Genomic DNA, 57,671 nt, shown 5'->3' with positions numbered 1-57,671 from the left:
GCCAACGCTGATTATATCTTCCTGCTAAATAATGACGCAACTGTTTATCCCCGCACCCTCTCCAGGCTGGTCGGAGAACAGCGGGAAACGGGGTATCACCTGATCGGACCGGTTAACGAAGGCGCACGCTCCCGCTCAACCCGTCGCTGGCCTTATTGGCTTTTTGGCATACGTATCCCCGGTCTGTACAAAGCAGAACAGAACGGATGGGAAACATGCAATATAGACGGAGCAGGAGTATTATTGACTCAACAGGTAGTCAAACGGATACTGGAAAAACGCGGCAAATTATTGGATGACCGCTATTACCTGTATACCGAGGATACTGAACTGGGCCTGTATGCCCGCAGTCTCGGATACCGGTCCTTTATTACAAACCTCGCTCACTATTTTCACACGCGTGGTCAATACGGCACGTTAGAAAGGCGCAGTTTAACCTATTATTATACGACGAGAAATCGGGTTTTTCTTGCGAAGGATTACCTGGACTCATCCGTGCAACTGCTGTTTCACCTGTATTACTTGTTGTCAAGGATGGTGATACTGGGCCGTGAGTTTCTGAAACGTAACACGGCAATAGCCACTGCTGTATGGGAGGGATTGAAAGATGGATACGCCGGCCGAGGGGGTAAATGGAGGCATCACGAGTGAGAGTGCTATCCCGGAGTTCACATCGATGTTGACAGGAAACTCGGGATGAATACTATTTTGTGAACCCCGGTTCAGAACCGCTCCTTTTTTTCTTTTAATTCCTTGTACAGCATCTCCCGGGCCCGGAAAATATGCGCTTTAATTGTACCGAGCGGCTTGTCCAGGATATCGGCGATCTCCTGGTAGCTCTTTTCCTCCATATGGCGCATTTGGATGACCTTGCGGTATTTTGGAGGCAGATTCTCTATCGCCTGCTGTACCATCTGCTGGCGCTGTTTGCGTATCAGGCTCCGGTCGGTGGCGGCATGCTCATCGGGCAGCTGCATGTTCATGTCGCCATCGCGCGTTTTTACCGGCTCGTCAATCGACAGGGTTTTCAGCTTCTTTTTTCGCAGGTAATCGATCGTGTGATTGGTGGCAATCCGGTACAGCCATGTGGAAAATGCGTAGTTCGTGCTGTAGCTGTTTAGGTTATCAAACGCCTTTACGAATGTCTCCTGTACCAAGTCCTCAACCTGCTTTTGATCCCGTACCATCTTCAGTATGTGAAAATAGATGGCTCGCTCATATTTGTCCACCAGCTTTTTATAGGCACTCTCATTCCCCCCGATAGCTCTTTTAACAAGCGTATCGTCCTCAAGGCTACTCTCCGAAGCGTTCTCGCGCGGCAGTTCCGACTCGTTTTGTTCAGCAGAATTGGACATAAAAAATGGCCCGTTGATTATTTCTCAAAATCGGTGTTTAACTTAGTGAAACTGAAACTATTTTCCCATTTTGAACTCACACATTTCCCGAACAGGCAACCAGCGGTATATGGATAACTTCGGCCAAGACTGTGGCCGGTGAATTCCAGGGTCCTGTTTGATGTTATTCGATAACAGCAAGCAATAAATTTACCTCAACCAAATACACGGGAGTCAAGTGATGAACAAGGGACATGTACATGCAGGTGAAGTCATTAATCTCAATACCCTCAAGGGAGATATGTCTCCGGATTCCACCTATGCCCTCGTCAAGACCTCAGACATGGAAGTGATACGCATGGTGATACCGGAAGGTCGAAATATCGATGAACACAGTGTTGACGGCCAGGTAACCATACAGTGCCTGAATGGAACGGTTCAATTCCGCCTCGGAAATGAGACCAGGGAGCTGTCCAGCGGCAGCTGGCTATTTTTGGATCGCAACCAGCCCCACTCCATATATGCGGAAACTGACGCTGTGCTTTTGGTTACTATTCTATTTACCTGATCTGGTCACTATCCTGTGAAGAAACATTACGGGTCCACTCCATGAAGATTTTTTAATGAGGAAGCAGGAACTAAACTGTCTACTTGCGAATTTACCGAACGTCCAGATAAACTAAATATCGGTGGTGCATGCTTCTGTATAAATTCTCGTCTGTAGAGGCGCAAATGCGGACAAAAGGGATCAATTTGATCCGCATAGTCTTTTCAATTCTGCTGTTGGCTGCCTTTGTTATTCCAGTAACTCTTCATGCGCAAAATTCGGGAGTGCTTTCCGGCTATGTCACCGATGCACAAACTGGTGATCCCCTTCCGGGCGCCACCGTGCGGCTTGAAGGAACTGAGCGGGGTGCCGCTACAGATACAAATGGCTATTTCACTATAGAGAACGTCGCTCCGCGATCGTATACCGTTACTGCCAGCTTCGTGGGGTACCAGTCAGTGACCAGATACAATGTGGTGGTCAACTCGGGGAACAACCCCGATATCAACTTTGCTCTTGAACCATCCGTAAATGAATTGGGAGAAATTTCGGTCGAGCCGGACCCCTACGATCAGCCACCGGAAAACCCGCTTTCCCGGCAGGAACTTTCACAGGTACAGATCGCTTCCTACCCCGGCGGCAACAACGATATCGCCAAAGTGGCACAGTCTCTGCCCGGTGTTTCGGGATCGGTGGGCGGCTTTCGCAATGATGTCATAATCAGGGGGGGAGCCCCCAGCGAAAACGTATACTACCTGGATGGCATCGAGATACCGGTCATCAACCACTTTGCCACGCAGGGCAGCGCCGGCGGACCCGTGGGACTGCTGAATGTCTCTTTTTTTGAAGGTGTCAGCCTCAGTACAAGTTCATTTCCCGCCCGCTATGATGATGTACTTTCAGGAGTTCTCCAATTCGACCAGCGCAATGGAAATGCCCGCCATTACGGGGCCAACATACGCGTTGGGGCCAGCGAAACCGCGTTTACGGTAGAAGGACCTCTTTTAAAGTCGGAAGAGGAGTCGTACGCCAACACCACTTTTATCGCCTCAGTGCGTCGCTCCTATCTACAACTACTGTTTCAACTTATTGACCTGCCGTTTCTGCCGGACTACTGGGACTACCAATACAAGCTGAATCACAAAATTGACAATTTTAACGAACTCACCATTACCGGTGTGGGAGCAATTGATGATTTTCGCATAAACAAGCCCGACAATATCACCGCAGAGCAGCAAGCCACGCTCGACCAGGTGCCCATCATCAAGCAGTGGAGCAGTACCGGCGGCATCAGCTGGAGACACCGTTTCAGGAATACGGACGGCTACCTGCGTACAACCCTGAGCTCCAGTGCCTTCGACAACAATTTCAGGCAATATCGTGATAATGAAAATAAAGACGGGCTGATCCAGAGCACCCAGAGCCGGGAGTGGAGCACCACCCTGAGGAGCGAGTACAACCGGTTTATCGAAAACTGGAGTATCTCTGCGGGCCTGATGCTGGAAAACAACCAGTATACCACCCAGAGTTTCCGATCATTTGACGATGTACGGTTCGATACGGACCTTGATTTTTTGAGATACGGCGCCTACGGGCAAGTCACCCGGGAGTGGAAAAATAACCGGTTCTCCACATCGCTGGGCATCCGGGCAGACGGCAACACCTTTACCGATGATGGCAACAAATTGTGGCGCACGCTCTCTCCCCGCCTTGCCGTCTCGTATGCCATTGACGCTCATAGCCGGTGGGAAATAAACGCTTCTGCCGGCCGCTATTTCAAAATTCCACCGACCAAGATCCTGGGATTTCAGCAGAACAACAGCTTTGTTAACCGCAATGCAGATTATATCCGAAGCGATCATCTTGTAGCGGGATTGTCGTTCACCCCGCGAAAATCAACGCAACTTTCGGTTGAGGGATTTTATAAACGCTACGAGGCCTATCCCGTCTCCCGAAGCGACAGCGTTTCGCTGGCCAACCTGGGGGCCGATTTCGATATCTTTGGGAACGAGGCGATACTGAGTACCGGCGCCGGACGGGCCTACGGAATTGAATTGACTTACCAGCAGAAGCTGATATCCAATTTTTACGGGTTGCTGGCCTATACATTATACTGGAGCGAATTTACAGGTTTCGAAAAGAATCGTTTTCTGCCCTCGCGCTGGGACAACCGGCACCTGCTCACTTTCACAGGGGGATACCAACTGCCGCGGAACTGGGAGATCGGCGGGCGCCTGCGAATCCTGGGAGGGGCGCCCTACCCTGTTCTCAAACGGGATGCGAGTGAAGAGACCTATCCCAATCTCGTTTTTGACTATTCAACCCTGGGTGAACAGCGGCTGGATCTCTTCAACGCTCTTGACCTGCGCATTGATAAAAAGTGGAATTTTAACCGATGGGCCCTGAATCTGTACCTGGAGATCTCCAACGTTCTGGCCAGTAACATTCCCAACCCGCCGGAATACGGTCTGGAAAGGAATGCCGATGGCACCCCTGTTCAGCCCCGTCAAATCATTGAGATAGAGGAGCTGGACAACAGCAGCAGGCGGCCCACCCTGGGAATAGTGATAGATATCTGAAAAACAGGAGGGGTATTCCAAATGAGTATTTATACTGCCTGAAGAAGGGGAAATCGAGAATTTTTTTCTATCATACGCAGCCTATTTACCCTACATTCCATATACTGTTAACCCAAATACAAAATGATATTCTGATGAGCGATATCCAACCGAGTGTCAGCTACAGCTTTACCATGCGACTGTATATCAAAAATAAGCCGGGTATGCTGGCAAAAGTGATGAACGTAATTGCCGAAAAAAAGGGGGATCCCGGGGCCGTTGATGTTGTCAAGGTAGAGGGAGATTACAAGGTGCGCGACCTTACGGTTAGCGCGAGAGATGAGGCACATTCGCGCGACATTGTCAAGGCGATCAAAAAAATAGACGGTATCAAAGTGCGCAACGTATCCGATCGGGTTTTCCTGCTTCACCTGGGAGGAAAAATACGGATTGAAAACAAAGTGCCGGTAGACACCCGTGATGCTCTTTCTATGGCGTATACCCCGGGCGTCGGCCGGGTGTGCCAGGCGATCGCCGAAGACCGGGAAAAGGCCCACACGCTCACTATAAAACAAAATTCGGTGGCCGTAGTAAGCGACGGCTCCGCTGTACTGGGACTTGGGAATATAGGTCCAGAGGCCGCGATGCCGGTAATGGAGGGTAAGGCGATGCTGTTTAAAGAGTTTGGAGATGTCGACGCCTACCCGATCTGCCTGGACAGCCAGGAAGTGGATGAAGTGGTTCGGGCGGTTGAGCTGATCGCCCCCGGCTTTGGCGGAATCAACCTGGAGGATATCAGTGCGCCCCGCTGTTTTGAGATTGAACAGCGGTTAAAAAAATCACTGGACATCCCGGTTTTCCATGACGATCAGCACGGAACTGCCATCGTAGCGATGGCGGCAACAATTAACGCGCTAAAAGTGGTTGGCAAAAAGCTGAGCGAGCTCCGGGTCGTTATTGTGGGAGCCGGGGCCGCGGGCGTCGCTATTGCCCGAATATTGCGTAATGCAGGTGCGGGAACCATTCTTTGCACCGACAGCAAGGGCATCATAAACCGAGATCGGCTGCCGGAGCTGAACGAAAGCAAACAATGGCTCGCTGAAAATACCAACCCGGATAACATCGGGGGGACCTTGCTGGATTCCACCAAGGGAGCCGACCTGCTGATCGGCGTAAGCGGACCCGATATCATTCCAGTGGAGGCGATCGAACATATGGCGGAAGATCCCATCGTTTTTGCCCTGGCCAATCCCGACCCGGAAATTCGTCCGGAAAAAATCTCCTCGGTTGCGCGGATCATTGCCACTGGCCGGAGCGACTATCCCAACCAGATCAACAACGTGCTCGCCTTCCCGGGAATCTTTCGCGGTGCTCTGGATGCGCGGGCTTCCGACATCAATGAACAGATGAAACTGGCCGCCGCCCACGCCATTGCAGAACAGATTGACGATATGGATCTGAGTGAGGAATATATTGTTCCCAGCGTGTTTAACAAGAAAGTGGTGCGCAGGGTATCGCAGGCGGTCAAAGAGGCGGCATTCGAGAGCGGCGTAGCGCGGCGGCCGCGACCGTAAATAACAGAGGATTACCTCCTAAAAAACTGGGGACACCTACAATTATGAACTCATGAGACTGTTTTCACCCTGCTCCATTGTAAAAAAAATTTGCTCTTGAATTAACGGTCTCATTAATTAGTTTATATGACCCAATTTTAATATCTCCTTCGCATATAAAATACAGAAGGAAAAGTTGGGATAATTCATCAAACCCATAAATTATTAAATAAACACAAATCAAATGAAATATCTATCAAAAACCATAATATTATCTACCCTGCTTGCTGTATTCACCGTTTCTACAGGCTATGCCCAAACGGGAGAGATCAAGATTGGCGGTGGATTAATTTTTGGATCAGGTGTGACGGGGATTGACCAGGTCGATAACGATCTCGGTATCAGAGTAGATGGCATCTACACCATCAATGAGGAGTTCAGGGCCGGTGCGGACCTTGGATTTTATTTCCCGCACGAAGAGAACGGGTTCAAACAGACAGTCTGGGAACTCAATTTTAATGGAAATTATATTTTCCATTCTGAAGAAGAACTGCTGTTGTACGGGCTCGGGGGCCTGAACATAACCAGTATTTCTTTTGATCAATCCAGTCAGGGATTTACCGCCTCGGGCAGTGATTCCGAAGTTGGCTTAAATCTCGGGGGTGGACTTGAATATGGATTGAACTTTGGCGACCTGTTTGCTGAACTCAAATATGTACTCAGTGATGCCGATCAGCTGGTGCTGGGAGCCGGCGTTCGATTTGGCATCTAGTCCAAATCTCAAGACAAGTATTCAAGGGTGCCTTTTTTTAAAGGCACCCTTTTTTATTAGTCTCAGTTCAGAGCAAAGGTTTCTCACATTCTTCGATTACGGTTAAAGCCACTCAAATAAGACTTCATCGACTTCCCTGTACATTTTTGAGTGATCAAAAAAACGAATATTTAAAAAAATGCCCAACGGAGATTGGTTATTGGTTCAAACAAAATAACAAATAAAAATAACCAGCCCGCAAATAACTAACCTTTTCCGCCGCTGCATTCACCACCTTGATTTTTGGGTTCCTTTGGGAGCAAGCCGAAAGGAACACTTTTTTATGAGGATTAGCTTCATTTTTTCAAATTCCTGCTGAGCTTTTGTATCAGCCTGCACATTCAGTTTTGTGCCTGGAAAAGTTTTATTATCGCCCCGTGCCGGATCCCTCCCGTTGACACTACGATCTCCTCAAAATCATATCGTTTCAGGAACTCATCAAGGATAAGAATGCCCGGGAGAAACACATCGGCCCGCCCCTCCATCACAACAGGGTATTCCTCCAGCAATTCGGCTGCCTTCATATGTGAAATTTTCTGAACCCATTGCTGTACCGTATTTCGAGTTAATCGCATGCCGGCCAGCTTTTCCGGTTTATACGCAGTGGCATTAATTTCCATAAACGCCAGGGAGGTTACCGTTCCGGCGACGCCGATCGCCTCTGTTTTGCCATTCCAGGAAAAAGGGCGATGCTCAAACGACTCAGCAATGGCCTTCCTGCAGCGGCTGACCTCGTCCTCTCCCGGGGGATCGGAGTGCAAAAACCGCTCGGTGAAGCGCACGGATCCAACATCAAAAGAATGGTAGTCCAACAGTTCATGGCCTTTCCCGAGCGTCACCTCTGAGCTTCCCCCTCCGATGTCGAGAGTCACCGCCTGTTGCGCTATGTTTGCGCTGAGCATGCTACGGGCGCCCAGGTACGTCCAGCGGGCTTCCTCTTTTCCACTCAGTATGCGCAGATCGAACCCCGTTTCCCGGGAGACGATCGATTTGAATTCCTTTCGGTTGGCGGAATCCCGTACGGCACTTGTAGCCATAACGACGGTATCAGCGACTTCCGGGTAGTAGTGATCAATGATACGGCGATACTCCTGCAAGGCGTTGACGACGCGATTTACGGAGGCCTCAGACAGGTTCCGCTGCTTGTCCACGCCTTGACCCAGCCGCGGAATACGCTGCTCCTCATGGATCACCTTGAGGCTATCTCCGTCATACTCGGCTATCAGCAGCAGCAGCGTATTGGTTCCGATATCTATAGCGGCATACACGATCAGGAGGTGGTTGGTTTGGATTTCAACTGAAGAGCGATCCAGTTATTTTCTCGCGAAGATGCCATGAGCTCAAAATCAGACAACATATCCTGTTCGAGGATGAGCTGCCTGTCGGAGATCAGCAAACCTGACAGGATCAACTGCCCCCCGGGTTTTACATGCTCCACTAGAGAAGGCAAAAGTTCAATAATGGTATTCCTGTTGATATTGGCCAGTACCGCGTCAAAGGATTGGCTCCCTTCAACAACTTCGATTGAGCCTTTTTTGATGGTTACCTGGTTTTCCACTTGGTTAATAAGCACATTTTCCCTGGCGTTCCGGATACTCCATTCGTCAATGTCGAACGCCATGACGTGTTCAGCCCCCAGTTTGACGGAGGCGATCGCCAGCACCCCGGTGCCTGTTCCGGCGTCCATGACACGGTAATTCGGCTTAATGACCTGCGGCAGCAGCTTCAGAATCAATCGTGTTGTCTCGTGGTATCCCGTTCCAAATGCCATCTTTGGATCTATTTCCAACAGGATGCTATCATCGGGTGCTGCTTCAGTCACCCAGGTGGGTTTAACATAAAAAGTGCCGATTTGCTGCGCCTTGATCGTCTGTTCCCACTCTTCATTCCAGTTCTGGTCTGCTACAACCTCCTCCGACTGGATATACCCGTTGCCAGGGTAAGCCGCCAGTAGATGCTCAATACGTTCCCGGCTGACATCACTGAATCGTTCCTTTGTGACATATGTTATCAGTCGTCCCTCCTGCTGTTCAAAAGCATCAAACTCCATCTCCAGCAGCTCTGCGATAATCGCCTCCTGGTAATCGTCGCTAATCGATAAAACAAGTTTAATATATTTCAACTTTCAGGTTCTGTTTATGACTGACGAGTTGGCAAATTCAGGTGATAAGAGGTCTTTCTGCTGATAAAGCAAGATACAGGAATTGCGATTAATATTTCTCAGCTTTACAAATGACGACGCACATTTCCGTACGCCAGTATCCAGTGATTCTGAGGTTACGAAATCAGACCCTGTTGTAGATGAGTTCTGTAAGTACCTCTCCCACCGCTTTCAGAGTCTCCCGGCTTATAATGTCCATATCATCATTGTGCGTATGCCAGTAGGGGGCGAATTGAACAGAGGAATCGGATCCCCGTTGATGCCTTATAATATCAATAGTCGGTATGCCCAGAATCCGGTTGATTACGACATGATCATCTGAAATGGCGGCCCCCTCCTGCTCCACGAACAGGTCGGAATAGCCCTTTTCTTCGGCAATTTGCCAAAGCTCGTTGACAAGTGCCGGGGCGAAATGCAGTGAGTTTTTTTCTTTGGGGAATTGGGCATTTTGGCCGCCGACCATATCCAGCAGTATGCCAAATCGCGGGCTATATCCTTTAACAGGCGGATTGTTCGCCCAGTACCGGGAACCGAGAAAATAGCGGTCCATCTCCCCTTCTTTGCCATAATCCTCCCCGTCAAACAAGACGAGATCCACCCCGATGGGAGGCGGAGTATCCTTAAACAGTCGAGCCAGTTCCAGCAGCACGGCAACGCCGCTCCCCCCGTCATCAGCACCCACAATCGGTTTGTCGGGGGCGTCGGGATCCTTTTCGGCCCGGGGTCGGGTATCCCAGTGAGCGCAAAGCATAATACGGTCGCTCGCCGATGGATTGAAGGCAGCAATGATGTTACTCATTCTCAAAGTATCGCCCTGGTACCCGACATGGGTGAAGTGCTGGGCAAAAACCCGCCGTTCCCCGGCTGCCTCTGCCAGTTTACCTATCAAATAGGCTTTTGTTAGGCGATGCCCCTCTGAACCCGGATTCCGAGGACCGAATTCAACCTGCTGCCGGATGTAGTGATAGGCACTGTCAGCATTAAAAACCGGTACATCCCTGCCCTGTCTTTCAAAATTAAGTCGTTCCTGGGGAACAGGCTCCCCGCCGCAACCGGCAAGGAAGGCGAGCAAACAACATATTAGCGGGATGGTCCATCTATCTTGTGGCGTGCTAGGAATCATCGCGATATATCATCGTGGCGGATGACTGGTTGATTGAATAGATGATGGTATCAATGATATTGACATGAGGAGGACGGTTGGCAACAAATACGATAATTTCAGCAATGTCCCGGGGTGTCAGTGGCTGCATACCTTCATACACTTCATCCGCCTGTTCTTCATCTCCCTTGAAACGAACCTTGCTGAATTCGGTTTCTACCGCTCCCGGGGAGATCATGCTGACCCGCACCGAGGTGCCGTGAAGATCCTTTTTTGCGGCTTCCGTAATCGCTTTCACGGCGTGTTTAGTGGCGCAGTAAACAGAACCGCCTGCATACCCGGTGTGGGAAGCGGTTGATCCGAGATTAATAATGTGCCCATGATCTCGCCGCTTCATCTGCTCTGAAACCAGCCGTATCATCGTCAACAGCCCCTTGACGTTTGTGTCAATCATGGTATCCCAGTCATCCAAATCAGCTTCGTAGACGGCATCCATGCCCAGCGCCAATCCCGCGTTGTTCACCAAAATATCGACCGGCTGTTCAAGTGAATCTAGAAAGTCGCGGCATGCCTGGCGGTCACGGATGTCGAAACTGCTGATATGAACCTGGATGGGATAGGCTTCTTCCAGCTCTTTTTTAAGCGTCTCCAGTCGTTCCCGGCGGCGCCCGGTCAGAGCGAGATTGCATTCATATTCTCCAAACTGCCAGGCGGCCGACCTGCCGATTCCGGCAGTAGCACCTGTTATGACTACCCAGTTGTCCTTGATCCGATTCTTCAAAACTTAAATAGTTTCAACTTCAGATTGTCGTTCAATTAGCCGGGCGGCATTTAATAATTTACCCTCCTCAAAGGTATCGGCCATAAACTGGAGGCCATATGGCAACCCGTTGGAATGGGTTCCGGCCGGCACATTTATGCCGCAGATCCCCGCCAGGTTGGCCGTAATGGTATAGACGTCATTCAGGTACATCTGGAGCGGGTCGTCGGTCTTTGAACCGATATCGAAGGCCGTGGTCGGAGCCGTCGGGGAGACAATCACATCCACATCCTGAAACGCCTGGGTAAAATCTTCCTTGATGAGGCGCCGGACCTTTTGCGCTTTCCCGTAATAGGCGTCGTAGTAGCCGGCACTGAGGACGTAGGTGCCAAGCATGATACGCCGTTTCACCTCGGTTCCGAACCCTTCGGTACGGCTTTTTTTGTAGAGCCGTATCAGGGCGGAATCCAGGTCTTCAAGCTCTTTTCCCAACCGTACCTTCTCCTCACCGCCGGCCAGCTCCATCTGCTCCTTGAGAGCCTCCTTCTCCTTGCGGAGTTCCTCTTTCACATCTTTAATATCGGCCCGGTGCCCGTAGCGGATGCCATCGTAGCGGGCCAGGTTGCTAGAGGCTTCGGCCGTGGCCAGGATATAATAGGTGGCGATACCATATTTCATGTGAGGCAGGTGGATCGGAACAAGCTCCACCCCCTCCTGTTCGAGATCCTTGAGCCGGCTTTTTATCCCGTCCCGGATCTCTGCATCCAGCCCGTCTCCGAAATACTCTTCCGGTACCCCGATCTTGATATTGGCCTGCGGTTCTTTCACAAATGATTGGTAATCCGGTACCGTTCGGCTGGAGGAGGTGTTGTCATTATCATCATAGCCGGAGATTACTTCTAGAACTCTTGCCGCATCTTCCACATTGTTGGCCAAGGGTCCGATGCAGTCAAATGATGAAGCGTATGCGACGAGCCCGTAGCGCGAGACGCGACCATATGTCGGTTTAACCCCCACCACGCCGCAGTAGGAGGCGGGCTGTCGAATAGATCCCCCGGTGTCGGACCCAAGCGTTGCCGTGCTGAATTCTGCCGCCACGGCGGCCGCGCTGCCTCCCGAAGAACCGCCCGGAACTTTGTCCGTGTCGTGCGGATTTCGGACGGGATCGTAAATGGTGTTCTCATTCGAAGAGCCCATTGCAAATTCATCCATATTCAGGCGGCCCAGCAAGATGGCATCTTCCTCTTTCAGGCGTTCCACCACTGTGGCGTCGTAGATGCTTTCAAAATTGGAAAGGATGTTGGAGGCGCAGGTAACCTGCTTGTCTTTCTCACAGATCAGATCCTTGATACCAATCACGGCACCGGCCAGCTTGCCGGCATCCCCGTTGTGTATTTTCTTATCGATGCGTTCTGCATCCGCAATAGCCTGCTCCGCATCAAGAGAAACCACCGCATTTATTTCGGGATTTCTTTGCTCAATATTGTCGGCATAATGGCGTACAATTTCCTGAAGTGAATACTCTCCGGTTTTGACAGCCTTTCGGTTGTCGGCAATACGTCTAAAATCCAATGGTTAAATCTTAATTTTCAGTTTGTTTCTGAGGTTGCTTCTTGGGTTCCGTTTGACTCTGCGTGTTGTTGTGGGAGCCAAATGATTCCTTCTCACCCTCTTCAATTTCCTTTTTGATCTGATCAGAAGCCTTTTTGAACTCATTTATTCCCTGTCCGATTCCGCGAGCAAGTTCGGGTATCTTTTTGGCACCGAAAAACAGCAGAATTACGAGTAAGATCACAAGGATTTCAGTTCCGCCTAATCCACCTAGCATAATATTCCTCTTTTAATTTGGTTTTAGTATGAGATGATTAAAGATAACAAAAGTTTTTTACACCTTTCAGTTGACTATTAAAAATATTTCGCTCTTTATTAAAGAAAAGACTTGAATTTTATTGCACAATCCTTTTTATAAGGTGCATTGGAAGTTAAAACACACTAAATAAATCAACAAGAAGTAAAAGAAACATGATTTGGACTGTAGAATTAGCGGCAGCTTTAGACGACGCTCCATTTCCTGCAACCCGTGAAGAACTCATTGAATGGGCCGAACGCAATGGCCTGCAACAACAGGTGATCGACAACCTGTACGAACTGGATGAAATAGAGGAAGGCGAAGATATGGTCTATGAAGGCATTGAGGATATCTGGCCGGACTATATTCGTAAGGAAGATTTCTTCCATAATGAAGAGGATGAAGGCTTCGACTACGATGATGTATAGATATTGATCGATAAACAATCGGTTTATTCCATATCTTTACGCGGTTGTTCCGTTAACGGGACAACCGTTTTTTGTAAATTAAAACCGAACTCTGATTTTCATTCTATCTTGTTTAGAAGTGTTGCGTGTACATTCTTTTTGGGAATGATGCTCTCCTTTTCGGTCTTACAGGCTGAATTATACGCACAAGATGCGCAAGTTCAACAGGCCGATACCACTCAAAATGTGGTGCGTGTCATCCGTTTTGTCGGCAATGACAATGTGAAAGACAACACGCTTGAGACCCTGATTCGCACCCATACCAACCGCGAGTTTCTCGGTATTCCCCGCTTCACGCCCTGGTATTTTATCTGGAAACTTACCAAACGATTTGGAGAGCCCCCGGCCTACCTGGTACCTGAAACCGTAGAAACCGACATGGAGCGTATCCGTCGCTATTATGAATCGATCGGCTACCTGGAGGCTTCGGTGGATACCAATATTGTGGAGTTCAGTCCCAACAAGGTAGAGGTCTCTTTCCTGATTAACGAGGGTCAGCAGTCGCGGGTACAAACCATCGCGTATTCGGGGATGCCGGAGTTTCCGGATCCGGAACTGATTTCTGATTTCTACCTGGACAGCGAAATGACCCGGGAGCCAATAAATGACACCACGTTTTCGGTAAACCGTGCGTATTCTGAAAACGCTCTTAACAACGAGCGAAACCGAATTATAAATTTTTTGAAGAACAACGGGTATGCCTCTGTACAGCGCGACTCGGTGCTGGCTCAGATCAAACGGGATCCCTCCGACAATCACCAGCTGGATGTACTGTTCTATATAAATCCCGGCAATTTGTACCATTTCGGTGACCTGTCGATCAACCTCCGGGGTCCGGATGCGCAAACAAGATATGAACATGCCGATACCCTGACAGGCGAACCGTACACCAGCGGGGGCAAAAAAATATTTCTACAAAAAGAGGCGGAGGCGCAAACCAAGTTTAGCCTGTTGACTGATCAGCTGTTGTTCAAACCGGGAGAAGTATTTGATAACAACCGGTATGTGCGTACGGTCAACGAGTTTCAAAACCTCGGGATGCTCAATATCCGCGAATTTGGACTGAGTGAGGATGGATCGCTGCCCGACTATTCCAAACCCGATATTCCCGTTCTCTTTTCCCTGCAAACCCTTCCCAAGCATTCTTTCAACTTCAACCTATTTGGCCTCCGGCGATACGGATTCGGTTCAGGAGCCGGCGTTACCTACACCAATAACAACCTTTTTGGAAAAGCGGAAAACCTGCAGGTTTCGCTGAACGGAAGTTTTGAATACGTGGGCTCAGAAACCCTGCAAAATCTGGATGAGACTTTTGGCGGGGGCGACCAGCTGTTCCGCAGCTTTGAAGTGCGCGGCGACTACTCCCTGCCCCGGCTGATATTCCCCTTTGCCGGTCTCGATGACAACCTGTTTTTTTCGAACTCCCGCACGCAGTATTCCCTTTCGCTGGCCCGTTCCAACCAGCTATTCTTCGATGTAAACTCGGATGTGCGTTTCAACCTCCGCTACGTAGTAAACCATAATGAGCGATTTACGAGCTTACTCGACCTGGTTGAACTGGATGTGCTCGACTCCGACCCGTCCGAACAGTTTCGCCAGTCTCTAATCCAGCAATTTGATACTACCTCGTTTGAATACCGGCGGCTGCTGGAAGACTTTCGCCCCCAGGTTTCCTCGATCCTGCGCTATACTTTCCGAAGCCAGAATACCGATCTGATCCAGCGGAACAGGGGCTATTACAGCGAATATTCCGTAGCGCTGGGCGGAAACATCCCCCACCTGATCGATCGTTATTTTGTCACCCCTGACACGCTGGAAGGCAACCTCCCCTCTCCCGCCCGTATCAGCAATAACAGTCTTTCGTACAGCCGATTTTTAAAACTTACCGCCGATTACAGGCGTTATGTTCCCCTGTCAAACGATGCAGTCTTCTCCTACCGGGGATTTGCAGGTTTTGCCCAGCCGTTTGGGGGCAGCAGCAGCATTCCGCTTAACCAGCGGTTCTTTGCCGGGGGGAGCAATGACATCCGGGGCTGGGATTTCAACAGTTTGGGGCCGGGAGGCATCGCCATTGAAGGAACTCCTCCCGTCGTCGGCGGAGAAATTAAGTTGGTTGGCCAGGCTGAGGTACGCCAAACCATGATCTCCAACTTCCTTTCGGCCGACTGGATCGGGGCCTGGTTCACTGACGCCGGAAACGTCTGGTATGGTCCCCGGAACTCGTTCAGGGGCGGCCAGTCCCAGGACCTGCTGAATGAAGGGAAATTTTATATTGATGAGTTCTACAAGCAGATTGCCGTCGGCTCCGGGGTGGGACTGCGGCTTGATTGGGAATATCTGGTCGTCCGTTTTGATTTTGCTTTTCGCATACATGACCTGGCTCCGACAGAAAGCTGGTTTACCAATAAAAAACTCTATTTTAGTTTTGGTATCGGGCATTCTTTCTAGACTCACGGCACCAGTGATTGCTGGAGAAACGATAAACGTTCTGTTGGCAAGTATCGTTGTCGACGCCTGCAATCAGTATTTTACCCGTACCATACGATCTTTAACAACAGTAGCAGACGGTATCGAAAATTGATTACATTACAGTTCTGTTGCAACGGTACTATAACTTAATTGAGTATTATGTTCGGATTTGATCGGTTCAAGACGATAAAGAAACAGGCACAAATTGTTTTTAAGTCTAGATTCCTGGACAATCTCACCCCCATGGAACGCTATGAATTTCTGCAGTTATGTCATCGCAGGAATTATAATGAGGGAGAATTTATCTACTACCAGGGGGATCCGGGCACCGGCATGTATTTCCTCGAGGAAGGAAAGGTGCAGCTTGTGGTAGAACCTGAACCGGGCTCTGATGAAGATACCAATACTTACCTTATTGAAGCCCCGGAAAGCTTTGGTGCCCTTTCCATAGGGTATGAACTTCGACGAATGTCCTCGGCCAAATGCCTTACGGACTCCGTGCTGCTCGGTTTTTTTAAACCCGACTTTGAGACGCTCCGGGACCGGCATCCCAAAATTGCCGTCAAATTCCTGGAGACACTCGCCATGATAGCGATGAAACAGCTTGAAAAAACGACCAAGGCGCTGGTAGAGGCAAAGGGTGTTGCCAAAGCTTTTTCTATTCAGTTCTCCACGTACTACGACGCCGAAAGGGAAAAGCAAATTTTATAATCTCCAGGATAACATTAATAACATTATATGAAACTGAAAAAAGGAGCTGATGTTGAGCTCGATATCGAATCTACGGCTTTCAAGGGCAAGGGAATAGCCAAGGTCGATGGCCTGGCCGTGTTTGTGCCCAATACCACTCCCGGCGACCGGGTTAGGGCCCGCATTATTAAACGTAAAAAAAATTACTGCGAGGCCAAGCTCCTGGAAGTGATTGAAGAGGGACCCAGGCGTATTGAACCGAGGTGCCGGCACGCCCGGATGTGCGGGGGATGCAGCTGGCAGCATGTTGACTACGCCTCTCAGCTCGAGTTCAAACAGGGCCAGGTACAAGATCACATGGAACGAATCGGCGGATTAAAAGAACTTGAGGTGAACCCGGTAATCGCTTGTGATAAAACATTTTATTATCGAAATAAGATGGAATATTCAATCGGGCACAAGCGGTGGTTAAGCAGAGAGGAAATAGAACGGGATGAGTATGTGAGCGACCGTTGTTTTGCGGCGGGACTGCATGCCCCGGGACGATACGACAAAATTCTGAACTTGCAGGAGTGTCACCTGCAGGAGCCAATCTCCTATGAAATACTGGATTTTGTGCGCAGCTACTGTACAGAGCACGATATTGCGCCATTTAATACGATTGACAATAAAGGCTTCATGCGAAATGTGGTTATCCGGAATGCCGCTCACACGGATGACCTGATGGTGAACCTGGTCACATTCAGAGATGACGAGGAGATAATGCAGGCGATGGCCGACGCGCTTTTAGAGCAGTTTCCCCGGATCACCACCATCATCAACAATATAAATGACACCAAGAGTCCAACGGCCGTGGGCCGCTATGAGAAAGTGTTGCATGGCCCCGGACATATCGTGGATTCGATCGGGGGTTATCGTTTTAGTATCGATGCCAACGCCTTTTTCCAGACCAACACGGAGCAGGCTGAACGCCTGTACGAAACAGCGCGCTCATTTGCCGATCTAAAATCTGGTGATCTGCTTTTTGATCTGTACTGCGGGGTGGGAACACTGAGCCTTTTTATGAGTGAAATGGCCGGCCACGTAGTGGGCATCGAAAATGTGGAGGTTGCCATTGAAAACGCCCGGACCAATGCCAAAAATAACGGCGTGGAAAACGTGGAATTTGTCAAAGGTGACATGCGTGATGTGTTCAACCAGTCGATCGTTGCCGAATTCGGATCGCCAGACTGTATCGTAACCGATCCTCCGCGCTCGGGGATGCATCCCGATGTCGTGGCATACCTGAACAAGCTTAAAGTCCCCAGGCTGGTGTATGTGAGCTGCAACAGCTCAACTATGGCACGCGATCTCAAGGAGCTCAATGAGGTGTACGATATCCTCGAGGTACAGCCTGTCGACATGTTTCCCCAGACCTACCATATCGAGACGGTTGCAAATCTGCGGTTGAGAGAGTAGAAAAGGAGCCTGTTAATGTCGATCTCCACCCTCCTCTTTTGACAGGCAGGGAATTTATTGAACAGGAATCATTTTCAGGCATACCGGTTGCGAAACTTCAAGTTCAGTTCCCGTGGGCGTGATCAGTCCGGTTTCCCGGTTGCGCCTGAAAACCACGATATTGTCGGTATGGCGGTTGGCTACAAGCAAAAATGCTCCCGTCGGATCGATCACAAAGTTGCGCGGGTGAACGCCACCGGAGGAATGGGAACCTGCCTTCCTCAGTGTGCCGTCGCCTTGATCGATAGCGTAAATAACGATGTTGTTGAGATCCTCTCTGTTTGATACGTACAGGTATTTACCGTCCGGTGACACATGGATGTCGGCTCCCGATATGGCGCCTTCATACTCCTCGGGCAGTGTTGAAAGGGTTTGCCTGGTTTCCAGGCGCCCATCATCCGTATATTCAAAAGCCACGACGGTGCCGTTTAGCTCATTCACCAGGTAGGCATACTCCCCGCTGGGATGGAAGGTCAGGTGACGTGGACCCGCACCGGGATCGGCCTCGTACACGGACGAAGGGGTCTCCTCAAGGACAACCTGCTCGTCATCAAACGCGTATCCAACTACTTGATCCGTACCGAGATCATTTACAAACAGGCGCCTGTTATCCGGGGAAATGTAGGTACAGTGCACATGGGGGCGCTGCTGCCTGGACTCATTCACACTGCTGCCTGTGTGTTGAATAGCTGCTTTCGCTTCCCGAAGTCCCCCGTCCTCTCGTACCGGCAGCATAGCCAGCGATCCCCCGGAATAATTCCCGGCAAATACCGCCTTCCCGGTGCGGTCAACCGAAACGTAGCAAGGTCCCCCGCCTTCACTTGACTGCTTGTTTATCAGCCTGAGGTCACCGGTCTCCTTGTCAAAGTAGAAGGAGCTGATGGAGTCGGGGGCAGCCCCGCCCATCTCATTTACGGCATACAGGTTAGTGTGATCGGGTGAGATAGCCAGGTATGACGGATTTTCAACTCGCGCGGTTTCAATCAACGGACTCACCGATCCTTCAGACGAGTTGAACCTGTACAGGTAAATCCCCTCACTTCCCTCTCCGGTATAGGTTCCGACGAACAGGTAAAATTCCTGGGCTTCGCTCGCTTCCTGTTGTTGCGAACAGTTTAATACAAAAAGAGAGGAAAATATTATTAAAAAGACGACTCGTGCTGCACGCATGTTTCGGATTCCTGAAATTGATCTTGTCATTCCCATTGAAAGTACTACTCATGCGCCTGGGAATCCAATGCAGATTATATTTTAGATCGAACGATTTTCGGATATTTTGGGATGAAGAAAGGAATCCAATACTTGCACAATTCACTATACCGAATTCAGATATGAACATTGCGGTCATTGGGGCGGGAATAGGCGGACTGGCCGCCGCTTCCCTGCTGGCGAAAGACAATCACAGCGTCACGGTCTACGAGAAAAATGAAACCGTGGGCGGCAAGATGAACGAAATTCGAGCCGGGGGTTTCCGTTTCGACACCGGCCCAAGCCTGCTGACGCTCCCCGAACTGCTGGAAAGACTGTTCAGCGACTGCGGAGAGCGGATGGAGGAGTATCTTCAGCTTGAACCGCTGAATCCCCTGTGCCGGTACTTCTTCCGGGATGGAACCACCTTCGACAATTTCGAAGACCAGAAGCGGTCTCTTGCAGAGATCGCCCGCATTGCACCCGAGGATAAGGAGGCCTACACCGAATTCCTGGGGTACGCCAAGCAGCTTTTCCAAAAGACCTCCTCTTCGTTTCTTTTCAATCCACTGTTTGATATATCGGACCTCAGCGAGGTCAATCTTGCCGACCTGGCCCGCATCGATGCCTTTAGCACCGTAAGTGCCCGCGTGGACAAGTATTTTCAGTCCGACTACCTGCGGTGCTTTTTTAAGCGTTTTGCCACCTACAACGGCTCTTCCCCGTTCCAGGCCCCCGCCACCCTGAATGTCATTCCTCACGTTGAGATCAATCGCGGCGGATACTATGTGAAGGATGGAATCTATAGAATTGCGGAAGCGCTGGCTGCGCTGGCTAAAAAAAATGGCGCCCGGTTCATCATGGATACTAAAGTCACGGCGATCAATACGGAACGGGGACGCGTACGGGGAATCGAGCTATACGACGGGACCAAAGAACAATTCGATATCGTACTATCGAATTCGGATGCCTCCGAAACCTACCTCCACCTGCTGCCTGACCGTTCGGGATCATCGCTCAAAAAAAAGATAATCGCCAACACCGAGCCCTCCTGCTCCGGTTTTGTGCTTTTGTTGGGACTGGATCGCTCGTACAACCAGCTCAGGCATCACAACGTCTTCTTTTCGGACAGTTATGAGAAGGAGTTCGAAGCTATTTTTAAAGATCGGGTTCCGGCAAAAGATCCCACAATTTACATCGCCAACACCTCCTATTCGGATCCGGGCCACGCGATTGCGGGTGGTTCCAACCTGTTTGTGCTGGTTAACGCTCCCTACCTGAGTGAACGATATGACTGGTCTTCAGGGCGTGCCGCCTATGCGCGCCACATCAAACAGGTGCTAGAAAGCCGGGGACTCACCGGCCTGAGGGCATCGATACGGTATGAAAAAATTATTACGCCACAGGATTTTTATCAAAAATACCGGTCCAACAAGGGAAGCATCTACGGGACCTCCTCCAACAGCCGGATGGCGGCATTTATGCGCCCGGCCAACAAGGCACGTAATGTGGAAGGGCTTTATCTTACCGGCGGGAGCACACATCCGGGTGGCGGCATTCCACTGGTAATTCTGTCGGCAATGCATGCCTGTGAACTTATTAACAGGTATGAGGTTTAGTAACAAGTGATGAGTAGATAGTAAGCAGTTTTAACGTAAAATTGCTTAATAGGAAAATGTATTGCGTACTGCGTATTCCTACTATTTTGTCAGTTTTGCGAGAAATTGGCTTATAGCAATACGGAATACGCAATATTTGATGCAATCCGAGCAATCAGCTTAAAATAAGCTTCTAATATTACCCATTACTCGTGACCCATTGCGCCTAATCCTCTCCCATCGTGCCAAGGTTGATGACCTCCATATTTTGAATCTTTCCGGCATCAATTTCAAAACGCACGCAGGTTCGGTACACCTGGAACCCGTGTCGGCCTGCGGCACCGGGATTTACAAACAGCATATTTCCCTTTTCCTCGTCGCGACCGATTTTCAGGATATGCGAATGGCCGCAAATAAACATGTCCGGGGGATCACTTTCCATCTCCTTGCGGATCGGTATGCAGTACCGCCCGAGTGTGCCCCCGATATGGGTCATCCAGACGTCGACGCCTTCAACCTCAAACCGTTGGTGTTGCGGGTACTCCCGCCGAATATCCTGTCCATCGATATTCCCATATACCCCGACAACTGGTGCAATTTTCTTTAGCTCACGGACAACGTTCATGTCGCCAAAATCCCCGGCGTGCCATATCTCGTCACAGTCTTTAAAATATTCGAATACCTGTGGATCCAGATAGTTGTGGGTATCGGATATTAAACCAACTTTTTTCATTATAAATTCTTTCCCATATTGCCCTTCATAATGGAACTTATAATAGGGATGTTTTGAGCAGTTGTAAATAACCTAAAGCAATTCAAATTTTTGTTTAATAAACAACCATATTTTCATACTTCAAAACGTGGTAGATGTACAGTTTTAGTATTATCATTGTATCGTGGAACGCCCTCAATCACCTGAAAACCTTTTTACCTTCTGTTGCTGAAACAAATTATCCCGACCTTGAAATCATTCTGGCAGATAATGCATCCACCGACGGTTCAAAAGAGTGGGTAAACGAAAATTTCCCGGAAATTTCCGTGGCAATATTTGATGAAAACTACGGCTATTGCGGGGGTAACAATCGCGGGGCTGCCCATGCCAGCGGGGATATTCTGGTGTTTTTGAATAATGATGTACGGGTCGAGCCCGACTGGATTTCCCATCTCAACGACTGCTTTGAGCAGCACCCGGAAGCGGCGGCGCTGCAACCCAAAATGCGCTCGTTCAGCAATCCCGGTGAGTTTGAGTATGCCGGGGCGGCCGGGGGATTCCTGGACCGGTATGGGTACCCGTTCTGCCGGGGACGTATTTTTGATACCGTGGAAAAGGATGACGGGCAGTACGACGTTTCCACAGAAATTTTCTGGGCCAGCGGTGCGGCACTGGCGATCCGCAAAAAACAGTTTGAAGAACTGGGAGGCTTTGACGAGGATTTTGAGTTTCACATGGAGGAGATTGATCTATGCTGGCAGCTCTGGAATCGAGGATACACAGTGCGATACTGCCCTGAAAGTACAGTATATCACCTGGGCGGCGGTTCCATGCCGATGGGATCTCCCCGCAAAATCTATTACAATTACCGAAACAACCTGACGATGCTCTGGAAAAACTGCAGCACCCGAACGCTGCCCTGGCGATTTTCCGTTCGCTACGCATTGGATATTCTTGCGGCGTTGCGATCACTACTAACGGGCGAATGGCGGGAGGTAATCGCCATTGTGCGGGCTCACCTGCATTTTTGGAAGCTGTTTCCCCAGGTCCTCCGGAAAAGAAAAAGACTGCAGGAAGCGAGGACAAACCATGAAGACCCGCCTCCCCTGCTGGAAGTGAACCTGGTATGGCAATATTTTCTCAAAAAAAAGCGCCGGTTTTTTGAGCTTTTGGGCGAATAATTTTCTACCTGTTAAACGGTAACGCCGCGATTCCGCCCACGCCCTGGCGTTGACCTTGAGCAGCGTCCAGACATTGTCAAAACAACACCACAAAACGTGGGGATTTCATAATATCTCGGAACGAATTTGAGTAAAAGCCGGCAGCATGGATCGTAAAGAACAAATCAAGCATTACCTGTTTCTGATAGTGCAAAAATGGTGGGGCTCACTGCTTCTTTTGCCCTTTATGTACGAAACTCTGCAGCAGGTATACCGGGCTCTCCGGTTTAATATTTTCTTTATGATCAGCCACGAGTTTCCTTTCCCGGTAAATTTTGTTCACTTTATGACCGATAATTTCCTGTTGATTGTCCATGAGGCGGGACATACTTTTTTTAGCATCGCGGGGAGCCGTTTTATAACGATACTGGGAGGATCGCTATTCCAAATACTGCTGCCACTCGGAATCGTTTTCTATACCTGGATAAACCGCCAAAAAATAGGGACACAGCTCTCGCTGGCACTTGTGGGCTTCAGCTGGCTCGATGTAGCAGGCTATGCCGCCGATGGCGGTCAGCAGCAACTGCCACTTATCGGGGGGCTCTCAAAAGAGTCTCACGACTGGCGAAACCTGCTAATGGAGATGAACATGCTGGACTACGATCTCCAGTTTGGTATCGCTTTCGCTGTTGTCGGCTTTCTGTTCTATGTAGCGGCTCTTACCGTACCGCTTTACATGAAAGAATACAAAACAGCTGATATAGCCATAGATCTTTAACAGAGAGACCCCTTCCTCGATCAGGATGGCTGACCGGTTTTGCAACGATATCTTCCCGATACCTTTTGAGAAGTTCTGAACAAAGAAAATACCCTATAGCTTTCAAAAGCGATAAAAATAGACCGAACTCCTTGTTGTGCAGTGGCTTATAGTGTTACAACATAAATATTTACGAGAAATACGGGCTACCTGTCGTCCTGGCCGGCAAAGTCGTACAGCATCTCTATCTCGCGAGGCCATCGCTCGGTATTCGGGGTTTCCAGAATAAGTGGAATCTCGTCAAAGCGTTCATCCTGCATGATTAATCGAAAGGCATCGACGCCAATTTCTCCGTCACCAAGACTTTCGTGGCGGTCGACACGGCTGCCCAACTCCTTCTTGGAATCATTCAAATGCATCGCCTTTAAGTATTGCAGCCCAACAGTTTCATCGAATTCATCAAAAGTTTTATTAAGTCCCTCCCGGGTCCTGATATCGTAACCGGCAGCAAACGCATGACAAGTGTCGATGCAGACCCCGACACGTTTTTTGTCTTCTACCTGGTCGATCATTTCGGCCAGCTGTTCAAATTTGAAGCCCATGTTGGTACCCTGCCCTGCCGTGTTTTCAAAGACTGCGGTTACGCCCTCGGTTTGATCAAGCGCCCAGTTGACTGATTCTGCATTTTTTTGCAGGCATTCAGCGGGCGTAATTTTGTCGAGGTGACTACCCGGGTGAAAGTTTAACAATTTGATGCCGAGTTGCTCACACCGTTTCATCTCATCTAAAAAGGCATTTCTTGATTTCTGCAGTTGATCCTGTTCAGGATGGCCCAGGTTAATAAGGTAACTATCGTGGGGAATGATGTAATCCATGGAAAAACCAAGCGCTGCAACCTGTTCCTTGAATCCGGCAATATTTTCATCCGAAAGTGGCTTTGACTTCCAGCGCCGCTGATTTTTTGTAAACAGGGCGAACGCCTTGGCCCCGATATCTTCTGCCCGGCCCGGCGCATTTTCCACTCCACCGGCTGCACTAACATGAGCTCCTACAAATTTCATAAACGAAATATCCTTAAAAATTAATATTGTGTTGATCGGGATGGAATAAATTGAATTCCTTTTTTAAAACCAAAGTTTAGATGGAATTGATCATTGTCGGATATGCCTTTGCGATTGCTCGTCACCCGAACAATTGGTAATATTTTTTTCTCCCCTGTTGTACTTCATCCCATTTCTTATAAATTACTGCCAATCAACGGGGTACCCAGCTTTTAAAAAATGGACACAAGTCGCTCGTGAGGTTTCTGTTTTTGTACACTTTTTTAACGTGACCTTAACCATAACGGGGTGAAAGATGATAAAAAAAGAATATGTTGCCTTTTTCAGCGAGCTCGAAAAAAACAACAACCGGGAATGGTTTCACCAGCACAAGCAGGAGTATGAACAGCATGTAAAAAAGCCATTTGCAGAGTTGGTTGAATGTCTGGTCCCCGAGGTCGAAAAATTTGAACCCGGCATCCCCACAGATCCGGCCAAGCTGATATTTCGAATAAACCGCGACCTGCGATTTACCAAAGACAAAACGCCCTACAATACACTGATGAAAGCGGGGTTTGCACTCGGTGGGAAGAAATCCATACTCCCGGGATATTATTTAGGTATTGATAAAGCGATGATTCACGTCGGCGGCGGGTTGTTCAACCTGGATCGTCCCACCATAGCGCGGGTGCGAAGGCTCATTGCCAACGAAAGCGAAAAATTTGCCGACATTGTTACCGGTGCGTCGTTCCTGGAGACCTATAAGGAACTGAAAGGCGAGCAGGCCCAGCGGGTGAACGGCTCCCTGAAAGAAGCGCTGCAAAAAACTCCATATGTTGCCAACAAGCAGTTCTACGGGATGACTGATATCCCGCTTGAGGATTACCTGGATTCTGAAGAGCTGCCCGCAACCATCTTGTCATATTTCACAAAAATTCGACCCCTGAATGAATTCCTGAAAAAAGCATTTGTAGGAAATGGATTTTAATTTGGTAGGTGCTACACCCATATCAGATGCACCCTGTTTGAAAGACATAGCTGAAAACCATGCTGGTAAAACGGCCCTTTTAGCCTTGCAGGCTATGGTACACCGTGACTTGGCATCTGTCTGAGCACCCCCTATTTACAGCACATTGCCCATCTCGTCATACTCCATAAAGGGATTATGGGCGATTTCCCAGAGATTACCCTCGGGGTCAGCGATATAGCCACTGTACCCGCCCCAGTCAGTTTTTTCGGGCGCTTTCACAATATTGACACCCTGTTCGCTGAATTGTTGAAAAAGCAAGTCCACTTCCTGTTCTGATCGCAGGTTGTGGGCAAGTGCAAAGCTTCTGAACCCCTTTCCTTTTGGATCAACAGTAGCGTCCCTGGCCAGATCTTCACGTCCAAAGAGTCCCAGCAGCACCCCGTTCAGGTGAAAGAACGTTATGTTATCTGTGCTCTGCTTCGTGGGAGACCATCCGAATATACCCTCATAAAAAGAACGCATTTCATCCATATTTTCAACCCCAATAGTAATTAATGTAAGTCGCTGTTCCATAGTATTTTATGTTATTTATTTAAATCATCATTTACCTTGTTTTACCCGCTTGCTTCACTCTAAATATTTGAAACCCATTTCTACTCTGATCGATCAAAAAGAACATATTCACCCGGATAGTTGATTGTAAACCGAAAGTATTTCAGCAGTGACCCGCCCAGCGCCCCGGCCACTTTTTTATCTGTATACTTTGAAAGCTTTTCAAGCAAAATGTTATCCGGACGTGTTGTAAACCATACCGGTCCGACCGTATGATCCGCAATGGTAACTTCGGGAACCCTGATCATGTTTGAGGAACGGTCTTCCTCAATATCTTCATAAATTATCCATTCCGGGTGAGAAAAGTGCCACTCTTCAAACTGGGATCTCGTGATATAACTTGTTCCCCTCACCCGGGGCATCCCGTCATCGAGCGCCTCGTGCACCGTCTCCTTGAGTGCCAGCGCTGCCCCGGTACTTAGCAGCATGTCAAACGTTTCACCCACAATTTCTACCTGAATTCGCGGAAAATGCATCTTGTGGCGTCCCTCGGAATCATGTTTAAAATATACCGGTGTTTTGGGTCCCGTACTACGGTTGGAATCCTGAAAAACCACCTTTTGATTCTGGTAGTCGAACGTCCATATACGAGTTGCAAGCCAATCTTGTCCCAGGATTCCCTCCCCTGTATAATTCTTTGGCATGTCGGAGGAAGCCACGGGCAGGCGCCCGTTCAACCGGCTATACCTTTCTTGTAGCAAACGGGCCTCTGAGGATGAAACATGTGCGGGCAGAGAAGGAATCCATGACCCTTTTTTAAATTCCGGTAGTGAACTTACTCTCGTTTTACTGTTGGATATATTGATTTTTTCGTTGGGAAGTTCCAGCCTGTTGACTGTCGCCGGAGACAGCATGGATAATCCACCGCTAGCCATATAGAATTTCAACGTATCCCCGCCTTTGGTCACAGGCTGAAGAACGATGCGGTCTCCGACAAACCGGGAAGGAAGCTCCCCGCCTGCTTCCTGAGCATATAATGTGGAAAGCGCACCACAACAGAGCAGGATTATAGACAAAATATACAGGTTGATCTTTGTTGTTAATAACCCCATTGTATATATAATTTAATTAAATTGGTTTTTAAAAACCTTTGCTGCTTAAGGGTTTAATATGTACTGAACCAGTCGATGGGCGATAACAGATACCATCCGACGAGCAAGTTAAAGCCCTCTTGAAAAAGATCCTCTGCATTCATCCGGCAAAGATATGCCGGGGATACCTGATAAAGACAGCCGTCTGTAACTACCCTGAAAAGGTGAAAAGAGGGCTTTGAAGAACCTGGCGTTTTGACCATGATCAATCCCTGAGCGGATTCGAATCCCCGAAAATGACGATTTTGGCCAAAACAGCGGTTTTGCAAAGACCTCGAAAAAAGGAGTGGGCAACTTCAGGGTTGCAGCGGCCGAACCTGAATATCCGGGTAGTGAAAGTTTTTGCGGCACTGAAGAATATGAACTACCGATTGTGCCAGATCTTCCGGCAGCAGCTTGTTTTTCTCGGAAGTGGAAAATCCGGTCTCCACCGAGCCGGGCGACAGGCAGGTCACCTTGATCCCAAAATCGCGTAACTCCTGGTGTAATGAGCGGGAAATACCCACCACGGCGTGCTTGGTCGCTGAATAGCAGGTCATTCCGGCAATTCCGTTGGTACCGGCCCCGGACGAGATATTGATGACATGACCCTCTTGCCTCTTCTTCATTTCAGGAATCAACAAGCGGGTTGTATAAAAGATACCGTGGACATTCAGATCAAAAAGATATTTCCAGCGTTCTACCGGCATCTCCTCTACCTTGCCCTTGTAGCCCACTCCCGCATTGTTGATGAGAATTGGTATATGCTCTCCCATCGATTCTGCTGTTTTGCCATACGCCTGCTGAACTTCTTCCTGCCGGGTGAGATCCACCTTTACATGCGTGAAGCGCTCATGAGAAAGCTCTTCTGGCGCCGTCCGGCTCCACCCCGCCACGGAAGCGCCCCCCGCCAGCAGCGCTTCTGTTATTGAACGTCCGATTCCCCTGCTGGCTCCGGTTACGATGGCGTTCTTGCCGTCAATGTTCATGATAGTCAAATCCCCGTTTATATTAATCATTTGTTCGGATCCCGTAATATGCCAAAACTTTCATCGCCAGCCAAGAGATCCCGGGAACGCTTGCCCGACACTTCTCATTTGGATGATCAAACAAGGAAAACAGTTCATCCCGAAACCATCTTTTGTCATGAATATTGAAATCTGGAGCGACATTTGCTGTCCATTTTGTTATATCGGCAAGCGGCACCTGGAACAAGCACTGGAGGAGTTTGAGCACGCCGACGAATTTGAAGTAAACTGGCACAGTTTTGAGCTGGATCCCGCAGCCGACATTGATCCCGACCAGGATATATACGAACGGCTGGCCCGTAAATACGGGCAGTCCGTGGAATGGGCTAAAAAAGCGAACAGGGATCTTAAGCAGAAAGCCTCTGAGGCCGGTATCGACTTTAACCCTGACCGCATCATTCCCACCAACTCCTTTGATGCGCATCGACTGATCAAGCTGGCAGCCACAAGCGGGCGGGCCGATGAAGCCAAGGAAAACTTGTTTTCCGCCTATTTCAGTGAAGGGCGTCATATCGGCCGGCACGATACGCTCATCCGGATAGGCACCGAAATCGGGCTCGACCGATCGATAGTTAAAGAGATGCTTGAGGGCGATGATTTTTCAGATGAAGTGCGGGCGGATGAACAGGAGGCCCGGGAATTAGGTATCCAGGGCGTGCCTTTCTTTGTTTTTAACAGGAAATACGCGGTTTCAGGGGCTCAGCCGGTCCACACGTTCACTGAAGCTCTTGAAAAGTGTTATGAGGATCAGCAGTCGGAAACCGTCAATAAGTAGTAATATACCGCGCTGGGTGGAGACCCGTCTTTCAAAAAAGGGTGCTCTTTCCTGAAAAACGCCAGAAATAAGTTGCTGGTTATTGGGAATTGGTGAATTGTTTTACTGGAGGTGGCTGCACCGCCGACCTTCTTGGGGCTGAAAACCGTATTACTTCCACGCACCCAGGATCAATCCCATGATGGTAAAAGCCACTGTCCAATACCCTCCGTTAACAAGGATGTACTTCCAAGATTTTTGCTCATATAGGCTGTTAACAGCCAGTGCAAAAAAGACCCACCCAAAGCCGGTTAAAAAACCATAGAATGCTCCTGAACCCGCGTTGATCATTTCTGCACCTTCCGGCGATCCGTAGAAAAACATCGCCAGGTTCAACGCCATGATGAGTTCAAAAACAAAGGCAAAGCCAAATATTTTGCCCATGTTACCCTGCTCTATCTTCTCTTCGGTGAGTCCAGTTGCCTCCATCCACGTCCTGCCAAACAGCGGACCGTACCAAAGCCAACCCACCAAAAAGGTCGATAGTGTGGCTGCCAATACCGCCCAGAAGTTTATATTTGAGAAATCCATTGCCCAATCCCGGTTTGTTAGCGTTTTCCTGTTTTACCCTGCATTTTTCACAGCTGATAATAGTAATACTATCAACTTTCGGGAATAAAGCAAGTGAAAGAGTGGGAGCTGCGACCTTCTTGTTACTGACTTGATACGGCCGATCCGCAAGGAGACCGCCTATTCAGAGTTTTTTTGTGACGCCGAAACACGCGCATAAAAAAGGCCTCCTGGATGGAGGCCCGAATGTGACAGATATTCAGCAGGTACGGTTATTTGGTTCGCTCTCCATTTTCCAGGCGCCAGATATCCAGCGGGTTGTCATCCTTGAGTTCATCCGGCAGCTGACTGTCGGGGAAATTTTGGAAGCAGACCGGTCGTGCGAATCGTTCAATGGCCGTAGTTCCAACGGAGGTGCTGCGGCTGTCCGTGGTAGCGGGAAAGGGTCCGCCGTGAATCATCGCGTGATTGACTTCTACACCAGTGGGGAACCCGTTGAAGATCAGGCGTCCCACTTTGCGTTGCAGCACGTCTACGAGGTCGGAATACTGCTCCAGGTCTTCTTCCGTACCGTAGAGCGTAGCGGTCAGGTGTCCCTGCAGGTTTTGTGCGATTTCCACCAGGTCCTCCGGACCATCGGCCGTAATCGTCAGTGTGGAGGGACCAAAAACTTCTTCTTCAAGCGCCCGGTTGGCCAGAAAATGTTTTGAATTCACATTGAGCAGGTGGGGAACTCCCGTCGTGGTTGAGGTTCCATTTTCCTCCCCGTTGGCTACCAGCTGAACTCCCTCTTGTTGCAGCAGTTTTTCAAGGCCTTTTTTGTAAGCCGACTGGATGCCCGCTGTAAGCATGGTGCCGCCCCCCGCCTTTTTGAAATGGTCCGTAACCGTCTGTTGGAACTGCTGTGCCTCCTCAGAGTTTTCATAGGCTACTAGACCGGGATTTGTGCAAAACTGCCCGACTCCCAGGTTCACGGAGTTGACCAGTCCCTCGGCTATCTCACTTCCTTTTTCCTTGAGTGCTCCCCGTAACAAGAACATGGGATTGGTGCTGCCCATCTCGGCATATACAGGAATTGGTTCAGGCCGGCTGGTTGCGGCATCATATAACGCCTTTCCACCTTTGAACGAGCCGGTAAAGCCGATCGCCTTGATCAGCGGATGTTCTACGAGCGCTGTTCCAACATCGTACGAAATGCCCTGCACCATCGAAAATGTTCCGTCCGGCATCCCTGTTTTCTCGACTGCCCGCAGGATCGCCGTCGCAACCAGCTCGCAGGTTCCAGGGTGAGCCGGATGCGCCTTGACCACAATTGAGCAGCCCGCAGCCAGGGCCGAGGCGGTATCTCCGCCGGCTACCGAAAAAGCCAGGGGAAAATTACTGGCACCAAAAATACCAACGGGTCCCAGCGCCATCTTCATACTTTTGATATCGGGAGCGTCCTCCGATCTGTCAATACGGGCATCCACCCATGAGCCTTCGCGGACCACCTCTGCAAAAAGTCGCAGCTGATTCACCGTTCGGCTGCGTTCGCCCGTAAGTCGTCCTTCGCCGAGGCCGGTTTCTTTGCTGCAGCGGTCGATCAGTTCATCGCCAAGGGCCATGATCTCATCGGCGATAGCCTCGAGAAACTTCGCGCGTTCGGCTCCACTTTTTCGGCGGTAAACCCGGAACGCTTCTTCGGCCTTTTCTACCGCCCGATCCACTTCATCGGCAGTAGCCTCGACATACTGGGGAGCAATATCTTCACCATTTGCCGGGTTAACCCCCTGAAATGTGTTGCTTCCGTTTGCTGATCGCGTGTTTCCAATAAAATTTTGTCCTGTTAAGTCCATCGTTTATTTAACTTTGTTAATTAACGTCCCAATTTGTGCTATTGAAATTCTGATTTCGTCACCATGGTGCAATGTAAAGTCGTTGGAGGGAACAATGCCGGTTCCGGTCATCAAAAGACTTCCGTTCGGAAACGAACATTCCCTGTACAAGTATGAAACAAGTTCTGTAAACTTTCGTTTGATCTGGTTGATTTTGATATCATCCTGAAAGACGATACGGCCCTCACGTTCTATCTCCAGCTCAATTTTGGTCTCCGGCGGAAGCGGCTTGTCGGTCACATAAATACACGGACCCACCGCCGCCGACCCGTCATAGCACTTGGCCTGCGGCAGGTACAGCGGATTTTCGCCTTCAATACTGCGTGAACTCATGTCGTTGCCGATGGTATATCCGACAATGTTCCCCCCGGATGTGATCACAAGCGTGAGTTCAGGCTCCGGCACATCCCACGTGGAATCTTCGCGGATGCGTACGAACTCCCCCGATCCCACGGTTCGGTTTTTCGTTGCCTTAAAAAAGAGCTCCGGGCGATCGGCGTCATATACGCGGGCATAGAAGTCACTGCCTCCCGTCTCTTTAGACTCCTCTTCCCGGCCCAGCTTGCTGTTGTAGTAGGTCACCCCGCTCGCCCATATCTCCTGCCCCTGAACCGGAGCTTCAAGCTGCTCGGAAATAAGCTGCGGCCCGTTATTAATAGGTTCACCGGATGTGGTAACCGCATCCACTTTTTCATAGAGGTCATCATCATTGATAAATGAATCCCACCCTTCATCGCGCAACAGGTAAAAGGATTCACGGCGCTCAATTACAATACCTTGTTTCGTCTTATATACTTTCATAATATCTATTCCTTAGGCCGGTCAATTGGTGAACAATACCGCAAATGCCAGCGTAGATTTTCTGTACATGGGATGATTCAACCTGTAGACCGATTCCCATGTAAAAATACAGAAGATCCCACTCCTATCGCAACGTATTACACTACTAAATGACCGGTCATTAGTGCCGGTTTTTCCTGGGAAACATTAATTAGACCATTTCAAATTTAAATGCAAGGCGTTTTTTCAGATGAGGATAATGATGCCAGGTAGACAACCCGTAAGAGATTACAGTTATTCCCATATTTGCTCACTACGATTTTCTGAAAGAAATTGCTGCATATCGGATTTAGTTAACGTACTGTATTCATAATGGTGAATAGTCCGGGTATTTAAATTGTAATGAATATTTACGAATGCTTACCTTTCCTCATGATTAACTAAAAACCAACAGTGCCGAATTTTGCCAGGCGAATATCCCGATTTTTATACGACCAAACCGATTGATGCCACAGGAGTAGCAGAGCGTGTTTCGCGATTAAATAAACGCAGTATCAAACAAGACGCGAAGAGGTATGCGTTGAAGCTGGCCCTTAGCATGATCGACCTGACCACGCTGGAAGGTCGCGACACGCCGGGCAAAGTGAAGCAGCTCTGCAAAAAGGCGAAAATGCCCCATGCCGACCGACCTGACCTGCCCACCGTTGCGGCCATTTGCGTCTACCCAAACATGGTATCGGCCGCAAAAGCGGAACTGCGTGACACCAACATCAAGGTGGCCAGCGTAGCAACCGCTTTTCCCAGTGGAATGACAACCCGTAATGCCAAAATTCAGGAAGCGGAATTTGCCGTAGCCCAGGGGGCGGATGAGATTGACATGGTGATCTCCCGGGGAAAATTCCTGGAAGGTGAATATGCGTATGTTTTTGATGAAATTGCCGCCGTTAAACAGGCTTGCGGTGATGCCCATTTAAAAGTCATCCTGGAGACCGGGGAGCTGCAGACACTTGAAAATGTACGCAAGGCAAGTGACCTGGCCATGCACGCGGGAGCTGACTTCATAAAAACATCAACCGGAAAAATAAAACCCGCTGCAACACAAGAGGTTACCCTGGTGATGACCGAAGCCATAAGGGACTACTTTTATGAAGCCGATCGTATGGTGGGAATGAAGCCGGCCGGGGGTATCCGGAAAGCCAAACAGGCCCTGCAATACCTGGTTCTGGTCAAGGAAACACTCGGAGATGCCTGGCTCACGCCGGAATATTTCCGATTTGGGGCCAGCTCATTAACAAATGATCTGCTCATGCAGATTGAGAAATATGAGTCCGGTGTCTACCAAAGCAGTGATTATTTTTCCAATGACTGATCCGTTTGAACGTTCCCTAAACTGATCCTCTTTGAGAAAAGAGTTGTGAGTTCGGGCCAGATAAATAATAACAGGGGCCTTTGCAGAACCTGCTATTTTGTTGGGAGGTAGTTGTACTACCGACCTCGGCGACCTTTAAACGGGAGTACAACTGTACAACTCCCTTAAAACGAGGAATTGAGGGTTTTGCAAAGCTCTCTAACAGGCACTGCGGTTTGTCCGGGAGAAAAATTGAACAAGCTTGGAACGTTAAAATATTATAGATAAGAACCATGAATTGGGAAAAGTCCGGAAACCGGGCTAGTCAAGCGTCTTGAGAATCTTTTTTAATCATTGATATTTTATGACTGAAGAAAAAAAATCCACTGAATCGCAGGACCCGAACGAGCAGCCGTTCAAACCCAGTTCTCCGAGTTCAAAACTTCACTTTGGTTCGCAGTGGGCTTATGCGGATGCTCCGGAAAGTACCAGCCATGTGGAAATTAACGACCAGTATGACCTGTTTATCGGCGGACGATTTATTGAACCTGAAAAAGGGCGATATTTTAACACGATCAATCCGGCTACCGAAAAGCCGCTTGCAGAGATAGCCGAGGCCACCCAACAGGATGTCGACAAAGCGGTAAAGAGCGCCCGAAAAGCCTTCAAAAAAAGCTGGTCTACGCTCCCCGGGAAAGAACGGGGCAAATATGTTTTTCGGCTGGCGCGGTTGATTCAGGAACGGGCCAAAGAGTTTGCCGTCATTGAATCGATGGATGGAGGCAAGCCGATTCGGGAATCGCGGGACGTAGATATCCCGCTGGCTGCCGCCCATTTTTTCTATTATGCCGGCTGGGCCGACAAGCTGGAGTACGCTTTCCCTGCCAAACAACCCCGACCACTGGGCGTGGCCGGTCAGATCATCCCGTGGAATTTTCCGCTGCTGATGCTGGCCTGGAAAGTAGCTCCCGCCCTTGCCACCGGCAATACGGTGGTCTTAAAACCTGCTGAAACGACTCCGCTGACGGCTCTCAAGTTTGCCGAACTGTGCCAGGAAGCCAATATTCCGGAAGGTGTTGTCAACATTGTAACGGGGGCCGGTACCACCGGTGCTGAAATAGTTGATCATTCCGATGTAGACAAAATCGCCTTTACCGGCTCAACGGAGGTCGGTAAAATTATCATGAAATCGCTGGCCGGAACCGAAAAGAAATATACGCTTGAGCTGGGCGGCAAGGGACCAAACATCATTTTTGAGGATGCGGCCGTTGACCAGGCTGTTGAGGGGATTATTAACGCGATCTTCTTTAACCAGGGACATGTTTGCTGTGCCGGCTCCCGGTTGCTGGTGCAAGAGAGTATTGCCGACACTATTTACCGGAAATTGCGCGATCGTATTGAAACGCTTATCGTGGGCGACCCCCTGGACAAAAACACCGACATCGGTGCGATAAACTCGAAACAGCAATACGATAAAATCAGGGAATATATTGAGATCGGCATTGAGGAAGGGGCAGAAATATACCAGGGCTCCAGTCCACTTCCGGATGCAGGCTATTTCTGCAAACCGACCCTGATTACCAACGTCGGGCAGTCGAACCGCGTGGTAAAAGAAGAAATTTTTGGTCCGGTGCTGACAATCCAGACATTTCGAACTCCCGACGAAGCAATTGAGAAGGCCAATAACACTCCCTACGGTTTGGCCGGGGGCGTCTGGACGGACAAGGGATCAAAAATATTCGAAACCGGAAAGAAGCTCAGAAATGGCGTGGTTTGGTCCAACACCTACAACCAGTTTGACCCGACCGCTCCATTTGGCGGATACAAGGAAAGCGGAGTCGGGCGCGAAGGCGGGCTCCACGGGTTGTATCCCTACGTTCAGCTAACATAATGGCTATATCCATTACCGTTGCTTTAGAATAGCATATTATAGGGTTCTAACCAATAATTGTTGATATGTCAGAAAGAATTGAAGTAAACAAAACATATAAAACCTACGTGGGTGGCAGCTTTCGCCGGACCGAATCAGGGCGGGTTTACAAGGTGTATGACAAGGATCGCAACTTCCTTGCCAACGCCTGCCGGTGCTCTCGCAAAGATGTGCGCGATGCTGTAGTTGCCGCCCGCAGTGCTTTCGACGTGTGGCAAAATCGCCCGGCCTACAACCGGGGACAGATTCTCTACCGCATTGCGGAGATGCTGGAAGGACGTAAAGCCCAGTTTGTTAAAGAGCTGAAACGCCTCGGTTCGTCCGAAAAGGAAGCCCGGCGTGAAGTCCATGGCACCATCGATCGCCTGATATACTATGCCGGCTGGACAGATAAATACCAGCAGGTATACAGCACGGTGAATCCCGTTGCCGGCAATCATTTTAATTTCAGCGTGCCCGAACCGGTGGGTATCGTTTCGGTTCTGCCCCCCGAAACCCCTGCCCTGCTGGGATTGATTTCCGTTATAGCTCCCGTCATGGCAGGCGGCAATACCTGCGTTGTCCTGGCTGGGGAGACGGCCCCGAACGTGACGATCAGTTTTGCTGAAGTGCTGCATTCCTCCGATGTTCCCGGGGGAGTTGTCAATATTTTGACCGGTTACCGGGATGAACTTCTATCACCGCTCTCCTCTCACATGGATGTGAATGCCCTTGTAAATGCCGATCGCGATATGGACCAGGAAATGCGGAAACAATTAGAAGAAAATGCCGCTTTAAACGTTAAACGAGTAACGCGGGAATATTACGAAAACTGGGACCATTCAGAGGTGGAAAGTCCCGACTTAATTATGAAATTACAGGAAATTAAAACGACCTGGCATCCAACAGGAAATTAATTTATGCAAACTGTCATTCCGAACTCATATCGATATCGATCTTTTGTCCTTGTCCTGGCCCTGCTGGCCGGACTCTCGGCCTGTAAAACCACACAAACCACCCGGGAGGGAGCGCTCGGTGAAACGGCGGAGGACTCTGCCTACGCTGCAGCAACCGAAAGCGACTTTGATTTTGCGGCTTATCGCAACAGTTTGAGCGATCTCTATGCGACCCAAAATCATGAGATGCCCGACTTTTTTATGGAGTCTTCTCCGGACGCCGAATCTGGGAATCGTGATCCTTTTGACGGATTCCGCATCCAGGTTGTTACAACCCGGAATGTATCACTTGCCGACTCGGTAGCCCGGTCGTTTCGCATGTGGTCCGATACCACAATCGTCGGCTTTCAACCTGAAACATACGTCTTTTTCAAGCAGCCCTATTACAAGGTTCACGTCGGTGATTTTAATGAGCGCCACCGTGCGATTGAGTTCTCACGCCTGGTAAAGCGAAAGTACTCGGATGCGTGGGTGGTGCACGATCGCATCAATCCCTATATGGTCCCTGCCGATACCACGGAAATCCGTTTTAAACCTGCCTCCGATTCCAGTAAAGAGCCAAATCAATAATTTCGAATCTGCCTTAAAGCCCGGGTGCCCCGATGGGGACTGAACCTATGGACTCTTTTTATTCGGACCTGCCACTGCTGGACTCCTTTTTCCAGCTCTCCGATCCGGCCCGTTTTCATCCCCTTCCGGGCAACTGGTATGTTGCCGTTACGGATATTGTGAATTCCACGGGGGCTGTTGAAAAGGGTCGCTACAAGAGGGTCAATATTCTGGGAGCCTCTCCTATCGTGGGTATGCTCAACCTGGAGAACAAGGATGACATTCCCTATACCTTTGCCGGAGACGGATGCTCATTCTGTATCCCGCCCTCGTTGTTGAATAAAGCGCGGGAGGTCCTGGCCGCCAGCAAGGCAATTGGCGAGCATCAATACGGTCTTGACCTGAGGGCTGCTGTCATCCCGATTCGGCGGATCCGTAAAGCCGGGTTTGATGTACAAATTGCCCGTTACCGGGTTTCGAAAGCCTACAGCCAGGCCATCTTCTCGGGTGGTGGATTAACGTATGCAGAGAACCTGTTAAAAAATGCGGGAAAGGATGAATACATAATCGCTTCTGCGGGCAGCCGGATTGAGGCCGATTTTACCGGGCTGGAGTGTCGCTGGCAGGAGGTGGGACAACAGGGGAAAAAAGTGATCACCATGCTGGTAAAAGCTAACCCTTCTGCAGGTAATAAGGGTGTAATTTACGAGCAGGTACTGCGCAAAATGCGTGAGATCTTCGGTTTTGACGACAACACGAATCCGATCGATCCCGCACGGCTGAACATGAATATGTCACTACAATCGCTGATGGGAGAGATAAAATTCCGTACGTTTGGAATGAGCCGGATGCAGCGTATCATGTACATGCTGAAAGTTAAAGTCCAGGTCATGCTTGGAAAGTTGTTCATGACCCTGGGATATGAATCTGCTGATACAAACTGGTCGCTCTATAAACCGGACCTTGCCCTCAATTCCGACCACCGGAAGTTTGACGATATGCTGCGGGTAGTGATCAGTGGCACAGAAGAGCAGTTTCAACAGTTGCAGCAGTTCCTGGAGCAAAAGTTTGAAGCCGGTCGACTGGCGTACGGGTTTCATCTCTCAGAAACGGCTATGATTACCTGCATGGTGTTTAAATACCACCGGCAACATATCCATTTTGTAGATGGAAGCGGGGGTGGCTATGCCACTGCGGCCGGGCAGCTCAAAAAGCGGATGGAACGGCTGCTAACCGGAGCTTAGTGAGAAAAGGTTGAAAGTTGAATGTTGAATGTTAGACGTTGAACCTGAAGAGCATTACATCGCCATCCTGTACCACATAGTCTTTCCCCTCCTGGCGCATTTTGCCTGCATCTTTGATCGCTTTTTCTGAGCCCAGCTCGGCGTAGATTTCATAGCTGACCGTCTCGGCCCGGATGAAACCGTGTTCGAAATCGGAATGAATAACGCCGGCGGCCTCCGGGGCTTTGGCGCCCTTGCGCACCGTCCACGCCCGTACTTCTTTTGGACCCGCCGTAAAAAAGGTGATGAGTCCCAGCTCTTTGTACGCGGCCTGTATCAGTCGATCAAGTCCTGCACTTTCAACTCCCAGTTCCTCGAGAAACATTGCACGCTCCTCCTCGTCCAGCTCGGCGATCTCCTCCTCTATCTTGGCGCAAAAGGTAACCACTTCATCATCATTTTCAGCGGCAATTTCACGTACCTGTTCGACCAGCTTGTTACCGCCATCGAGGTCCTCTTCACTGACATTACAAGCGTACAGCACCGGTTTGTCTGAGAGCAGGAACAGTTCCCGGTAGGCTTTTTTTTCCTCCGGGTCATCAGTGAACGTGCGGGCGGAATTCCCCTGTTCCAGGTGCTCGCGAAGGCGTTTAACGGTTTCGTATTGTGAAATAATCTTTTTGTCCCCGCTTTTGGCTTCCTTCTTCAGGTTTTCCTCCCGCTTTTCTACGGAGACCAGGTCCTTGAATACAAGCTCATCCTCAATAATCCGGATATCGCGGGCGGGATTGATGCTCCCCTCCACATGAATGACATTGGGATCGTCAAAGCAGCGTACTACATGCACAATCAGGTCCACCTCCCGGATGTGCGACAAAAAAGCGTTGCCTTTTCCTTTTCCCTCTGAAGCTCCTTTTACGAGACCGGCGATATCCACAAACTCCACGCTGGTGGGGACTTTGGATTTCGGCTGAACAATCTCGGCCAGGTTATCCAGGCGCTTGTCGGGTACCGGCACGACCCCGACATTGGGATCAATGGTGCAAAACGGAAAATTTTCTGATTCAGCCCCTGCATCGCTTAGGGCGTTAAACAAACTGGACTTTCCTACATTGGGAAGTCCTACTATTCCACATCTGAGGCTCATTATTCGATATTTTACCTTGGTTCACTATCACGGAGTTGAAGGTGACAGCCTGATTTTGAATTACTTATTTGTCTAGACAAACCTGCTGGATAAACTCCTCTTCCGGCAGCAGGGCGGCCGTAAGCTTGCCGTAGCCCAGGGATTCATACACACATCCGGTATCGATACCCAGCATCTTTTCTTTTTGAAAGGGATGAGGTCGCGGCGTATGGCCAAACACCACTTTCTTTTCCCACACCGTCTCAAAAGCGTTCAAGTGCGAGCGTTCCCACAAAAATTCTACATGTTCCTGCTCGTTTCGAACTGATTCTTCAATTTTTTTATGGGGAGCAAGCCCCGCATGTACGAAAAAATAATCGGGAGTGTCGTAGAATATCCGCGTGTTCCGGTAGAATTCCAGATGACTCTCCGGCAAATCAAGGTGTCGGGAATTGGTTCCGTAGGAATTCAGGGTGGTTCGCCCCCCGTTGTTGATCCACATGTTGAGCCCGTCCCGCCAGAGCGTGTCGAGCAGCATCTGTTCGTGATTGCCACGCAGAAAAATGCAATCGTGATGGTTGCGAAACTCCAGCAGCAGATCCACGACCCCTTTGGAGTCTGGTCCCCGGTCTATGTAATCCCCGATAAAAACGATTTGGCGATCGGCATACGGCTCCAGCTTTTTCAGGAGCGACTGTAAGGATTGCAGGCATCCATGGATATCGCCAATTGCGATAAATTTCTTTTTGGCCACTGTGCAGGATCTCTAATTAAATGATGATTCGATGAGTCCACGCCCTTTTTTCTGTATTCGATCCTCATTCCGGAGCCGCTCCAACGCCGCATCCAGAATGCCATTAACGAAATTTCCTGACTTTTTAGTCGAAAAGCGCTTGGCGATCTCTATCGCCTCATTAATAGTTACCTTGGTGGGAATCTCTTCAAAAAACAAAAACTCGCATAAAGCCAGTCGCAGAATCAACTTGTCTACTGTTGCCAGGCGGTGGATATTCCAGTTTTTGATATGATCTTGAATAATGCTGTCTAGTTCTTCTTTATTTTTTGCGGTCTTCAGGAACAGTTGTTCGGCGAACTTCAGGCCGGACTTGTCTTTGGTCAATTTGGGTTTTATGAGGGAAGACAAGACCTGTTCCCACCTGTTGCCGCTTACTTCTTCGGCAAACAGGGCCTGTAATACTACTTCTCTGATTTCTCTGCGCTGTACCATGCTGATATTTTAATAACGAATGTGACTTGCAATGGAGCGCAAAAAGATACAAAACCTCCTTATCAGCCGAAAGCACAACTCGATCTTAAATTCGTGATGAATATTTGTATTCTCAAAAGTGGCCTTTCTCCTGCCAACCAGCATTACTAAATATTTACTTCAGGGAAAACACCTGATACAACAGTCCATAAAAATTTTCGTTGATAAGGATGCCGTGATTTTCCTATATTAAGCTCGCCTTGGGTGATTAGCTCAGTTGGTTTAGAGCACTAGCTCGACAAGCTAGGGGTCGTAGGTTCGAATCCTACATCACCCACCATTTCCACCTCCTAAACTACCACATCACAATTTAGTGATTTTATCAAATCCCAGGACATGCTCAATGGTCTGTGGAGATCTATCCGTACAGTACTTAAAAAACGCTGTCACTACATGGATAGCATTGTGAAAATTTTGCAGTCACTCCCCTGTACAGGAATGTTCTTTTTTGTGTAAACAAAACCGAATCCCAAAAAATCACCACCTGGATATTTTCCTATTGGTTATCAGGGATTAGCTGATTGTTGCTAACCACTTGACAACTGATAGCCGATACTGACATATAGAGGGATTTTTAAAGCCAGACATTTTTATATAAGACCAACACCCGAGTGCATTCAAAACAGCAGTTTACGCCTTCTAAATTAAGATTTTAACCACAAAAACCCGGGCGAAGTCGGGTTTTGCCAATCTGTTACATTAGATTTATCTAATAATATATAACAGTTTGAAATAGTGAAACACCCTTTATAAAGGCCATAAACGGCTATTTTCTAATTTAATTTATAGGTAAAGCTTTTAAATACAGGTAATTATAGAGAAATTTAACTTGTAATGAAGTTTTTTATTACAAAAATTACGAATGAATTAAAAATGGATGGTTTGAAACAAGATTGCGGCATTAACTTGAAGTCTCAGAGGGACCCATGACACTTACTGAAAAATTTTTGGTAAATACGGATAACTTGGAAGCGATTCTTGACAGTATCAGGACGGAACAAGAACTGCCTGATCGAATTGAGAACAGTTTTCTTGAAGGACTTGGATACGAAAATCCTCCCGATTTTTTGATCCTGACGCTCTTAAAAGAATTGCGAATGTTGAGGAGCGACAACACCCCCACTCCCCTGCTTGAACAGTTCAGGGACCCCGAAACATCTGCGGAGGCGCTGGCTATCGGGCTACTTCAGGCATATGGAGAGCTTTTCAAAAAAGATACCGCAATCCACCGTTTATCGATCGAGGAGATTACGGATCAACTCAGGGATTGTTTTGAGTCACCAAAGTCCGAGATTATTCTGAAATATATGGCGCGGACGTTTACTTCCCTGGTCAATTACATCGGGTCCGACAAGCTTGAAGCACTTCTGGAACAGAGGGAGAATGAGGAATCGAATGTGGAAAATGTGATCAAGGAGATCGCCCAGAAACACCAGGGTAGCGGACTCAACATTGTCACAACCAATGTGATTTCAGCCCTGGGTACTGAAACGTCCCTCGAAAATATGCCACCGGAAACGTCCGCAGATCCTGAAATTGATAATTCATCAGTTTCCGTTGTTTCGAACACCTCAACCGAAAATAGTCAAAAACCCAGTGAAGAGTCAGAAAGGAATAATATGCAATCAGATGAGCACCACAATAACGGACAAGTAGTTGAACAGGAAATAGACACGGGCCTTCAACCAGAAGCAACCGAAGGCGCTGGCAGCGATGCCACAGATGCTCCAGAAGCCCCCTCAACCCCGCAGGCGCCAAGCACAACCAATGCCCAGAGCAGGTATGTTGATAAAGCATTAATTAAAAAGGCGGCTCTGCTCCATAAAGTAGGTCGACTAAATGAAGCGATACCGGCGCTGGACAAAGTATTTGATCGTTTTGCCCGTTCAGAGAAACCCGAACTCTATAACCAGGCGTCCATCGCTCTCATCAATAAAATGAAGATCGTGGAGAAGCTGGAACTCCGTGATCAGCTGTTGCCGGTATACGAGCAGTTGATCAATCGGCTCGATGATTCAAAAAACAGCGAGTTCAGCAAATATGTGGATCACGCATACGCAAAACGAGTCGACACCCTGCTGGAGGCTGACAAGCTGGAGCAGGGGCTTGAAGCGATCGGCAAGGCAATTCAGCGGTTCAAGGCCTCTTCGGGAAAAGGAGGATTGCTGGAACAGGCAATGTACAAAAAAGCGGAAGTGCTCGAATCACTCGGCCGCGATGAGGACGCAATCGAAGCCTATGACGAGCTTTTGGGTACCTTCGACAAGTAAACAGCGTCTAAAAGTCCATGATAATCATCAAGAGGTTACATTATGGAACGTTTATTTCAATCCCTGAGACAACAACTGGCATTTGAGATAATGTTTGTTGAGAACGTGAGCAGACCGTACCACGACTACCAGGAAAAGCTGGAGGTGGTGGATTTCGAGTACCGGGGCATGAGCTGCCAGCTTGTACTTAACGGAAAAATCATGTTGAAAAGCCAGGACCTGGAAACATCCGTTGAATCGTACCAGGATCTGGTCAGCGCATTGCGGAACGCCGGCACTACCAAAAAGGCAGCTGGGTAGTTTTTATTTAACCGACTTAATTTACAAGAGTTGTAAATATCATCTATAGGCGGCTATACTCTTGCATACGCCATTATACCGCGCTAAAAGCGGATCAAACTCTGTCTTCGGTAAAGGAGACAGAGTTTTTTATTTGAGGCATTCCCAGGCAGATGCGGAGTATCGATCCTCGGAATCCACAATCCATAATCCATCATTCATAAATTTCCCCAACAAGGATAATGGGAGATCGCTCTCCTGCCTAAGGTGTATAAGCGGAAACAACTTACCCAACGTCAATGAAAGAACGCCTGTGCGGTTATTTCCGCTTTGCCTTCCATACAAAGCAAATATCCTGGAGAAATGAAGGCTAATATTCCTTGTTGATTCGTTTTATCAGCTCAATTTCGGAGGTATCAAAGGCAGAACCGTCACGGCGAAAGATATCGTGAAACCAAACTTCGGGCTCAGAAGCCTGGAGATGATCTTCCCAGCGATATACTTCGCGAACTTCACCTCTCCAGCGCTCATAGAACTCATCTCCATATCCTCGTGGTGATTGCCAGGAATAGATTGTTTGCGTTTTACCGCTGACAAGTCCCCAGTTTATGGCCCCGATATTCTGCTCGGCAAAAAACGGGAAATGAGTCTGAAACTTACTGCCGTTGGTTCGTGCCATATACTCCGTACATATCATCGGCCGGTCGTACATCTCCTGCAGGCGTCCTACAACTTCGCGGGTTCGATCGATGGAGTTGTAGTCGTGAAACGTGATAATATCAGAATTGGCAGCTGAAAACCTGTTCAGCTCTTCAAAATCATCGTTCCAGATCCACATCCCGATGGTGATAGGTTGGGAGGGATTCACATCACGCGCCCACGCTGTCACGTTTTTAAGCAACGGTAGTGAGCTGGACGGCGGGTTTTTACCGTTTCCGGGTTCATTGTAGAGATCCCACATCAGCACGCGGTCATCCCCATCAAAGTGGCTGATCAAATCCTGTGTATAGGCCTTGAGGACCGGATATAGCGCCTCATCCAGCCGCTGATCGTGCCCGGGGCTTTCCACCCAGGCGCTGTTGTGGACACCGGGAACAGGGTCCGGCTGCTCCCCCAAATTCGGATCGTCTCCCCACACATCGTCAAACAGCACAAACATTATTTTGATGCCATGACTGTCGGCGATCTCCAAAAACTGCTCCATCCGGTTTTTCAGTCCCTCCGGACTGCGGGCCCATACGAGATAATGCAAGTATACGCGCATGGTATTAAAACCGATATCTTCAGCCCATCCCAGTTCGCGATCGATCGTTTCCGGGTCAAAACTAAACTCCTGCCACATCTCAATCTGGTTGATGGAGGTGCTGGGGTTAAAGTTGGCTCCGGAGATCCAGTCGTGCTGGTCATACCACTGCTGTGCTTTTTCTTCCGACCATACCTCTCCCATCACTTCCTGGGCAGTTGTCACGTCCGGCGATAGCAAAAACGGAATCAATACAACGCCGAATACAAACAATATTACATTGTGCTTTATCATAATGGTTGGTTTATCTGTGATTATTAGTTGTTACAGGGAAGACAAATTACTGTCCGGATGGAACAGATCTCAATTTTCCGCTATTTCGGGAGGATAAAATTCGGAACTCCATCCTCATTCCACGTAAATGTGAGCGCTACGCACTGGAAGGGGACTTTTTACTTCCCTTTTTTGTAATGAATTTCCGGGAGATCCTGCAACAACCGGGCTGCGGCCTCCGGGGTGATATCCCGCTGCGAGCTACCAAGCATCTCATACCCTACCCGAAATTTTTTAACCGTGGCCGAACGCAGCAGAGGTGGATAAAAATGCATGTGAAAATGCCACTCAGGATAGGCATTCCCATCGGTTGGAGCGGGATGAAAGCCGGCGGAATACGGGAACGAGATATTAAATACGTTGTCATATTTTATCGTGATCCTGCTGATTACAGAAGCCAGCGCCTCCTTTTCCTCCTCCGTCATATCAGTGAAGCGGCTGAACGGTCGTTTGCTCACCAGCAGGGTCTCAAACGGCCAGAAGGCCCAGAAAGGCACCAAGACCGCAAAGTGTTCGTTTTGGACGACAATACGCTCGTTCTCCTGCTGCTCAATCTCCAGGTAATCCTGCAGAAGCGTGTTACCGTGCTTCTCATAATACTTTTTAAACTGCTTCAGCTCTTTTGCCGGTTCGTCGGGAATGGTTTCCTGCGCCCAGATCTGCCCGTGGGGATGTGGATTGCTGCATCCCATAATCTCCCCTTTGTTTTCAAAGATCTGCACATAATTTATATACTCCCGGTTGCCGAGCTGCCGGTACTCTCTGACCCAGAGATCCACCACTTCGCGAACCTGTGACAGTTCCATCTCCGGCAGGGTCAGGTCGTGACGGGGGGAAAAGCAGATCACACGGCAGAGCCCTTTTTCCCCTTTGGCCACCAGCAGGTCGTTGGTATTGAAGGATTCTGAAGGCGTATCCGGCTTCAGCGCACTGAAATCGTTGGTAAAGACAAACGTACTGGTGTATTCAGGGTTTTTAGCATCGCCGGCCCGTTCGTTGCCCGGACATAAATAACATCCGGGATCGTACCGGGATTTCTGATCGGCGGACTTCTCCTCCTCCTTGCCCTGCCAGGGGCGTTTGGCCCGGTGGGGACTTACCTGGATCCATTCCCCCGTCAGTGGATTCAGTCGCCTGTGCGGGTGCTCCGAAAAATCTAGCTTCATAATCTTACCGATTTTTACTTTCCAGGGAGAGGACTTCAGCTCCTCCTCCGATTTTTGTTCTGTAGATATTTACGGCCCGGGTCGTTTTTTCGAGATAGATATCAGATATACGACCTGCGAACTCTTCAACTGCCTCCTCCTTCACCAGATTGATTGTACAGCCGCCAAAACCGCCGCCCATCATGCGCGATCCAAGGACACCGTCAATCTTGCGAGATTCCTCCACCAAAATGTCAAGTTCGGAACAGCTGACCTCGTACATATCCCGCAGTCCCGCATGAGAAGCGAACATTCGATCCCCAAAAGCATCGATATTCCTGTTTTCAAGATCATCACAGCCCTTCAATACCCGCTCGTTTTCCTCGATCACGAACCTGCAACGTTTGTAGATAATGGGATTCATTTCGTCGCGATGCTTCTCGAGCAGATCATGATCTACATCTCTCAGGCTTTGGATGGCGGGATCATGTTGTGCAAAAAACTCCACGCCCTGCTCGCACTGCCGCCGCCGAACATTATATTCCGAGGAAGCCAGCTCCCGGCGAATCTGGGTATCGCATAATACAATCTGGATATCATCCTGCTTAAAGGGATACAATTCATATTCCAGGGAGCGACAGTCAAGCTTCAGGGCGTGACCGCTTTCCCCGTGAATATTTACAAATTGATCCATAATACCACACTGTACGCCCACAAACTCATTTTCCGCCTGCTGGGCCAGCAGGGCACGCTCGCGTTTGGGAATATCAAGATCAAATATTTCTGACAGTCCCGTGATAACGCCGCCCTCAAGAGCCGCCGAGGAAGACAGTCCCGCCCCGATCGGGATATTTCCCCCAAAAACGCAATCAAAACCGCCTATTTCATAGTCTGCCATCTGTAGCTCCACAATCACTCCCAGCAGATAGTCGGGCCATCCCATCCCGGTTTTTGAAAACTTATCTTCATCCAGGTCGTGGGTATGGGCTTCCTTTTTATCAACGGCGACCATATTTATTTCGGACCCCCCGTTCGGGGCCAGGGCAAGCACAATCACCTTGTCGATGGCCGCCGGCAGTACAAACCCGTCGTTGTAATCGGTATGCTCTCCAATCAGGTTCACTCGTCCCGGCGATTTTACCACTATATAATCACTCTGGAAACGATTGTTGAACTCGGTTTCTATTTTCTTGATCAGCTGCTTCATCATGCAGTATTAGAAATTAATATTCATTTTTTTACCAGAATACGGCGTAAAGTACAGCTACCAGTACCAGGATAACGTAAGCACCGATGTTAAACGCCGGGCTGGTTTTAAACATCTCAGCGGTGGTATGGATCGCTTTCGGATCCTCGTCACGGGGATTGGTAGACAAGCTGACCCCTGCAATAATTGCGATGGTGGCAATAAGCGTGTAGAACATCTGGTCCAGAAAAGGAAGTTGAACAGCAGGGGTTTTCAGAAACACCGCAATTACAATGGAGGCCAACACCCCATATATAGCCCCTTTTGACGTCGTTTTTTTCCAGAATAGTCCCATAAGGAAGACCGCCAGTATGCCCGGACTGACCATACCGGTGTATTCCTGGATATACTGGAACACCTGGGGCACGGTCTGCAGTTGAGGTGCCATCAGCATAGCCACCACCAGTGCAACTCCGGCGGTAATTCGCCCCATGTTGACCGTTTGCTTATCCGTCGCCTCACGATTTATATACGGGATATAGATATCCATTGTAAATATGGTAGCCACGGAATTGAGCATGGAAGCCATTGACGAGACAATGGCCGCCGCAAGTGCTGCCACCACCAGGCCCAAAAAGCCGGGAGAGAGAAATACCCTCATAAGCCACGGGTACGCATTGTCGTATTTGATGCTTCCATCCTCCCTGGCAAAAGCATCAACAACCCCCGCAATTTGCGTAGTCCCTTCGGGCTGATTATAGAGCACATAAACGATAATACCCGGAATGACAACAATCAACGGGATGATCAATTTTAAAAAACCGGCGAAAATAATCCCTTTTTGTGACTCCTTGAGTGATTTTGCAGCCAGCGTCCGCTGTATAATATACTGGTTGAAGCCCCAGTAATAGAGATTGGCCACCCACAGTCCGCCAATCAGAACGGCAATACCCGGTAGATTGCTAAATTCAGGGTTCGACCGATCCAGGATCATGGTAAACTTTTCTCCGGCTACATCATAAATGTGAGCCAGGCCGTTTAGTATGCCCCCTTCGGGAGTAACATTGTAGAGACCGGCGATAGTGACGACAAAACCACCCAGGACCAGCAGACCAACCTGCAGTACATCGGTCCAGGCAACAGCGGCCAGTCCCCCATACAGGGAGTAAGCTGCAGCAATCGCAGACAGGCCCAGGAGCGCATAGATCATGAGACTGCCATCCCCCGTTCCCATGATGGTGTCGAGAGCCAGTGCTCCAAGATAGAGTACCGTCGTAAGGTTCACGAATACGAACAGTGCAATCCAGAAAACGGCTAAAATCGTTTTAAGCGTAGTATTAAACCGCTGCTCAACAAATTCCGGGATCGTAAAGATTTTCTTTTCGATAAAGATCGGCAGAAAGTATTTGCCGACAACAATCAGCGTGACAGCCGCCATCCATTCGTAGGAGGCGATAGCGAGTCCGACCGCAAAGCCGGAGCCTGACATCCCGATAATCTGCTCAGCCGAAATATTGGCGGCTATAAGGGAAGCACCTATTGCCCACCATGGCAGAGACTTCCCGGCCAGAAAATAATCCTCGGCATTTTTTTGGTGCCCCTCCTTGTCACGGGAAACCCAGAGTCCAATTGCCACAATAACCACGGCATAGGAGATAAATACAATGTAGTCGAGTGTAGTAAATCCCATAAATGATGTCGTTTAGTTTCGACCGGCACGCCCGGCTGATGTTTCAGTTGTAATCTAGTTAATCCTGTCTCACATAGGAAACAGTGGAATAGCCGGTTCACTGGTTAATGAGCGTTATATGTAATACGGTAAAAACATCCCGTTAAGTACATGTTAAATAGAATATACTATTGTGTTACAACTGGTTACCGTAACCACATACATTAATTTTAGGCCTGATTCGCCTTCAACAAAAGCTATTTCGGCATCAATTAATATGCAGAACTTGTAACAAGGTATTGCATCCTGTGTGACTGCCAGTTGTCAGTTATGCCTTATAAGTGCTGGTCAGAAGGCTTTGCAAAACCCATATCACTCATCCGGCGCCCTGCTTCTTTAAAATCACGAGTATGTCTTGATCCCAATCGTTTAAATTCGACTACCCAAACTGGACAGCCGGCAACCAGAACGCCCTTATGTTAGCGATAACATTTAACTTATTCAATATGCTTCTGACCATATATTATTTGATGGGAATTCACCCTTAATTTATATCGCCCAGGCATTTAAAAGTATGACCTCGCATCTATTTTAGTATCAAAACAAAGCGATGACCTGCCCGTATTCTGCAAAGTTAAAAGCACGGTTCATATATTCGGGCATCCACACGATTTTCTGATCACCATTTCGGTGGCGATCTCGATATTCTCAATTAAGGGTTCATCCTCCTCGATTGTGGATATCAATTTTTCCGCTCCCCTTTTCCCGACGTTATAGGCCGGCTGGTGGATGGTCGTCAGCGGGCAGTCGACCAGCTCGGACCGCACTTCATCCGTAAAACCGACAATGGCGATATCTTCCGGGATTGAGAGCCCTTCTTCCCGGATGGCATCCATCGCCCCAAAGGCAGCGGGATCATTGACCGCAACAACGGCCCGGGGGCGATCCTCATCAGGCAACTGCAATAGCTTCTGCATGGCGCGATATCCTCCTTCCTCCTGGTATCCACTTTGTACCACCCACTGTTCTTTTACCGAAAGTCCAGCTTCCCGCAATGCGGAAACATATCCTTCAAACCGTTCTTTGCCGATGGAAACTTCACGAGGTCCGCTGAGATGCGCAATTTCCCGGTACCCGTGGGCAATCAGGTGCGCGGTAATTTTTCGGGAGCTCACCTTGTCGTTCACACTCACGCAGCTGGCCCCGATATTTTCAATGCAGCGATCAAAAAAGACGACCGGAATCCCTGAATTTATAACTTCTTTGTAAAAACTGTAATCATCTTCTGTCTGTGAAGATGAGACCAACATGCCATCAACCCGCTGCGCCCGCAACGTGTTGATGGCGTCTTTTTCGCGCTCAAACTGTTCTGCTGAGTGGGTCAGTATCAGGTGGTAACCGGAGCTGTAGGTCACCTCCTCAATACCGCGGACAACCTCCGGGAAAAAGGCGTGTGAAATTTCCGGGATGACGACCCCGATGGTATGGGTTTTCCTTGAAACCAGGCTTTTGGCCACGTAATTCGGTGTATATCCCATACTTCGAGCCTTCTCCAGGACCCGTTCACGCGTTTTCTCATCAACATTTTTTTTGTTGTTAATCGCCCGCGAGACAGTCATGGCGGATAGCCCGAGTTCTTCTGCAATCTGTTTTAGTGTTACTTGCGAACTCACACCTTATTTTAATTAGAGGCTTTTGGAAACTATTTCAAACATTCTATTCATCCCGGTTTACAAAGTATACCTGAACAGAACCGTCATTATTTGCAATAACCACGGCCTGGGTTCCTCCGATATTGATCATTTTCATCTTCTTGGCATCATGGGGAGCCAGGAAGCCGCTTTTGAATGGAGAAACCGGTGCAAATGATCCGGTCCCCGATCCCTGCAAAAATAAACCGTTGCCGGCGTCATTACGGGGAGTCTGGGGTTCTGCATTATACAAATTTCCAGCCAACAAAAGATCATCTGTTCCATCCTGGTCAAAATCGTGAACAAGGATGTCCTGAACGGAGGAAACCTGCGCTTCATTCGGCAGTGGATGAGACTTAAAGCCCTGTTCTGAACGATTTTCCAGGTACATGCTTTCAAAGGTGGTGGCCTGCAGGTGCAATGCCTCTTCCATCGCCTTCGTCCCCACCACCTGTTCAACCGAGGCTTCGGCGTACTCCTCATAGCTCTGGAATTTTTTGTTGATGGCCGGGATTTTCATCCCCATCTTCGCTTTACCATACCAGGGAATATGCTCCCCATTTCGCTGAACCGCAAACAGCAGGTCCATACTTTGGTTGCTGTCAAAATCATCCGCGTAGACTTCAAACGGCTCATCGGGAGAGGCGCGGTAGGTGTAGTTTTCTCCCAAATTTCCAGCTAACAGGTCGGGGTCTCCGTCCTCATCCAGATCCGCGGCGGCCAGGCTGTGCCACCACCCGCGCTGCGACTCGTTGCCTGTTTCAGCTGTTACATCTTCAAACGAATCCCCGTTATTGCGATAAAACTGAATCGGCAGCCATTCGCCTGCAGTGACAAGATCAATATTTCCATCCCCGTTAAAATCGATCCATTCGGCATCCGTGATCATCCCGGCCTGGGATACTTCAGGTATAACGTGGTCCGTAACATCACTAAAATTGCCCCCGTCGTTGCGCAATAGATAGCTTTGGGGTGCATAGGGATACCGGCCCGGAACCTGGCGACCGCCGACAAACAGGTCGGGATCTCCATCTTGATCATAGTCAGCTGCTTTTACCACGCCACTGCTGGTCAACATTTGGGGCAGTGCAGCCCGATCTTTTATAAACCGACCTGTTCCGTCATTCAGGTAGAGGCGATCCTGCAACATGTCTGATGCCGGGGAAAATTCATATCCCCCACTTGCCACATACAGATCTGGATTCCCGTCCCCGTTTGCATCCAGGAATGCAGCTCCCACATCTTCCCGGGCGCGGTCATCGATCCAGGGCTGAGATTCCGCTGACCGCTCAAACCGACCGTCTGTCGTTTGCAAATACAGTTTACCGGCCTGCTCCGCCGCGCCTCCGACATACAGGTCCTCGCGTCCATCTCCGTTAACATCCGCGACTGCCAGTGGAGGTCCCAGCCTGGAAAGCTGATACGGAAGCAATCCCTGAACCTGGTAATCAGAATAGCGATTTTCCGAATGCTCGAAATCAATCCCTGTCTTTTCCGTTCTTTCCGTAAACAGGGACTTCCCGGCGCCCCGTGATGGCGGATTCCAGCGTCCGTCGGCCTCCTCATACCTGAGTACAACCTGGGTATCGGCGTTGATATCGGTCAGCAGCTGGTACTGATGATCGGGCCAGATAATCTCAAGGGAGTCAACGTTTGTGTCGCCGCCCAGGCCAAAAAACTGGCGGGGATCGACCGACGACTGGTATCCCCGGTAGGGAGAAACCCAGGCGTGCTGCTTTTGAGATCGGCTGGTAACAATCAACCGTGCCCCGATGCCCTGGCGGTTTTGAGGAGCACCTTCCAGCTGGACGGTCAGAGTATGATTGCTGGTCAGCGTATCCGCCCGGTTTCGAAATATCGAGGCCGGGGCGTTAATATTGTTAATCACCACGTCCAGGTCCCCGTCGTTATCCAGGTCGGATTGGGCGGCACCATAGGAATACCCAGGAGTATCAAAGCCCCACTCCTGCGATCGGTCGTCAAATGTCAAATCGCCATTATTTCTGAAAAAATAGTTGGGGACTTTGTAACCGTGAAGCTCTTCCAGGAGCCGGCGTCTTTTCTGCTTGTTGACCTCTTCCGTACCAAAACGGCCCAGGCTGTTGGCCTCTTCCAGGAAGTCATAATTGTTGATCGCCTTCGGGAATCCGTTGGTCACCATCAGGTCTTTGTGCCCATCGTTGTCGTAGTCCCCGAACAGTGCACTCCAGCTCCAATCGGTATAGGCCACTCCCGCAAGGCGACTGATTTCGCTAAATACAAGATCTCCCTCCGGAGTCATCCCGTTGCTGAGCTGCAGGGTGTTCTGGGCATACTGGTGATAGTACCCCTTGGCCCGCATCTCCTGGTAGTGGCTGTAGGTGATCCCGCCACTCATCTTCTTGCGCTTGATGTAGTCGTCCGGCATCATCTCTGTCTGGTATATATCCGGCCATCCGTCGTTGTTGAAATCGGCAATATCAACGCCCATGCCGGCAAAACTGCTGTGTTTCAGGAATTCCCGGGTTTTGTCTGAAAATGTGCCGTCGCGGTTATTGATATAAAGCACATCATTCGTAATCACATCATTTGAAACATAAATATCCGGCCATCCATCCCGGTTTATATCAGAGACCGCCACTCCCAGCCCAAATCCCTGTTTCCTGACAATTCCGGCCTCCGGACTCACGCGGGTAAACGTTCCGTTGTCATTCCGGTATAGCTCATCGTAGCTATACCTTGTTTCATCGGCAGGCAGCCCCGCCGGCCGGACCGCATTATTCCGTGCAAAAGCTCCCGGTGAATGATTTAGCAAAAAAAGATCAAGATCCCCATCACGATCGTAATCCAGGAACGCTGCATGCGTGGTAAAGGCCGTACTGTCGAGGTTGTACTCTGCCGCCGATTCAGTAAAGGTGAGATCCCCGTTGTTGATAAACAACAGGTTTTTACGGGACTCTTTCGGTGCCCTTTCTGACGAAACAGCAGATACGTAGATATCCAGATGGCCATCCCCGTTGATATCCACCATGGAGACGCCGGATACCCACCGATCGGTCTGGACACCGGCCGTATCGGTAATATCTTCAAACTGCATATTCCCCTTGTTCAGGTATAACCGGCTACTTTTCATATTCCCGGTCAGGTAAATATCCGGCAAGCCGTCGTTGTTTATATCTCCGATCCCGACCCCTCCCCCGTGGTAGGTAAAAGGATAGTTATAGTTATTCAGTGAGTCGGAAGGGATGATTTCATTGTTAAAGGTGACGCCGGTCTGTTCAGGAGACAGCTTTTGAAACAAGGTGGCTCCCTGCTCTCCGGAAAAAGAACAGGCAGATATCGAAAAAAAGATCAAGTAGACAAATATTTGCAGGTATGAATGTTTCAAAACGTAAATAACGGGGTGTGAATTGATTTATATTCCGGTAATGTGCTTAAAAATATCGATTTGGAAGGCTTCCTCTCAATATGTTACGGTAATCTCTGGTTCTCCTTTCAGATCCACTGTTTGAGAAGAACCGTCATGCCAGAAAACCTCCAGGCTCGCCGGTTCGCTTGAGGCGCCCAAAACCTGGGTGTAACTGCGCTGCGACCGGTACCCAGAACCTGCCTGCCATTCTCTCAGGGGCCCTTTACTGCCATCCTTGTACACCAGTCGCACAGCAGCACCGACCGCATCGGCATTTGAGGGCGGCCCCTTGAGCCTGACGCGTATGCCCTTCCGCTCCGTCTGATTAAAGAACAACCTGGTGGCTCCTTCATTCTGGGTAACCGCCAGATCTACCCTGCCATCCCGGTTGACGTCACTGACGGAGGCCGAACGTTGCTCACCGTAAACCATTATTCCGCTGTCATGACCTTTTACGATCTCAAAATCCCCGGCACCATTGCCAAGCAGAAGCAGTCCGCGTCCGGCGTCCTGGCGCGGGATATACGAGGGAAACGGGAACAGGTTTTGGCTGAGGAAAAGATCCTCATTTCCGTCGTTGTTGAAATCGGCCACCGCGGGATGGAAAGCCGTTGAAAACTGGGCATATTCGGGCAATGGCACGGGCCTAAACCCCGAACCCGTGTTAATGAATAACATGTTTCGCAGCGTATTGATCTGTTTAGACGGTATCTTGCTGAAATCCTGACCGAATATTTCGTCTACCGAGGAATGTGCATATTGTTCATGCGAGGCAACATTTCGTAGTACAACAGGAAGAGAATCGAAGGAATAGAGTTTTCGCCGGGGCACATAGGCATCTAAAGCCGGACTGTAGTAACTGTCTACGATATCGACGCGGTTATCCATATTGAAGTCGCTGTAAAACAGTTTTAGGGGCTTCGGCTCGTTCGCCTGATCGTTAAGCTGGTAAACGCTATTGGCCCCGATGTTGGTTGCCACGATATCGGGCAGGCCGTCATTGTTAAAATCACCGGTCGATACCCCGTTCCACCAGCCTTTGTGAGCTTCAAGTCCCATGGCACTGCTGACATTGCGGAACGTTCCCCCCTCATTTTCAAACAACACCAGCGAATCCCACTGCCGGCTTACCAGCAGGTCCGGGTCTCCGTCCCGGTCAAAATCGGTGAACACGGCCCCGGTAACCAGGCCCAGCTCATTCATAATGTCGGCATTTGCCCGATCCAGTTGAAATTTCCCCCTATCGTTTCGGAATATTCTTGAACGCGCATCACGTGGGTAGTTGGCCGGTTTGAAGCTGCCTCCCACAAAAAGATCAATATCTCCGTCAGCATCGACATCTGCCGCGGTGAGGGGGCCCGTAGTTGATAGAATGCCCGGCAGCTCTGCGTCTTTTTCAATCTCTTCCCGCCCCGATCTGACCAAAAATTGATACGCGGAAGGTGCGCGGGGATCCCCCTGTTCAAAATTGGCGCTGCCCATGATCAGCCGTGTCCCCTCCGCAGTTCCCCAGCCCAGGAGTGCGGTTTGGTCGCCTGGAGCTGCGCTGCCAAGTGCCCCCGGTTCAATTGCAGTAAGATTTCCTTCTCCATCATTTTCAAACACCGCTGCAGCCTCTCCCTTTCCCGAAGTGATAAACAGGTCATCATCGCCATCCCGGTCAAAATCGATCCAAGAGATGCCCGGTCCCTGTTCACTCAGCTTTAGCGGTAGCATCGGCTGGATATTGGTGTCGGTGTACTGGTCTTCGTGATGCGTATGAGAAAGACGGTCGGATTCGTCCGCAAAAAATGTCGATGCTGACGCCGATTTTATTGATCTCTTATCCCCGCTTTGCCGCGGTTCTTCCGCGGAGGCGGACTCCACCACGTAAATCCTGTTCGCCTTAACGCTGTCAATTTGACTTTCGGTGCCGTCCGGCCAGGTTACTACAATCCGGTGAACAGAAGGTTGCTCATCAGCTGCAAAAAAAACCGCCGGCTGTAAACCTGAAACGTAATTTCCGCCGGCTACGATCTCCTTTTGTTGGACCGGTCCCGCTCCATGAAGCTCCACCCTGGCACCGATACCCATTGTGTTGGGGGCTTCCCCCTCCAGCCGAACGGCGATCCGGGGGGCATCACTCGTATTTTCATAGACGGCAGCCTGTTGACGCAACCGGTTCATCGCCAAATCCGGGTCCCCGTCATTGTCAAGGTCGGCAATTGTCATGCCGTTTGTCACGTCAGCCTCCCCGAATCCCCACTTCGAACTTTGGTCGGTAAACGTGAGATCGCCATTATTCCGAATAATCTTGTTCGGTATATCAAGAGGCGGATACTTCAGGATATTTCCTGCTCCTCCCATCGACTGCCCGGACTGTGAACCGGCCTTCAGCTGACTGTCGATATCCTGGTAATCGTAGGCATGTCCCGTGGCAATTACCAGATCCTCATACCCATCCAGGTCAACATCCAGGAAGCTGGTAGCCCACGACCATTCGGTAGCCTGCACGTTGGCATAATAGGAGATCTCGGCAAACGTATGATCCCCCCTGTTCAGGTAAAGTGAATTCTTGTTATACTGTGGAATCCCGTTTATGGGATCAAGGAACTCTGAAAGTTGACGGGTGCGCTGCCGATGGTCGCTGCTCAACATTTCGGATACGAAAAAGTCCAAATTCCCGTCCCGGTCGATATCCGAAAAATCAACGCCCATGGCAGAGTAGCTCATGCTCCTGATCATATTATCGGGCATTTGGCGGAATATGCCATCCCCCTGGTTTATCCAGAGGCGATCCGGGGTCCAAAAATCGTTGGCTACGTACAGGTCCGGCAGCCCGTCTGCGTTCAGATCCTGGAACCGGGCCGTCAGCCCCCAGTCACGCGGCAGGCCCATCGGGGCTCCCTCCTGGTCCACGAAATGGACGGAATCCTGCACTTTTTCAAAGCGTCCCGAACCATTATTGAGATACAGTTCATCAGCGGCTCCGTACTCGTTCCGATACGATCTGCCATCCGTCTCAATAATATCGTAATATTCATCGTAGGGCGGTCGAACAACAAGCGAATCTCCGCGTTTCTCGATAGTATTTTCTGTTGTCAATTCATCGGGACTGAAGATATCACGGGCCGTCCTCAGCTTATAGTTGGTGATATACAGGTCCAGATCGCCATCCCCGTCAATATCTGCCAGAGCCATCGTGTTGCTTCCGTTGGAGGAACCAAGTCCGCTGTCCTCTTTTAACGTAAATTTTCCGGTCCCGTCATTAATATAGAGTTCATTGCCATCAGCGAGGGAAGTGACCAGGAGATCCGGATCACCGTCTCCATCTACATCCGCAAACGTTACACCAGTAGAGCTGTATCCTTCATGAGCAACACCAGCCTCCCCGGTAATATCCCTGAACTCCATTCCGCCCAAATTTTTATACAGCTTGTTGGGGCCCTCAAGCTGTGCGAAATACAGATCGATCAGTCCGTCGTTGTCGATATCTGCAGCGGCCACTCCCGAACCGTTCAGATAGTTTCGGTTTTCCGAGATACGCTCCTCTGAAATGTGGTTGGAGAAACGAATATTTGTCGTTGAGGCTCCCCTTTTTTCGAACCCCGTTTCCCCGAAATACCCGGGAGAAAGGGCGGCCCACCTGTATCCATCTTCCTGGTTCCACTGTAGCTTGTTGTCGGATGAACAGCCCACAATTATTCCACAAACCAAAATACTCTGCAGGAAAATTGTAAAAGGAGAAAAGTGCACGCTATGGCAATTTGTTTTTGGGCTTTGTGAAAAAGCATTTTAGCCTGCAAAATAAGTGCAGCATGAATACGCGAATTATTCTACGCTACACCCTTCCACAGGCTTGTAATTAATTATCCGTTATGGTTTTGCACTGCCTTTCTCAATTCAATACCCGGCGCCGAATATATCCTGAAAATGCGGATTCAACGGCAATTCCAAGAAAAATGAACGGAACCCCGGGTCTCGGCCCTTGTCTATGTTTCAAAAGTATCGGCTTTCACGTAGGCATCGATGACCGCCTGCTCGCCTTCCTTACCTTCACGGGCGTTGCCGTGCTCCATGCCCAGGATGCCGTCGTAGCCCTTGTCATGGATGTATTTGAAGACGTTCCGGTAGTTGATCTCCCCGGTATAGGGCTCATTGCGGCCCGGCACGTCCCCCTGCTGGATGTAGGCGATCTC

Annotated in this window: 47 protein-coding genes, 1 tRNA gene and 1 pseudogene (1 of these 49 running past the window's edge); 22 read left to right on the top strand and 27 right to left on the bottom strand. The window is 49.4% G+C overall.

The window, feature by feature from the left end; all coding sequences use genetic code 11:
* Nucleotides 1–651, top strand: the 3' portion of a protein-coding gene (locus ACG2F4_RS08235) for a glycosyltransferase family 2 protein (RefSeq protein ID WP_395259744.1). It extends 270 nt beyond the left edge of the window; 651 of the gene's 921 nt are visible here — the last part of the coding sequence; the start codon falls outside the window, past its left edge; its stop codon occupies nt 649–651.
* Nucleotides 652–722: 71 nt separating this feature from the next.
* Here the strand turns inward: ACG2F4_RS08235 and ACG2F4_RS08230 are convergent, their stop codons facing one another.
* On the bottom strand, nt 723–1,355 hold the full coding sequence (locus ACG2F4_RS08230) for an RNA polymerase sigma factor (RefSeq protein ID WP_395259743.1): 633 nt from the start codon (nt 1,353–1,355) through the stop codon (nt 723–725).
* Nucleotides 1,356–1,575: 220 nt separating this feature from the next.
* Between ACG2F4_RS08230 and ACG2F4_RS08225 the strand changes: the two genes are divergently transcribed.
* The 4 genes from ACG2F4_RS08225 to ACG2F4_RS08210 all read left to right on the top strand — a co-directional run bounded on the left by ACG2F4_RS08225 (nt 1,576) and on the right by ACG2F4_RS08210 (nt 6,764).
* Nucleotides 1,576–1,902, top strand: a complete 327-nt coding sequence (locus tag ACG2F4_RS08225) for a cupin domain-containing protein (protein ID WP_395259847.1) — start codon at nt 1,576–1,578, stop codon at nt 1,900–1,902.
* A gap of 185 nt (nt 1,903–2,087) precedes the next feature.
* On the top strand, nt 2,088–4,460 hold the full coding sequence (locus tag ACG2F4_RS08220) for a carboxypeptidase-like regulatory domain-containing protein (protein ID WP_395259742.1): 2,373 nt from the start codon (nt 2,088–2,090) through the stop codon (nt 4,458–4,460).
* Between the two features lie 134 nt (nt 4,461–4,594).
* Nucleotides 4,595–6,013, top strand: a complete 1,419-nt coding sequence (locus tag ACG2F4_RS08215) for an NAD-dependent malic enzyme (protein WP_395259741.1) — start codon at nt 4,595–4,597, stop codon at nt 6,011–6,013.
* A 223-nt stretch (nt 6,014–6,236) separates the two neighbouring features.
* Nucleotides 6,237–6,764 carry an outer membrane beta-barrel protein gene (locus tag ACG2F4_RS08210; protein ID WP_395259740.1) on the top strand — a complete coding sequence of 176 codons (528 nt, stop codon included), beginning with the start codon at nt 6,237–6,239 and terminating at the stop codon, nt 6,762–6,764.
* A 380-nt stretch (nt 6,765–7,144) separates the two neighbouring features.
* Here ACG2F4_RS08210 and ACG2F4_RS08205 read toward each other — a convergent pair whose 3' ends face one another.
* The 6 genes from ACG2F4_RS08205 to tatA all read right to left on the bottom strand — a co-directional run bounded on the left by ACG2F4_RS08205 (nt 7,145) and on the right by tatA (nt 12,654).
* Complete coding sequence (locus tag ACG2F4_RS08205; RefSeq protein ID WP_395259739.1) at nt 7,145–8,071, bottom strand: Ppx/GppA family phosphatase; 927 nt, start codon at nt 8,069–8,071, stop codon at nt 7,145–7,147.
* Nucleotides 8,072–8,073: 2 nt separating this feature from the next.
* Complete coding sequence (gene prmA, locus ACG2F4_RS08200; RefSeq protein WP_395259738.1) at nt 8,074–8,925, bottom strand: 50S ribosomal protein L11 methyltransferase; 852 nt, start codon at nt 8,923–8,925, stop codon at nt 8,074–8,076.
* 163 nt (nt 8,926–9,088) lie between these two features.
* Complete coding sequence (locus ACG2F4_RS08195) at nt 9,089–10,036, bottom strand: M28 family peptidase (RefSeq protein WP_395259737.1); 948 nt, start codon at nt 10,034–10,036, stop codon at nt 9,089–9,091.
* Nucleotides 10,037–10,076: 40 nt separating this feature from the next.
* Nucleotides 10,077–10,847: an SDR family NAD(P)-dependent oxidoreductase gene (locus tag ACG2F4_RS08190; protein WP_395259736.1), complete on the bottom strand. Its 771-nt coding sequence runs from the start codon at nt 10,845–10,847 to the stop codon at nt 10,077–10,079.
* A gap of 3 nt (nt 10,848–10,850) precedes the next feature.
* Entirely contained in the window at nt 10,851–12,398 is a 1,548-nt protein-coding gene (locus tag ACG2F4_RS08185; RefSeq protein ID WP_395259735.1) for an amidase family protein, read from the bottom strand.
* A gap of 10 nt (nt 12,399–12,408) precedes the next feature.
* Entirely contained in the window at nt 12,409–12,654 is a 246-nt protein-coding gene (tatA, locus tag ACG2F4_RS08180) for a twin-arginine translocase TatA/TatE family subunit (RefSeq protein ID WP_395259734.1), read from the bottom strand.
* A 194-nt stretch (nt 12,655–12,848) separates the two neighbouring features.
* Here tatA and ACG2F4_RS08175 point away from each other — a divergent pair, with 194 nt between their 5' ends.
* The 4 genes from ACG2F4_RS08175 (at nt 12,849) to rlmD (ending at nt 17,759) form a co-directional block, all read left to right on the top strand.
* On the top strand, nt 12,849–13,103 hold the full coding sequence (locus ACG2F4_RS08175; RefSeq protein ID WP_310685746.1) for a DUF2795 domain-containing protein: 255 nt from the start codon (nt 12,849–12,851) through the stop codon (nt 13,101–13,103).
* Between the two features lie 144 nt (nt 13,104–13,247).
* Nucleotides 13,248–15,590, top strand: a complete 2,343-nt coding sequence (locus ACG2F4_RS08170) for a BamA/TamA family outer membrane protein (protein ID WP_395259733.1) — start codon at nt 13,248–13,250, stop codon at nt 15,588–15,590.
* Between the two features lie 180 nt (nt 15,591–15,770).
* Nucleotides 15,771–16,322, top strand: a complete 552-nt coding sequence (locus ACG2F4_RS08165) for a Crp/Fnr family transcriptional regulator (protein ID WP_395259732.1) — start codon at nt 15,771–15,773, stop codon at nt 16,320–16,322.
* Between the two features lie 27 nt (nt 16,323–16,349).
* Nucleotides 16,350–17,759 carry a 23S rRNA (uracil(1939)-C(5))-methyltransferase RlmD gene (gene rlmD / locus ACG2F4_RS08160; RefSeq protein ID WP_395259731.1) on the top strand — a complete coding sequence of 470 codons (1,410 nt, stop codon included), beginning with the start codon at nt 16,350–16,352 and terminating at the stop codon, nt 17,757–17,759.
* 54 nt (nt 17,760–17,813) lie between these two features.
* On the opposite strand, the gene ACG2F4_RS08155 is transcribed toward rlmD, so the two are convergent.
* Nucleotides 17,814–18,968: a lactonase family protein gene (locus ACG2F4_RS08155; protein ID WP_395259730.1), complete on the bottom strand. Its 1,155-nt coding sequence runs from the start codon at nt 18,966–18,968 to the stop codon at nt 17,814–17,816.
* A 161-nt stretch (nt 18,969–19,129) separates the two neighbouring features.
* Here ACG2F4_RS08155 and ACG2F4_RS08150 point away from each other — a divergent pair, with 161 nt between their 5' ends.
* The gene (locus tag ACG2F4_RS08150; RefSeq protein ID WP_395259729.1) at nt 19,130–20,605 is read left to right on the top strand and encodes a phytoene desaturase family protein; all 1,476 of its coding nucleotides are present in this window, start codon (nt 19,130–19,132) and stop codon (nt 20,603–20,605) included.
* Nucleotides 20,606–20,810: 205 nt separating this feature from the next.
* Here ACG2F4_RS08150 and ACG2F4_RS08145 read toward each other — a convergent pair whose 3' ends face one another.
* Nucleotides 20,811–21,317, bottom strand: a complete 507-nt coding sequence (locus ACG2F4_RS08145; protein ID WP_395259728.1) for a metallophosphoesterase family protein — start codon at nt 21,315–21,317, stop codon at nt 20,811–20,813.
* A 134-nt stretch (nt 21,318–21,451) separates the two neighbouring features.
* Between ACG2F4_RS08145 and ACG2F4_RS08140 the strand changes: the two genes are divergently transcribed.
* Nucleotides 21,452–22,477 carry a glycosyltransferase family 2 protein gene (locus ACG2F4_RS08140; protein ID WP_395259727.1) on the top strand — a complete coding sequence of 342 codons (1,026 nt, stop codon included), beginning with the start codon at nt 21,452–21,454 and terminating at the stop codon, nt 22,475–22,477.
* Nucleotides 22,478–22,622: 145 nt separating this feature from the next.
* Nucleotides 22,623–23,234: a hypothetical protein gene (locus tag ACG2F4_RS08135; protein ID WP_395259726.1), complete on the top strand. Its 612-nt coding sequence runs from the start codon at nt 22,623–22,625 to the stop codon at nt 23,232–23,234.
* Nucleotides 23,235–23,419: 185 nt separating this feature from the next.
* On the opposite strand, the gene nfo is transcribed toward ACG2F4_RS08135, so the two are convergent.
* Nucleotides 23,420–24,274: a deoxyribonuclease IV gene (gene nfo, locus ACG2F4_RS08130; RefSeq protein WP_395259725.1), complete on the bottom strand. Its 855-nt coding sequence runs from the start codon at nt 24,272–24,274 to the stop codon at nt 23,420–23,422.
* Nucleotides 24,275–24,569: 295 nt separating this feature from the next.
* Here nfo and ACG2F4_RS08125 point away from each other — a divergent pair, with 295 nt between their 5' ends.
* Nucleotides 24,570–25,241 (top strand): DUF2461 domain-containing protein, encoded by a 672-nt coding sequence (locus ACG2F4_RS08125; protein WP_395259724.1) that lies wholly within the window; start codon nt 24,570–24,572, stop codon nt 25,239–25,241.
* Between the two features lie 135 nt (nt 25,242–25,376).
* On the opposite strand, the gene ACG2F4_RS08120 is transcribed toward ACG2F4_RS08125, so the two are convergent.
* From ACG2F4_RS08120 to ACG2F4_RS08110, 3 genes are all read right to left on the bottom strand, one after another.
* The gene (locus ACG2F4_RS08120; RefSeq protein ID WP_395259723.1) at nt 25,377–25,796 is read right to left on the bottom strand and encodes a VOC family protein; all 420 of its coding nucleotides are present in this window, start codon (nt 25,794–25,796) and stop codon (nt 25,377–25,379) included.
* An 80-nt stretch (nt 25,797–25,876) separates the two neighbouring features.
* Complete coding sequence (locus tag ACG2F4_RS08115; RefSeq protein WP_395259722.1) at nt 25,877–26,851, bottom strand: hypothetical protein; 975 nt, start codon at nt 26,849–26,851, stop codon at nt 25,877–25,879.
* Between the two features lie 371 nt (nt 26,852–27,222).
* On the bottom strand, nt 27,223–27,924 hold the full coding sequence (locus tag ACG2F4_RS08110; RefSeq protein ID WP_395259721.1) for an SDR family oxidoreductase: 702 nt from the start codon (nt 27,922–27,924) through the stop codon (nt 27,223–27,225).
* Between the two features lie 127 nt (nt 27,925–28,051).
* Between ACG2F4_RS08110 and ACG2F4_RS08105 the strand changes: the two genes are divergently transcribed.
* Nucleotides 28,052–28,708, top strand: coding sequence for a DsbA family oxidoreductase (locus tag ACG2F4_RS08105; RefSeq protein ID WP_395259720.1), 657 nt, complete (start codon nt 28,052–28,054; stop codon nt 28,706–28,708).
* 150 nt (nt 28,709–28,858) lie between these two features.
* On the opposite strand, the gene ACG2F4_RS08100 is transcribed toward ACG2F4_RS08105, so the two are convergent.
* The 3 genes from ACG2F4_RS08100 to ACG2F4_RS08090 form a co-directional block, all read right to left on the bottom strand.
* Nucleotides 28,859–29,278: a DUF1761 domain-containing protein gene (locus ACG2F4_RS08100; protein WP_395259719.1), complete on the bottom strand. Its 420-nt coding sequence runs from the start codon at nt 29,276–29,278 to the stop codon at nt 28,859–28,861.
* Between the two features lie 251 nt (nt 29,279–29,529).
* Complete coding sequence (locus ACG2F4_RS08095; protein WP_395259718.1) at nt 29,530–31,092, bottom strand: aldehyde dehydrogenase (NADP(+)); 1,563 nt, start codon at nt 31,090–31,092, stop codon at nt 29,530–29,532.
* A 3-nt stretch (nt 31,093–31,095) separates the two neighbouring features.
* Nucleotides 31,096–31,932, bottom strand: coding sequence for a fumarylacetoacetate hydrolase family protein (locus ACG2F4_RS08090; protein ID WP_395259717.1), 837 nt, complete (start codon nt 31,930–31,932; stop codon nt 31,096–31,098).
* Between the two features lie 442 nt (nt 31,933–32,374).
* Between ACG2F4_RS08090 and deoC the strand changes: the two genes are divergently transcribed.
* The 5 genes from deoC to ACG2F4_RS08065 all read left to right on the top strand — a co-directional run bounded on the left by deoC (nt 32,375) and on the right by ACG2F4_RS08065 (nt 37,917).
* Nucleotides 32,375–33,280, top strand: a complete 906-nt coding sequence (deoC, locus tag ACG2F4_RS08085; protein WP_395259716.1) for a deoxyribose-phosphate aldolase — start codon at nt 32,375–32,377, stop codon at nt 33,278–33,280.
* A gap of 343 nt (nt 33,281–33,623) precedes the next feature.
* Nucleotides 33,624–35,150: an aldehyde dehydrogenase family protein gene (locus ACG2F4_RS08080; protein WP_395259715.1), complete on the top strand. Its 1,527-nt coding sequence runs from the start codon at nt 33,624–33,626 to the stop codon at nt 35,148–35,150.
* A gap of 65 nt (nt 35,151–35,215) precedes the next feature.
* Nucleotides 35,216–36,085, top strand: coding sequence for an aldehyde dehydrogenase family protein (locus ACG2F4_RS08075; RefSeq protein ID WP_395259714.1), 870 nt, complete (start codon nt 35,216–35,218; stop codon nt 36,083–36,085).
* A gap of 3 nt (nt 36,086–36,088) precedes the next feature.
* A complete protein-coding gene (locus ACG2F4_RS08070; protein ID WP_395259713.1) occupies nt 36,089–36,694 on the top strand; it encodes an SPOR domain-containing protein in 606 nt (201 codons plus the stop codon).
* Between the two features lie 47 nt (nt 36,695–36,741).
* Nucleotides 36,742–37,917, top strand: a complete 1,176-nt coding sequence (locus tag ACG2F4_RS08065; protein WP_395259712.1) for a DUF3095 domain-containing protein — start codon at nt 36,742–36,744, stop codon at nt 37,915–37,917.
* A 31-nt stretch (nt 37,918–37,948) separates the two neighbouring features.
* Here ACG2F4_RS08065 and ychF read toward each other — a convergent pair whose 3' ends face one another.
* The 3 genes from ychF to nusB all read right to left on the bottom strand — a co-directional run bounded on the left by ychF (nt 37,949) and on the right by nusB (nt 40,250).
* Entirely contained in the window at nt 37,949–39,043 is a 1,095-nt protein-coding gene (ychF, locus tag ACG2F4_RS08060) for a redox-regulated ATPase YchF (protein ID WP_395259711.1), read from the bottom strand.
* A gap of 64 nt (nt 39,044–39,107) precedes the next feature.
* Nucleotides 39,108–39,776: a metallophosphoesterase family protein gene (locus ACG2F4_RS08055; protein WP_395259710.1), complete on the bottom strand. Its 669-nt coding sequence runs from the start codon at nt 39,774–39,776 to the stop codon at nt 39,108–39,110.
* 12 nt (nt 39,777–39,788) lie between these two features.
* Nucleotides 39,789–40,250, bottom strand: coding sequence for a transcription antitermination factor NusB (nusB, locus tag ACG2F4_RS08050; protein WP_395259709.1), 462 nt, complete (start codon nt 40,248–40,250; stop codon nt 39,789–39,791).
* A gap of 241 nt (nt 40,251–40,491) precedes the next feature.
* Between nusB and ACG2F4_RS08045 the strand changes: the two genes are divergently transcribed.
* The 3 genes from ACG2F4_RS08045 to ACG2F4_RS08035 all read left to right on the top strand — a co-directional run bounded on the left by ACG2F4_RS08045 (nt 40,492) and on the right by ACG2F4_RS08035 (nt 42,859).
* Nucleotides 40,492–40,569: transfer RNA gene (locus tag ACG2F4_RS08045), tRNA-Val, on the top strand.
* A gap of 646 nt (nt 40,570–41,215) precedes the next feature.
* Nucleotides 41,216–42,559: a DUF5343 domain-containing protein gene (locus ACG2F4_RS08040; RefSeq protein ID WP_395259708.1), complete on the top strand. Its 1,344-nt coding sequence runs from the start codon at nt 41,216–41,218 to the stop codon at nt 42,557–42,559.
* Between the two features lie 42 nt (nt 42,560–42,601).
* On the top strand, nt 42,602–42,859 hold the full coding sequence (locus ACG2F4_RS08035) for a hypothetical protein (protein WP_395259707.1): 258 nt from the start codon (nt 42,602–42,604) through the stop codon (nt 42,857–42,859).
* A 349-nt stretch (nt 42,860–43,208) separates the two neighbouring features.
* Here the strand turns inward: ACG2F4_RS08035 and ACG2F4_RS08030 are convergent, their stop codons facing one another.
* From ACG2F4_RS08030 to ACG2F4_RS07995, 8 genes and pseudogenes are all read right to left on the bottom strand, one after another.
* Complete coding sequence (locus ACG2F4_RS08030; RefSeq protein WP_395259706.1) at nt 43,209–44,375, bottom strand: cellulase family glycosylhydrolase; 1,167 nt, start codon at nt 44,373–44,375, stop codon at nt 43,209–43,211.
* A gap of 158 nt (nt 44,376–44,533) precedes the next feature.
* A complete protein-coding gene (locus ACG2F4_RS08025) occupies nt 44,534–45,580 on the bottom strand; it encodes a UDP-glucose--hexose-1-phosphate uridylyltransferase (protein ID WP_395259705.1) in 1,047 nt (348 codons plus the stop codon).
* 4 nt (nt 45,581–45,584) lie between these two features.
* Nucleotides 45,585–46,769, bottom strand: a complete 1,185-nt coding sequence (gene galK, locus ACG2F4_RS08020) for a galactokinase (protein WP_395259704.1) — start codon at nt 46,767–46,769, stop codon at nt 45,585–45,587.
* Nucleotides 46,770–46,797: 28 nt separating this feature from the next.
* Complete coding sequence (locus ACG2F4_RS08015; RefSeq protein WP_395259703.1) at nt 46,798–48,435, bottom strand: sodium/sugar symporter; 1,638 nt, start codon at nt 48,433–48,435, stop codon at nt 46,798–46,800.
* Nucleotides 48,436–49,061: 626 nt separating this feature from the next.
* Nucleotides 49,062–50,087: a LacI family DNA-binding transcriptional regulator gene (locus ACG2F4_RS08010; protein WP_395259702.1), complete on the bottom strand. Its 1,026-nt coding sequence runs from the start codon at nt 50,085–50,087 to the stop codon at nt 49,062–49,064.
* A 43-nt stretch (nt 50,088–50,130) separates the two neighbouring features.
* On the bottom strand, nt 50,131–53,472 hold the full coding sequence (locus ACG2F4_RS08005) for a VCBS repeat-containing protein (protein WP_395259701.1): 3,342 nt from the start codon (nt 53,470–53,472) through the stop codon (nt 50,131–50,133).
* A 75-nt stretch (nt 53,473–53,547) separates the two neighbouring features.
* Nucleotides 53,548–57,228 (bottom strand): FG-GAP-like repeat-containing protein, encoded by a 3,681-nt coding sequence (locus ACG2F4_RS08000; RefSeq protein ID WP_395259700.1) that lies wholly within the window; start codon nt 57,226–57,228, stop codon nt 53,548–53,550.
* A gap of 236 nt (nt 57,229–57,464) precedes the next feature.
* Nucleotides 57,465–57,671 (bottom strand): annotated as a pseudogene (locus ACG2F4_RS07995) (xylose isomerase); the annotation flags it as partial.

The organism is Halalkalibaculum sp. DA3122 (genome assembly GCF_043951865.1).
Classification (GTDB): domain Bacteria; phylum Bacteroidota; class Rhodothermia; order Balneolales; family Balneolaceae; genus JAMQKA01.
This window is presented reverse-complemented; position numbering and strand designations above follow the sequence as displayed.

Excerpts from the sequence above, each read along its gene's own strand:
- ACG2F4_RS08175 (WP_310685746.1), top strand. The coding sequence starts at position 12,849 with ATGATTTGGACTGTAGAATTAGCGGCAGCTTTAGACGACGCTCCATTT.
- tatA (WP_395259734.1), bottom strand. The coding sequence starts at position 12,654 with ATGCTAGGTGGATTAGGCGGAACTGAAATCCTTGTGATCTTACTCGTA.
- ACG2F4_RS08040 (WP_395259708.1), top strand. The coding sequence starts at position 41,216 with ATGACACTTACTGAAAAATTTTTGGTAAATACGGATAACTTGGAAGCG.
- ACG2F4_RS08230 (WP_395259743.1), bottom strand. The coding sequence starts at position 1,355 with ATGTCCAATTCTGCTGAACAAAACGAGTCGGAACTGCCGCGCGAGAAC.
- rlmD (WP_395259731.1), top strand. The coding sequence starts at position 16,350 with ATGAAACTGAAAAAAGGAGCTGATGTTGAGCTCGATATCGAATCTACG.
- ACG2F4_RS08015 (WP_395259703.1), bottom strand. The coding sequence starts at position 48,435 with ATGGGATTTACTACACTCGACTACATTGTATTTATCTCCTATGCCGTG.
- ACG2F4_RS08125 (WP_395259724.1), top strand. The coding sequence starts at position 24,570 with ATGATAAAAAAAGAATATGTTGCCTTTTTCAGCGAGCTCGAAAAAAAC.
- ACG2F4_RS08135 (WP_395259726.1), top strand. The coding sequence starts at position 22,623 with ATGGATCGTAAAGAACAAATCAAGCATTACCTGTTTCTGATAGTGCAA.
- ACG2F4_RS08105 (WP_395259720.1), top strand. The coding sequence starts at position 28,052 with ATGAATATTGAAATCTGGAGCGACATTTGCTGTCCATTTTGTTATATC.
- nfo (WP_395259725.1), bottom strand. The coding sequence starts at position 24,274 with ATGAAATTTGTAGGAGCTCATGTTAGTGCAGCCGGTGGAGTGGAAAAT.
- ACG2F4_RS08100 (WP_395259719.1), bottom strand. The coding sequence starts at position 29,278 with ATGGATTTCTCAAATATAAACTTCTGGGCGGTATTGGCAGCCACACTA.
- ACG2F4_RS08070 (WP_395259713.1), top strand. The coding sequence starts at position 36,089 with ATGCAAACTGTCATTCCGAACTCATATCGATATCGATCTTTTGTCCTT.
- ACG2F4_RS08225 (WP_395259847.1), top strand. The coding sequence starts at position 1,576 with ATGAACAAGGGACATGTACATGCAGGTGAAGTCATTAATCTCAATACC.
- ACG2F4_RS08080 (WP_395259715.1), top strand. The coding sequence starts at position 33,624 with ATGACTGAAGAAAAAAAATCCACTGAATCGCAGGACCCGAACGAGCAG.
- ACG2F4_RS08140 (WP_395259727.1), top strand. The coding sequence starts at position 21,452 with ATGTACAGTTTTAGTATTATCATTGTATCGTGGAACGCCCTCAATCAC.
- ACG2F4_RS08215 (WP_395259741.1), top strand. The coding sequence starts at position 4,595 with ATGAGCGATATCCAACCGAGTGTCAGCTACAGCTTTACCATGCGACTG.
- ACG2F4_RS08145 (WP_395259728.1), bottom strand. The coding sequence starts at position 21,317 with ATGAAAAAAGTTGGTTTAATATCCGATACCCACAACTATCTGGATCCA.
- ACG2F4_RS08030 (WP_395259706.1), bottom strand. The coding sequence starts at position 44,375 with ATGATAAAGCACAATGTAATATTGTTTGTATTCGGCGTTGTATTGATT.
- ACG2F4_RS08155 (WP_395259730.1), bottom strand. The coding sequence starts at position 18,968 with ATGCGTGCAGCACGAGTCGTCTTTTTAATAATATTTTCCTCTCTTTTT.
- ACG2F4_RS08095 (WP_395259718.1), bottom strand. The coding sequence starts at position 31,092 with ATGGACTTAACAGGACAAAATTTTATTGGAAACACGCGATCAGCAAAC.
- ACG2F4_RS08035 (WP_395259707.1), top strand. The coding sequence starts at position 42,602 with ATGGAACGTTTATTTCAATCCCTGAGACAACAACTGGCATTTGAGATA.
- ACG2F4_RS08165 (WP_395259732.1), top strand. The coding sequence starts at position 15,771 with ATGTTCGGATTTGATCGGTTCAAGACGATAAAGAAACAGGCACAAATT.
- ACG2F4_RS08025 (WP_395259705.1), bottom strand. The coding sequence starts at position 45,580 with ATGAAGCTAGATTTTTCGGAGCACCCGCACAGGCGACTGAATCCACTG.
- ACG2F4_RS08110 (WP_395259721.1), bottom strand. The coding sequence starts at position 27,924 with ATGATTAATATAAACGGGGATTTGACTATCATGAACATTGACGGCAAG.
- ychF (WP_395259711.1), bottom strand. The coding sequence starts at position 39,043 with ATGAGCCTCAGATGTGGAATAGTAGGACTTCCCAATGTAGGAAAGTCC.
- ACG2F4_RS08210 (WP_395259740.1), top strand. The coding sequence starts at position 6,237 with ATGAAATATCTATCAAAAACCATAATATTATCTACCCTGCTTGCTGTA.
- ACG2F4_RS08150 (WP_395259729.1), top strand. The coding sequence starts at position 19,130 with ATGAACATTGCGGTCATTGGGGCGGGAATAGGCGGACTGGCCGCCGCT.
- ACG2F4_RS08120 (WP_395259723.1), bottom strand. The coding sequence starts at position 25,796 with ATGGAACAGCGACTTACATTAATTACTATTGGGGTTGAAAATATGGAT.
- ACG2F4_RS08075 (WP_395259714.1), top strand. The coding sequence starts at position 35,216 with ATGTCAGAAAGAATTGAAGTAAACAAAACATATAAAACCTACGTGGGT.
- nusB (WP_395259709.1), bottom strand. The coding sequence starts at position 40,250 with ATGGTACAGCGCAGAGAAATCAGAGAAGTAGTATTACAGGCCCTGTTT.
- ACG2F4_RS08170 (WP_395259733.1), top strand. The coding sequence starts at position 13,248 with ATGATGCTCTCCTTTTCGGTCTTACAGGCTGAATTATACGCACAAGAT.
- galK (WP_395259704.1), bottom strand. The coding sequence starts at position 46,769 with ATGATGAAGCAGCTGATCAAGAAAATAGAAACCGAGTTCAACAATCGT.
- ACG2F4_RS08065 (WP_395259712.1), top strand. The coding sequence starts at position 36,742 with ATGGACTCTTTTTATTCGGACCTGCCACTGCTGGACTCCTTTTTCCAG.
- ACG2F4_RS08090 (WP_395259717.1), bottom strand. The coding sequence starts at position 31,932 with ATGAAAGTATATAAGACGAAACAAGGTATTGTAATTGAGCGCCGTGAA.